We start from the raw sequence: 57,671 nt of genomic DNA, 5'->3' as shown, positions 1-57,671 counted from the left end.
CAGTAAAATGATCTTGTATATTTTTTAATTCACTAGTTCCCAAAATCATAACTAAACTCTAATTTTTAAAGTAAATTTTAAATATAATACCCAAATTTTACAAAATTGCTACTTTAAAATGGAATTTTTCGCTATCGTCAAACTTTGTAACTTGCCCTTAATATCCTATATCTTTTTTGGTTAAAAATTCAAACATAAATAGCTAACCTTCCCACTTTTCGCTAGAGAAATATTGCTTAGGCAATATGTTGAGGCAATAGAAACAATGAGAGAATATGCTCTTAGAATTGGCGAACCTAATGTTACTAATAATTTCATAAACTATCATATTAGACAGCATAATATCTATATGGAACAATTGCAATATTTAGAAAAACATAGAAATAATTTTGATTATGATGAATACAGGGAGCTTTTAGATAGTTAGCTTGTATTTACTGCCAAAACATGATTAGCAAGGAAGCTAGTTTAGATCTACAATAAAGACACAACCTACACAACATGAAAGAGGACATGAATCTGCCCCATGAAAGGCACGACATGAAAAGGTGTGTAACTATGCAAGAAAAACAAAGCACGACATGAAATGGGTGCTAGATTTGTAGCTTTGTCTGTGTGTAGCGGTCCTTTTAAAAGAAATTGTGTTGCAAAAATTGGTCTTAAAATTGCAGGGAAATTCTAAAAAATATAGCGTTGCAAATTTGCAATGTGCAAAAGTTGTGATTTAAGCAAATGATTTTTTGGATTATGAATGTGTGTTTTGTAGCGTATTATAGGCGTTAGAGTTAAATTATTTAGTGTTTGACAAGAGATAAAAAAAATGGTTTAATTTTGTCTATAAATTTGGCACAAAATGATATGTTTTTGCAAATTTATGCGTTATTTAACAAAAACAATAGCAATTTTAAAGAGAATTTTTGCGAATTATCAATTTTCTTATAAGCTATAAATGCCTATTTAATAGAGTTTCTTTCCAAATTATTAATTATTCCTTAAAAAAGTATATAATCCAACTATATTTTATGGTTATGCACAGATTCTAAGCACATTAATTTTTGAAAATAAAAGTGAAAATATAAAATTCTATGGGTTTGATCATCTATCTTATGCAGATAATGTAGCAAATTACAAAGATTTAAATCATTACTATAAAGATATGAATGATTTTCAGCTCTCATCTATTGCAGATGATATTACGCTTCTTACTAAGGATAATGTGGTAAATTATCTAAGATTCGTAGAGAAACAAATAATAAACTATGATGTGCAAAGCTTATTAGATGAGTTTCAAAGCTCTATAACCTCCAATTAATCGGCTCTTTGCCTAGGCTTTGTAGAATCTTATTTGTTTTAGAAAAATGCTTACAACCAAAAAAAGCTCCTCTAGCTAGTGGTGATGGGTGAGGAGCAGTTAGTATGTAGTGTTTGGTTTTATCTATCAGCTTTTCTTTGCTTTTTGCGTAGTTGCCCCATAGTAGAAACACTATCCCTTCTTTTTGTTTTGAAACTTTAGATATTACTGCATCTGTGAATTCTTGCCAACCAAATTTTGCATGTGATTGTGGTTTGTTTTCTTCAACGCTTAGTATGCTATTTAGTAATAATACGCCCTCTTTAGCCCACTTACTTAGATCTCCACTTGTACTTGGTGGTATATTTAGGTCATTTTCTAATTCTTTGTAAATATTTTTTAGTGATGGTGGTAGCAAGATTCCACTTGGCACAGAAAAGGATAATCCCATTGCTTGACCTTTATTGTGATATGGATCTTGCCCTAAGAGAACTACCTTGACTTTAGAAAATGGAGTTAGATAAAAGGCATTAAAAAGAAGCGACATTGGAGGATATATGATAGAGCCACTATTTTTAGCGTTTAGTAAATTGTTTTTCAACTCCGCAAAATATGGCTTTACAAACTCATCTCTTAGAGCTTCTTTCCAGCTTTCTTCTAATTTTATTTTATCTATATCTATCGTCATTATTCTATTATTTTAGGGACTATAAAGAATCCATTTTCGCTACTTGGTGCTTCTTTTAGGATTAAATCTCTTACTTCAGCATTATATGGAATGTCCTCACGCATTTGCAGTTCTGATTTTATCGCGTTAAATGAGGCTTCTATGTTGTCTAAATTAAGGGTATTTATGTTTTCTACGAAATTTACTATTTCGCTTAAGTTTTGTTTTGTTGAATCTAGCTTGTTTGAATCTATCTCTAATGATGCTAGTCTTTGTAGTTTGTTTATTAATTCGTCATTTATATTCATTATTGCTCCTTTATTTTTGTGTATATCATAAATATTTCTATATTTTGATTTACCTTTTTTTCTATTTCTTCTTTTGTTGGTGGCTTGAAATTTGGAATTGTTATTGAATCCCACAGATATGGACTTATCAAAGTATTTACAAAAAATATTATATATTCTTTTAGGTTGCCTATTTGAAGCTCTTTGCTTGTTTGATAGTCTTGTAATTTTTGTGTAAAGATTTTTATACTTTGTTCTACGCATTCATTTTTAAAAATCTCTAAAAGTTCTGGGTATTTGTAGCCTTCAATAACGATTAGTCTGTGCAATGCAATTGACTGCTCGGAAGTGATTTTTTCTAAGATTCTAACTCCAAGAGTGTTTAAAAAATCCTTCATTGACCCTTGAGTTATGTTATTATCTTGCAATGCTGCATTAAATTCTTCTACAAAACTTCTAAAATTAAATTGCATAGATTGCTTGAATAAATTTTCTTTATTTTTAAATAACTCATATATGGTAGCTAGAGAGCCTCCAGTTTCTTTCACTATCATTTGTAGGCTAGTGTTTTCATATCCATACTTTAAGAAGAATGAATGTGCAACTTGTATTATTTTTTCTTTTCTTATATCTAATTTGTTGTCTTTACTTCTTTGGTTTGTTTTCAAATTGTAGCCTTAAATTAACATCGGTTTTGATTTTAATAAAAAAAAACTTAATTCTAAATTTTGGATAGTATTTTAGAATGTTTTTAAAAATGCTTAGATATAGGGATATAAAGCAGTATTTTATTTGACAAAAACCAAAAAAAATAGTTAAATTATGACATTTTTATAATTTTGAGAAAGGATTGGTTGCATGAAAGAATCTAAAAAAACATATCGTCCAAATGTAGCTGCAATTATCCTATCATCAAAGTATCCATTAACCTGTGAAATATTTATAGCTAGTAGAAGCGATATAAAAAATGTATGGCAGTTTCCTCAAGGCGGTATAGATCCTCATGAAACACCAAAAGAAGCATTATTTAGGGAATTAAAAGAGGAAATAGGGACAGATAAAATAGATATAGTAGCAGAGTATCCAGAATGGATTAGTTATGACTTTCCTCCTTTAGTAGTAAAGAAGATGTATCCATATGATGGTCAGATTCAGAAATACTTTTTAGTGAGATTACAAGAGGATGGGCTTGTTAATATAAATACAGATGAGCCAGAATTTAGTGATTATCAATTTGTAAGTTTTGATGATATTTTTAATTATATTACTTATTTTAAACGACCTGTATATAAGCAGGTGTTGGAATATTTTAAGCAAAAGGGGTATTTATAATGCTAGTAGTGCAAAAATATGGAGGAACTAGTGTTGGTGATTGTGATAGAATCTCAAATGTAGCAAATAGGGTTGCAGAAACAAAAAGAAAAGGACATGGGGTTGTTGTTGTTGTTTCTGCTATGAGTGGTGAGACCGATAAGTTGCTTGGGTATACAAAGCATTTTTCAAAAATACCAAACTTAAGAGAAAGCGATATGGTGCTTAGTGCAGGTGAGAGGGTTACCAGTGCACTTTTGGCTATTGCATTAGAGGAGCTTGGCTTTAAGGCTATCTCACTTAGCGGAAGAGGTGCAGGTATAGTTACGGATAATTCTCATACAAAGGCAAGGATTCAGCATATAGATACGACAAAGCTAAACGAGCTTTTGGCAAAAGATTATATAGTTGTTGTAGCAGGATTCCAAGGCGTTAGCGAGAGTGGAGAAGTTACTACTCTTGGTAGAGGTGGTAGCGATCTATCAGCAGTGGCATTAGCTGGTGCTTTGGGGGCTGATTTGTGTGAGATATATACTGATGTAGATGGAGTATATACAACAGATCCAAGAATCGAGCCAAAGGCAAAGAAGATAGATAAAATAAGTTATGATGAAATGTTAGAACTCGCTTCAATGGGAGCTAAAGTTCTGCTTAATAGATCAGTTGAGATGGCAAAAAAACTAGATGTAAATTTAGTAACTAGAAATAGTTTTAACAATAATGAAGGAACATTAATTACAAAGGAAACAGAAATCATGGAACACCCTATTGTTAGCGGAATCGCACTAGATAAAAATCAAGCTAGAGTTAGTATTTGTAATGTAGAAGATAGACCAGGGATTGCTGCAGAAATTTTTGGAGCATTGAGTGAGGTGAATATAAATGTAGATATGATAGTGCAAACTATTGGTAGAGATGGTAAGACCGATTTGGATTTTACGATTCCAGAAGTAGAATTAGAAAATGTAAAGAGGGTTTTAAAGAGTTTTGAAGGAAGTGTTGAATCTATAGACTATGATAGCGATATTGCAAAGGTATCTATAGTTGGCGTTGGTATGAAATCTCATAGTGGTGTGGCTTCTAAGGCTTTTAGAGCATTAGCAGAAGATAACATTAATATAATGATGATTAGCACAAGTGAAATAAAAGTATCAATGATAATTTCATTAAAATATGCAGAACTTGCCATTAGAACTCTACATGCAACATATGAGTTAGAAAAATAATGCAAGATATATCTCAATGGACTACACATATATTAAGGACAGATGAATCTCGTCCGACTTGGCTTGAGGAGAGGAAGTTTGAGTGGATACCGCTTGTAACAAATACGCTTCAAAGAGTATTTAGCGGGGATAATTTGGTGTTAATAACTGATAGAGATAGAGAATGGTTTGGTGATTATGTTGTAAATATGATTAATAAAAGCATAAATCGTCCTTATATCCCTATTATAAATATCCATTCTCTATTTCCTCAAGTTGATAAAAATTGCAAAAATGAATTAGGCATAGAGCTTGTTGCAGATTTTTTGGGTAATGTTTTTAATAATAAATATTTGTTTTGGTATATTGGCAGAAATGACGATAGGGCTAAATTAGCATTAAGCAATGATTTTGGGTTTTTATGGTTGTTTGATACTGATTTACAAAATAGCTTCACTTTGCAATCTACTGATACGCTAGTTGATATAAAACTTATGCAAATGTTTAGAATCTTTAACCTAACTATCGAAGCTGCACTATTTGGACAAATATCACTTGACTAATATGAAAAATCATATACTTCTAACCAACTATCCAGAACAAGAAGCAGAAAGGTATATACATAGTAATCCTAATGCTTTTTTGTTCTTTAGCGATGAGCTAAAGGTCGAAGATTCAAGGGATATTATAGATGAGGCATATATAGCAAATGAAAATGGTAAGACAATTTTAATAGCTGCAAATTCTTTTAATATATATGCACAAAATGCACTCTTAAAGGTATTAGAAGAGCCACCAAGTGGTGTTGTGTTTATAATTTTTGCTAAGGCTAAGTCTTTATTGCTCCCTACTATTCGCTCTAGAATGCCAATTATTAATCGTGTGTTAAAGCAAAAATTACCGCATTTTATGATTAATATAAAAACACTAAACTTAGAGCAAGTTTATGAATTTTTAAAGCAATTAGATAAAAATAGCCTCTCTGCAAATGATATAAAGATTCAAATACAAAGTTTGTATATTGATTGCATGGAAAATGGTATTTATTTTAATGAAGCTGAAAGTGAGATATTTCACAATGCTTTATTGTGGGCTTCACATTATGAGAGGGCTAGTTATATTTTTTCTGTTTTATTGCTTATGATTTTGCGTAAAAAAAAGCATAAAAAATTAAAAATAGGATAGTTTGTGTTTGTAAAAAATATTAAAAATGCTTTAGAGGTTTTAAAACAAATAGGTTGTGATGATGGCGGTTTTAGAATCTTAAGAGATAAGATTCAAACTTATAGCTTTTTAATAGAGGATCTAAAAACTCCAGCTGCACATATCTTAAAGCAAGAAGCATTAGCTTGCGGTGGAGATTTTGCATTACCAAAAGATGCGATACTTTATAAAAGAGATTCTTATAATGGTGTGTTATTAATTACAAAATCACAGAGCAAGGCATTGATAAAAAAGTTAAAAATGCAGGACTTTGGACTTAAAAATTTAGCATTAATTTTAGAAACTCATTTCAAGAATATATCTTTTGAAGTGCAAATTATGGGTGTTGCTAACATTACTACTGATAGCTTCTATCCTCTCTCAAGGAAGGCTGGAGATAGTGGAGATGATTATATAAATGCTATAAATAGTATTATAGCTATGATAGAGGATGGAGCTAGTATTATTGATATAGGTGCAGCATCATCGCGTCCGGGAAGTAGCCTTATTAAACCAAAAGATGAGCTAGAAAAACTAGAACCACTGCTTAAAATCATTAGAAGTGAGAATCTGTATACAAGGGCTAGTTTTAGCATTGATACATATAATGCAGAAGTTGCTAAAAAGTGCTTAGATAGCGGATTTAAGATTGTTAATGACATAACTGGTTTTAGAGATATAAAAATGATAGAGGCAGTAAAAGGATATGATTGTAGATGTGTAATTATGCATATGCAAGGAAATCCGCAAGATATGCAAGATAATCCAACTTATGAGAATCTTTTCTTAGAAATTGATAGTTTTTTTAAAAATCAAATTGATAGCTTAGAATCTGCTGGAATCAAAGATATAATTTTAGATGTAGGGATTGGCTTTGGCAAGAGCTTAGAGCATAATTGTGAGCTAATAAGGAATTTGAGACATTTTAGTCATTTTGGATACCCATTATTAGTTGGTGCAAGTAGGAAGTCTATGATTGATAAGATATATAAAAGTGATGTTTTTAGTAGGCTTCCCGGAACTTTGGCTATACATTTAGAATCAATAAACAATGGTGCAAGCATTATAAGATGCCATGATGTTAGAGAGCATCTTCAAGCAATTAAGGTGTTAGAAGCTTTAAAGTAGGGAGAGAGTTATGGATAGAAGAGAGGTTATATGGCAGCTATCAAGGCATGGGCATAAAAAAGAAGATTTGGAATTAATGCCAATTAAAGAGCTATCAAAACTTTTCAAAGAAGAGACCAGGAAGAATATATTAAGCTATATGGACTTTATAAAAGATGATAAAGCAGATATAGTTCAAGAATATAGCGATGATAATGTAGCAAGAGAGATAACAAAAATATCACATTGTGTTATCGGAGACGATATAAACTATCCTATGCTATATGACATTATTGAAAAAATTTTTGATGAATATGAATTAAATGAAACAATAGAGTTTGTATTGTCTCAAGTTAAAGATAAGCATTATAGGCAAATGACGCGTATTGTTGAGGTTGCCTTTAGAGCATATCAAGAAAGCTTATTGGATAAATTAGATGAGTTGTGCAAAAACTATCCAGTAGAAGAAAAGTTCGAGCAACTAAATTTATATAGTAACAAAAGAGAAGATGTGAATTTTCTAAAACATGCAATAAAAAAAATGGAAGAAGAAAATGCTAGGCTACAATTAAGCAAAATAGCACAATTGAAATTTGAGATAATAAGGGATTATTTTCCAGATTCTTTATATGAGAACTATGAGGATTATTATGAAAACGATGAAGAAAAAAATGAAATAATAGAAAGAATCATGGAGCTTACAAGTGCATACAAACGCCCAATGCTAAAAACAAAAAAGATTCAACTATTAAAGCATATTGAAAGAGTGTTGCTAGAAGATAAAGAAAGAGAAAGAGAAGAAAAAATATTAATAAAGCAATTTAGCATGAAAATAGGCGATGTTATGAATGGTGATGATGAATATGCTTTTAGTAGAGTGATTAAGGAAGCATTAGATGTATTAGATGAAAGAGATGTAAGAAAGATAGTGTCAAATTTTGATTTAGCAAGTAATCCTATATTCTTGCAAAGATTTAATGTAATAGTAAGAGAACATAGAAAGGTTACATAAACATGTTGTTTGCTATTGTTGCATTTAGCGTATTTTTGCTTATGCATGTTTTTGTGTATTTGTTTTTCTTTAAAAGAGCAGTTAGAAGAAATGGGATTCTTATTTGTTTAAGAATCTTTTTGATTGTCAATTATTGTGGTATTTTGGGGTATTTTTTTGGTAGATATTATAGTGATATACCGCAAGTATTGTATTTTTTGCTTTCTTTGCCTGTTGGAGTTATTTTTATACTTTTTGTCTCCATGCTTGTATATAATATCCTTAGTTTGCTACCCAAATTTAGCACCAAAAGAAGGGCTTTTTTTGAAGATTGTGTAAATTATGGTAGTGGAATTTTTACTTTATCTTATTTAGGATATGGGATTTTTGAGGGTGCATTAAAGCCAGAAGTCAAAGAAGTTGATATTTCTTTAGGATTGGCTAAGAATCTAAAAGCAATACAAATTAGCGATTTGCACATTGGTGGATTAATAGAAGAGAGTGTTGTAGGAGGGCTTGTAGATAGGGTTAATTCATTTGGCGTTGATATTATATTTCTAACTGGGGATATTATTGATGCAAACACAAGTAAAGTAAAAAAGGCACTAGATGAGCTTGGTAGTTTAAAAGCAACTTTAGGAGTGTATTTTGTTGTTGGAAACCACGAATATTTTCATGATATTTCAAATTTGCTACCTATTTTGAGGTCATTTGGTATCAAGATATTGGAAAATGAAAATGTAATTATTAGCAAAGATGGAATCGAGCTTTTAAATGTATGTGGAGTTTATGATTTATTTGGTAGGAGAATTAAGACACTAGAGCCAAATTTAAATGAAGCATTAAAAAATAGAAACAAAAACCTTCCAAGCTTACTTCTAGCACATCAGCCAAAATTTGCACTAGAGGTAGATGAGAGCCATAATGTTGATTTAATCTTAAGCGGACATACGCATGGTGGGCAGATTTTTCCTTTTAGATTCCTAGTTACGCTAGATCAGCCATATTTGCAAGGATTATATAATCATAATAAAAAAACCAAAATATATGTAAATAAAGGCACTGGATTTTGGGGGCCACCTATTAGAATCTTAGCAAGAGCAGAGATAACTTATTTTAATTTTTCATAGGATTTTAATGCCAAAAAAGTATAATACAAAAGTGTAATTTGACTTGTTAAAAGAGAGTTTATGGGTTTTATAAAAAAGAGTTTAATTTTTGTTGTATTCTTGCTTCAAGCTGTATATCCAATAGAATTCTACATAAATAGTGGCAGGGAAGGTGGGCAAAATTTTGCTGTGCTAAGCATAGTAGATGATAAACCCTTTATCTGCAAAGAAGAGTTAAATAGAAATTCTGAAGTTGGGCTTATTACTTGTGAGTTTGATGTGAAGCTTGTTTCTAGATTCTCAAAGAGTGATAGCTTATTTTTTAATATATCTCCACAAATAGACAACAATAAATTTATACTAAACATAACTCCTAAAAAAAAGATGAAGCTTTTTAGTTTAGAGTTTGATATAAATAGTAGCACTCCAATACCACAAGAAAGAAATGAATCATCTAGCAGATGGCAAATTATAGGATATGAAGATAGTCTGCCATTTTTAGATGATAGAATCGATGATGGGCTTAATTTTCCTATTAGCTTTAGTTCTCAAGTTGGATACCCTAAAGTTGGACCGCTAGATTATAAAATGGAGCCTATGAGTGATAATGTTGGATTAGATAAAGATCATTTTTTAAAAATCCAATCTTTTATGAGTAGAAAATCATACAATGAGGCACTCTTAGCCATTGATGAAATGTCTGCACTATATCCAAATAGTATTTTTAAAAGAGATGTTTTGTATCTTAAGATTCTTGCATTAGATGGTGTTAGTTCAAATGAAGATGTAGAAGATGTAATAGATTTAGCAAAAATGTGGCTAGATGCGTATCCGACTGATATTAATGTGCCAGAAGTTTTGTATGTTATTGCAAAATCATATGCAAAAATGCAGTTTTTTGATGAGGCTTTTTATTATTACAATAGGCTTTTTAAAGAATACAAAGGAGATAAGTTTGAACTTTTAGCAAGGCTTGAATATGGTAAAAACTTATATGCTAGAGGTGATAGAAATGTGGTTTTAGACATGTATGAATCTGTGCTAGAGGAGACACAAGATATTCATATTGCATCTTTAGCTTCATTTTTATTGGCGGAGTTTTACAAAAATACAGGCGATAAAAATAGAGCACAAGAGTATCTCTTAAATATCTTACAAGCAAATCCAAATTATTACTTAGATTCAATAGATATATATTATCCAATAATGCAAGATTGGGCAGAAGAGGGTATATATGAAGCGCCTGCAGAGATTGTTGAAGCTATGCTTGATGTAGTGGATAAAGAAAGGCCAATTTACATAGATATGCTAAAAGATGTAGCTATGTGGTATGACAATGCACAAAAGCTAGAGTTGGCGCATAAATATTATAAAATACTTCTTGGGCTTGATTTTAATGCAGATGAAAAGGCAAAAATAAAAAAGCTTGATGATGAGTTATTATTAAAATATGATGAAAATAATGCAACAAAGAGATTGGAGCATTATGATTATGTAATGCAAGAATATAAAGGGCAAGAGGAGGAGCAAAAAGCTCTAGAGCGTAAGGTGGAGACATTATATGAGCTAAAGAAATATAAAGAAGTCTTTGATATGAGAGATTCTTTAGAATCTAACAATACTATGTTGTTAGAATCTGTTGGAGAACTAACAAAAGATTCAATAAAAAGAGAAGATTGTAAAGAAGCAGCATTTTATGGTAGTTTGTATAGTAATACAATACCGCTAGATTACGATGATAAGTTAGCTTTATTTGATTGTTTGTATAAATCACAACAATATAAACCAGCGCAAAATATAGCACAACTAGAATCTGAAAAAGCAAAGCTAAAAGAAGAAAGAGAAGATTGGCTATATAGGCTTGGGTGGGTGATGTATAAATTACAAGACTATCCAAAAGCTTCAATGGCTTCAAGAGATGTAGTAATAATATCCAATAATGAAAAATATAATGACGCAGTGTTTGTTCTTTTTATGTCGTTAGTTCATCAAAATAGAAAAGAAGAAGCATTTTCTTATTTACCAAAATTGGAAGATAAGCTAAAAGACAAGAGAGAAATGATAGAAGTTTATAGAATTATGCTTTTAGATTCGCTTGATAAAAAAGATGATACTGCAATTACAATATATGCAAACAAACTAATTGCTTTACAAGATAAATATAGCAGTTATGATTATTCTCCATGGGTTGAGCTTAGTTTGGTTGAAGCACTAAATAGAGATAGTAAATTTGCAGAATCTTTAGAAGTGATAAACAAGGCAATACCACATGTAGCAAATAATAATCAAAAAGTTCAAGTGTATTATTTGCAAGGATATTTAAATTCTAAGCTTAATAAAACAAATGAAGCTTATAAGTCATATAGCGAGTGTGAGGGCATACAAGGGGAATCTCCGTGGAAGACTTTATGTATAGATGCTAAAAATTTAATTTTGAGAGATAATCCAAATTTAGATTCAAACACTACACAAGAAAATAATGATATACAAGGATAAAAATGGAAACTAACGAAAATAAAATTTTAGACGATATACAATCACAAGATTTTGAAAAATATCTACAAGTTATAACCGAATCTCTAACAATGCTAGAAGACGAAAACATGAGTCTTCATAAAAGTTTGGAAATTTATAAAAATGGTAAAGAAGCACTAATGAAGGCTCAAAAAATTTTGGATAATGTAAAGCTAGAATTTTGTGAGCTTGATAAGGAAAATGAATGAAAATAGCGGCACTTCAACTATCTACTTTTAAAAAAGAATCCGAAATAGAAAGATATATACAAAGAGCATGCACAGAGAAGGTAAAGATAGTTTTGCTTGGAGAGTATTTGCTAAATCCATTTTTTAAGACATTAGAAAATAGCAATAAAACAGAGTTATTAAAACTAATAAAAGATGAAGGTGATAAGGTATTAAAAATATCAACCAAATATCCAATAACAATAATAGCTCCACTGCTAGAGGTTGTGGGTGTGAAAATATATAAATCAATAGCAATAATAAATAAAGGTAAAGCTATATATTACAAAGCACAACGATTAATGCCTTATGAGCATTGGAATGAAGTTAAGTTTTTTGCAAACTCAATACCAAAAAATATAAAACTTCCATATACTTTTAGTGTTGGTGGATTCAAATTTGGAGTGCTGTTTGGATATGAGTTGCATTTTGATGAGTTTTGGCTTAAATTCAAGCAAGAAAATGTTGATTGTGTATTGTTGTCTAGTGCTTCAACTTTTGATTCTTCTTTGCGTTGGAGAAGCATTATTAAGATGAGAGCATTTTTGAATAATTGCTATATCTTAAGGGCTAATAGAGTTGGTCAGTATGAAGATGATTTTACAAATACGATGTGGAATTTTTATGGGGATTCTCTTTTTGTTGATCCTAGTGGAGAGGTGATTGACTGCTTGGGAGATAGAGAGGAGTTGCTAATAGCTAGTTTAAATAAAAAAAGTCTAAATGAGATTAAAGAATGTTGGAAATTTAGGTAGAAGATAGTATTTAATATTAGTTAAAATAAATTTTATATATAATAATGGATTTTTCATGTATATATTCTTATGGAGCTTTGTATGTCAGCAAAAACTATTAATCAAGAACTTGAAGAATTATTTAAAAATGCTAGTAAATATGTCTCATATGAGAAAGTAGCTCAAGTATTATCAAAGATACCAACAGCTGCTCAAGCCAAGAAAGTCTCTGAACTTGCAAATAAATATAATAAAAAACTAATGTCTTCTTCAGAAATTGCAAAGTTACTAAATCAAGCAGATGCAAAGAAAATTAAAGATGATAAAAAGAAGCTTTTAGACGAAGAGCTTGAAGAAGAATTTGATTTTTTAAAAGAAAGAGAGCTTTTAGAGTGGAGTAGAAGCGATAGCCCTGTTAGAATGTATTTGCGTGAAATGGGTCAGATTCCATTGCTGACTAGAGAAGATGAGGTGGAACTTAGTAAGAATATAGAACTTGGCGAGAATATAATTTTAGATGCAATTTGCTCTGTGCCTTACTTGATTGATTTTATTTTGGACTATAAAGAAGCATTAATTAATAGAGAAAGAAGGGTTAAGGAGCTTTTTAAAAGCTTTGATGATGATGAAGAAGGTGATGATAGCGAAGAAATAGATGAAGTAGATGAGGGCGAAGAGGTAACAGATTCTAAAAAGCCAGTTAGCAAAAAAGACCAAAAAAGAGTGGAGAATGTTTTAGCTAGTTTTAAGGCATTAGAGAAAGCAAAGAAGGATTGGCTAAAGACTTGGGAACAGGATAATAGTGAAGATAGCGAAGATATGCTATATCTTCTAACTCTAGCACATAAAAAGCAGTTTTTAAAAGATAAATTACTAGATTTAGGTCCGACAAGTAAATTGATAAATGAGCTTGTAAAAGCTATGGAGAATACTATAAAGAGTGATGAGGGATTTGAAAAAGAGCTTAAAAGGCTTGAGTATAAACTTCCTTTGTTTAATGATATTTTACTTGCAAATCATAAAAAGATCTTAGATAATATCACAGAGATGAGCAAAGCTGATGTAATAGCAGCAGTCCCAGAAGCTACAATGGTATCTACTTATATGGAGATAAAAAAACTATTTCAAACAAAAATTGCTAGTGAAGGTAGTTTTGATTTAGAGCCAGAAAAGTTAAAACAAATACTGGAGCAGATAAAAAGAGGTAAAAATATCGCAGATAAAGCAAAAACAAAAATGGCAAAGTCTAATTTGAGGCTTGTTGTAAGTATTGCTAAACGATATACAAATAGAGGGTTACCATTTTTGGATTTGATTCAAGAGGGAAATATAGGTCTTATGAAAGCGGTAGATAAATTTGAATATAAAAAAGGATACAAGTTCTCAACCTATGCTACTTGGTGGATAAGACAGGCTATTTCTCGTGCCATAGCAGATCAAGCAAGGACTATTAGAATTCCTATCCACATGATAGAGACAATAAATAGAATAAATAAAATAATGAGAAAACATCTACAAGAAGAGGGCAAAGAACCAGATATTGAAAAGATAGCAGAAGAAGTTGGATTGCCAGTAGATAAGGTCAAAAATGTAATAAAAATAACTAAAGAACCTATAAGCTTAGAAGCACCAATAGGAAATGGCGAAGATGGTAAATTTGGTGATTTTGTTGAAGATAAGGGATCTTTGGGACCTATGGACCATATACTAAAAGAAGATTTAAAATCTCAAATCGATGATGTGCTAGATCAGTTAAACGAAAGAGAAAAGGCAGTGATTCGTATGAGATTTGGGTTGCTTGATGATGAATCTGATAGAACGCTAGAAGAAATAGGTAAAGAGCTAAATGTAACAAGAGAGAGAGTAAGGCAAATAGAATCTAGTGCAATAAAAAAGCTAAAGCACCCAAAAGTTGGCAGAAAGCTAAAAAATTATATAGAGGATTGATTTAGAAATTCTCTTAATTTATTGTATTCTTGGTGTGTTAGGAATCTTACCTTTTTGCTTGGTAGATTATTTAAAGAGACAAAGCCAAATGAAACTCTTTTTAAATCCAACACTTCTAGCTTGAAGTGTGCAAAAAATCTCCTTAGCTCCCTGTTTTGTCCTTCATTTATAGTTACTTTTATTTTTGAGTATTTGTCATTTTTGATTATGTTATATGCTATAAATGGAGCAAAATCCATTTTATCTATCTTGTTATTTTTGTGTGCACCTGCTTGTGCATTTTCTAGGGTTAGTCCATTTTCCATAGCTTCACATACGCTAGTGTTTATTTTTCCTGATAGTTTTAGTATGTAAGTTCTCTCTAGCTTGGATTCCATTAATAATGTTGCTATTTTTGGATTATCTGTTAGTAAAAGTAAGCCTTCACTAGCATAATCAAGTCTTCCTATATATGTGAAATTCTTGAATCTTTTTGGCAAAGTATCATATATAATACTTCTTCCTCTATCATCACTTTTGCTTACTATTTCACCTTTTGGCTTGTTATAGACTATTACTTCATAGTCGTTTTTATTTTTTATTTTTTTGCCATCTAGATATACTTTTTGGTCTGTAATATCAAGTGAGAAATTTTTGATAATCTCCTTGTTTATGGAGATTCTGCCTTCTTGTATTAGTCTATCTGCTTCTCGTCTTGAGTATTGCGTATTATGTGCTATATATTGGTTTAATCTCATGCTAGTTCTTAAATTTGAATTTGTTATTTTTTAGAATCTCTTTTATTTTATCTACATTTTTTCCTTGTAGTTCCAAGATATATCCATCTTTTTGCTCTTTTATGCAACCTCCAGTTGCTAGTTTCTTTTTTATATCTTTTAATATCACTTCTAAAGATTCTTTGTTTTCATAAAAGATTCCACATACTACTATGTCTTTTCCGCCATTTTTTTGTGCATTTGCCCATATTGTATATGAATGTTTACTTTTTATATATTCTTCTTGTTTGTTGCATATACACTTAATTTCGCCGCATTTTTTACATGATATTTCATCAGAAAATTTTGCACCAATTTGTATCTTTAATCTATCCAAGTTAGTTCCTTGAATTTTGTCTTTATGTCGCTATGGACAAATAGCTTACTTATCATTTCTAGTTCTTGTGTTTTTGTGTGAAACAAGATTCTAAGCTCCCTTTTTCCAGCATTTAACAATGCTTCTTCTTTGAGTCTTGTAAGCAAACTTTTGTCTATAGAGTTATTCAATAATACTTTTAAAGGCGTATTAATGTCTGGCTTACTTATTGTGAAGCTTACTTTTTCTTTTTTGGCTTCTTCTAGGCTTAGAATCTTATCTGCTCTTAGTTTCTTGCTTTCTGTTTGTTCTTGCACTAGACATTTTACTGCTATTGGGATATCTTTATCTAGCGTTTCTAGGTGTTGGAGTGTTTTTTCAAAGATTGTTAGTTCTATGCTACCATAGAAGTCTTGTAGCTTTAAGATGCCATATTTTTTGCCATTTTTTGAAAACTTAGTAATTATGTCTTCAATTTTTCCAACTAACAATATCGAGCTATTTTCTGCAATATTTTGAATCTGATTTGTAAAGGTGCAATTTATACTATCTATTGCTTCTTTATAGTCTTCTAGTGGGTGCCCTGAAGCATAAAAGCCCATGCTTTCCTTTTCGTATTCTAATAATTCTTTTTTGCTATATTCCTCATATGGTGTAAGCGAGATTTCAACTTGTGCAATATCATCTGCTTCATCGGCAAAGAGAGAGTTTGCAAACATATTTTTAGAATCTTGAGCTTTTTTTGCTGCTTCTGTTATGTTCTCTATTTGCTCTAATAATGTTCTTCTAGTGTAGAAAAAGCAATCCATAGCACCACTTTTAATAAATGCTTCTAGTGATTTTTTATTTACTTTTTGAGAATCTATTCTTCCTAGAAAATCTTTGAAATCTTTAAAGTCTGAATTTTTTCTTTCATTTAGTATTAGATTTATCGCAATTTCACCTGCACCCTTTATAGCACCAAGCCCAAATATTATGCAAGATTCTCCATTATCCTCTACAACACTAAAGGCTAAATCTGATTTTTGTAAGCTTGGTGGTAAGACTTTAATGCCCATTTTTTTGGCATCTTCTATATATTCAACTACTTTATCTGTGTCATTTTGTTCTGAAGTAAGAAGTGCCGCCATGAATTCTTTTGGATAATAAGTTTTTAGGTATGCAGTTTGAAATGTAATCATCGCATATGCAGCAGAGTGAGATTTGTTAAATCCATATCCAGCAAATTTAACTATTAACTCCCATAACTCTTCTGCTTTTTGCCTATTGTATCCTTGCTTTTCTGCACCATTGGCAAATTTTAGTTTATTATCCTCCATTATTTGGGCGTCTTTTTTACCCATTGCACGTCTAATTAAATCTGCCTCACCTAAACTAAAGCCACCAATTTTCTGCACTATTTGCATTACTTGCTCTTGATAGACTATTGTTCCATAGGTTGGTTTTAATATAGGCTCTAGTTCATCAAACATATACACTATTTTTGATCTTCCATGTTTTCTGTCTATAAAGTCATCTACCATTCCAGATTCAATAGGTCCGGGTCTTCCAAGTGCGATAATAGCTATTATATCTTCAAAGGTGCTTGGCTTTAGTCTTTTGTTAATTCCTTGAAACATACTAGATTCAATTTGAAATACACCTAGAGTATTTCCTTCTTGTAAGGTTTCATATACTTTTTTGTCATCTACATCTACTTTTAGGAAGTCTATTTCCAAATTGTGTCTATTTTTTATTAGCTTTAGTGCTTCATTAATTAGTGTTAGAGTTTTTAATCCCAAAAAGTCAAACTTAATTAAATCCACATCTTCTAAGTATTTCATGGAATATTGTGTAGCAATTATTCCATCTCTAGTAGAGCAATATAGGGGTGCTTTATGCCATAGCTCCTTTTCTGAATCTATAACAACAGCTGCGGCATGTGTTCCAGTATTTCTTTTTGTATTTTCTAAAATTACAGCAAAATCCCATATCTTTTTTGCTAAGGCATTGCTTTTTATTAGCTCGGCTATTTTTGGTTCTTTTTCATAGGCTTTTTCTAGCGTTATATCTAATTCTTTTGGGATTAATTTAGCAAATGAATCTGCCTCACCATAAGGCATACCAAATACCCTTGCTACATCTCTTATAACTGCTTTAGCCTTCATCATACCAAAGGTAATTACTTGTGCTACATTATGTCGTCCATATTTTTCTGTAACATAATCAATTATCTCGCTCCTTCGACTTTGACAAAAGTCCATATCAATATCTGGCATACTTACTCTTTCAGGATTTAAGAATCTCTCAAAAAGCAAGTCATATTTTAGTGGGTCTATATTTGTAATCTCCAAACAAAATGCAACCAAACTCCCAGCAGCACTTCCTCTACCGGGGCCAACAGGAATCCCTCTTTCTTTAGCAGCTCTTACAAAGTCCCATACAATAAGCATATATCCCGGGAATTTCATTTTGTTTATAATGTCAATTTCTAGCTCTAGCCTATCTATGTAGAGTTGGTGTTTTTCTTGTGGTATGTTTTTAAGTCTATTTTGTAAGCCTTCTTTGCATTTGTATGCAAAATATTCTGAATCCTGCGTGAAATCCAGCCCCTCATTTTTCGCATATTCTTTTGTGAATTTAAATGTAGGTGGGGTTGGATTGCCTAATTTTAATTCTAAGTTACATTTATTAGCAATTTCTTGTGTGTTAGAGATTGCATCAGGCAAGTCCATGTATAAATGTTGCATCTCAACTGGGCTTTTTATGTAGAATTCTTGCACTGTGTGTCTAAGTCTCTTTGGGTCGTCAAAGTCTTTGCCAAAACCTATGCAAAATGCCAACTCTTGTGCTGTTGCATCACTTTTTTGTGTGTAGTGAGTGTCATTTGTTGCAATGATTTTTATGTCGGTTTCTAGTGATAATTTTATTATTTGGTTATCTATTAGCTGTTGTTCTTGTATGCCATGTCGCATTAATTCTAAGTAAAAATCATCTCCAAAAATTTCTTTATATTCTAATGCCACTTCTTTTGCCTTTTCATATCCACCTCTGCCTTTGTTATCGTCTTTTGCAGTGTTTAGATGCCATTGCACTTCGCCATTTAGACATGCTGAAGAGCATATTAGTCCATTACTATATTCTTTTAGCATTTTTTTTGTGATTCTTGGCTTCATGAAAAATCCATAAAGAGAAGCTTGAGAATTTAAATACATTAAGTTTTGATAGCCTTCTAGATTCTTTGCATAAAGACATAAATGGAATCTTTGATTGCTTTTTTCGCTTATATCTTCTGAATTATGCAAATATGCTTCAATGCCTAAAATCGGCTTTATTCCTTCGCTTTTCATAGTTTTATAGAATTCTATTGCACCAAACATATTACCATGGTCTGTAATAGCAACACTATCCATTCCTAGCTCTTTTATTTTTTTGGCTAGTGTTTTTATTTTGTTTAAGCCATCAAGCAATGAATATTCCGTGTGCAAATGCAAGTGTGTAAATTTTACATTTTCTGTATTTTGTGGAGTTATGCTCATTTTAATCTCCTAGCTTTTTGGTCTAAAGGCTTTTATTATTTCTTCATTTGTCTCTAAATATGCAGCATGAATTAAGTCTAAACAATAAGGTATAGCAGGGAATACAGAATCTAGGCATTCTCTTATTGATTTTGGCTTACCGGGTAGATTTACTATTAGAGTGTTATTTCTTATACCTGCAGTTTGTCGTGAAAGAATTGCTGTTGGGACATATTTTAAACTAGTTTGTCGCATTAGTTCTCCAAAGCCCGGTAGCATTTTTTGACATACTGCTTCTGTTGCTTCTGGCGTTACATCTCTTAAGGTTGGACCTGTTCCACCTGTCGTTACTATCAAGTCGCATTTTTCTATATCTGCCATTTGGATTAGGTTTTCTTTTATTGATTCTAAATCATCTGGTATTACTCTATATACTTTCTCCCATGAGCTTTTTAGATATTCTTCTAGTGTGCTAATTATTGCTTTACCTGATATGTCTTCATATATTCCTTTACTTGCTCTATCTGATAGAGTTAGGATTCCTATTATTGCTTGTTTCATTGATAATCCTTTATATTTTTATCTATCCATTTTAGTATTTCTTGTGGATTGTTTAAATTTAATATTTCTATATCGTGTGGTATTTCGTTTTTGTCTATTGTTTCATCTATTGCTATTGCTTGAATGTAGTCAAAAAATCTTGAATCTAGCATATCTCTTGCTATGCAGATTCGTTGGAATGGTAATTCTTTTAAGCCTTCTATAAAAACATAATCACATGGTTTAAAGTTGTTTATTATTGATTCTATTTTTAAAGATTCATGGAATCTTAGATATGTCTGTGTTGCACCAAGTATGGCTACATTTGCTCCAGCTTTGTAGAATCTAGCAGAATCTTTTCCTTCTTTATCAAGCTTTGCTTTATCTTTTGGGTCATGTTTTATTATTGATACTTTTTTATCTTTCAATAATAGTGTTAATTTTTCTATTAGCGTTGTTTTTCCACTATTGGAATTTCCAGTGAATGCCACTATTTTCAAGTCTATCCTTTATTTGATAGTAGTCCGCTATTTTTCAGTTTATGGCTTCTATCTTTAGCATAGATTCTATTATTGTTTTGCAAGTCATATTTCCAAATTGGTGCATTATGCTTAAAGTCCTCCACAAACACATCAAAAATCTCTAAACTTGCTTTTCTTTGAGAGCTAAAAACACCTGACATATATGAGCTTTTATGATTTAGGACATTTCCTTGTGAATGTGCCATTTTTAAAAATACACCATTTTTCAGTGCTTTTTCTTGCCAAGAGTTAAACCAATCTTGCAAGATTGGCTCATAAATATCAAAACTTAAACCATCAAACCCATTCTCTTCTCTTACAATTCCGGTAAAAATGCAGTTTGCACCTAAATTATTTTTACAACCAAAGTTATACCACCTTTTATATATCTCTTCTGTTGGTAATGCACCTTCATATATTTCTACAAGATTCATTGTTTATCCACCACATACTGGAGGCAAGAGAGTAACCTTATCTCCATTGCTTAATGAGATATCTAATGAATCTACCATTTTGTTATTTACTGCAACTGCACAATCATCTAACCATTGTTTTATGTTTTCAAACCTTGAATCATTGTTTAATATATCTTTTAACTCTGTTAGATTCTTTATATTAAGGCTTATTGTTTCATTTCCTATTGGTCCTAAAAATTCAACTTGTATCATATTTATCTTCCTTACATTAATTGGATTCTTTCTTCTTGCATCTCATATGGTATTTTTTTTGGTTTTGTGGCTGGTTTTGGTTTTTTTGTTTGTTGTTTGTAGCTTGGTAGAGCTTGTTTTGTTGTTTTTATAATTCTCCCAGTCTTGCCATCTATGAAAAATGCAGTGCCTTTTGGATATTTTGATAACTCTGTTTTGAAACTTTTATCTTCAGGTGTTAGCGGTGATACTTTCATATCTGGTGTTTTAGGTGTTGTTTGAATAAAGTTATCAGCAAATAGTAATGCGCTAAAAACACTAAATATCATTAGAAATTTCATTTTTAATCCTTGCGTTGTGATAGTAAAATATTTATAATGTTACTACAACTATACTTCAAGGAAAATAATATGTTAAAAGTAGTAACTACAAATAGGGCTCCACATGCAATAGGTCCGTATTCTCAGGCTATAATACATGGGAACATGATATATACATCAGGGCAAATAGGTTTGAATAATAATGGAGTTATGCAAGAGGGTATTAAATCCCAAACAAGACAGGTTTTGGATAATTTAGAAGAGATTCTAAAAGAGGCAAATAGTAGCTTTGATTTAGTGATTAAAACAACAATTTTTCTAGCTGATATGAGCGACTTTGATGTGGTAAATGGAATCTATGGTGAATATTTCAAAAATCACAAACCAGCTAGAAGCACTATTGCAGTAAAAACTTTGCCAAAAGGAGCTTTAGTTGAAATAGAGTGTATTGCGGTAGTTAATTAAAGTTTTTATAAACAAGATTTTTGTATAATCTCGTGTTTTTTATTTATAAAAACGAAGCTTCAAAAATCAATATTAAGGAATTGTATATGTATGCAATTATTCAGAATGGAGGCAAACAATACAAGGTTAGCGAAGGTGATATTTTATTGCTTGATTTGCTAGATCTTGAGCCAAAGTCAAAAGTTGAAGTGAAAGAAGTTTTAGCTCTTAGCAACAATGATGATTTAAAGCTTGGTAGCCCTTATGTTAGCGGTGCTAAAGTAGAGCTTGAAGTTATAAATCACGGCAGGGGTAAAAAAGTAATCACTTTTAAAAAGAGAAGAAGAAAAGATAGTAAAACCAAAAGAGGTTTTAGAAGAGATTTTACACGCGTTCGTGTTGTAAAAATCGCAGGATAATGATTTAAGGAGCATTTATGGCACACAAGAAAGGTCAAGGAAGTACTCAAAATAATAGGGATTCAGCTGGTCGTCGTTTAGGTGTAAAAAAATATGGTGGAGAGTTCGTTAGAGCAGGTAACATCATAGTTCGCCAAAGAGGAACTAAGGTTCATCCGGGTAACAATGTTGGAATCGGTAAAGATCATACTATTTTTGCTTTGATTGATGGCATTGTTAAATTTGAAAGAAAAGATAGAAATAGAAAAAAAGTTTCTATTTATTCTGCTTAATACTTCAAGCTACCTTGTTGGTAGCTTTCTTTAAATAAATAAGGTCTTTTTATGTTTGTTGATAGTGTTGAAATACTTGTGTTCTCCGGCAAAGGCGGAGAAGGTGCAGTGTCTTTTCGTAGAGAAAAGTATGTAATAAATGGTGGTCCTGATGGTGGAGATGGCGGAAAGGGTGGCGATATTTATTTCAAAGTTGATAGAAATAGCGATACACTCTCGTATTTTAGAGGACACAAGCATTTTAGGGCTAAAAATGGAAAACCGGGTTTAGGCAGAAATAAAAGTGGCAAGCAAGGGGAGAGTTTGGATATTATAGTGCCTCCCGGAACACAAATTTTTGATATTGATAGTGGAGAGTTGTTGCTTGATTTGCTTAATGATGGTGATAGGGTTTTATTTCTAAAAGGTGGAAAAGGTGGGTTGGGTAATACTCACTTTAAGAGTTCTACAAACCAACATCCAACATATTCTCAAAAAGGTATGCCGGGAATTGAAAAAAAGATTAAACTAGAGCTTAAAATGATTGCTAATGTTGGTTTAATAGGATTCCCTAATGTAGGGAAATCAACTTTGGTATCTGTGCTCTCAAATGCAAAGCCAGAAATTGCTAATTACGAATTTACAACGCTAATTCCGTCTCTTGGTATAGTTGAAGTTGGAGATTATAAGTCTTTTGTTATTGCAGATATACCCGGAATAATAGAAGGGGCAAGTAGTGGTAAGGGGCTTGGGGTAGAGTTTTTAAAACATGTTGAGAGGACACAATTTTTACTTTTTGTGCTTGATGTTTCTAATTATAGGGAATTAAAGATTCAATTTGAATCTCTAAAAAAAGAAGTAAATAATTTTAGTCAAACTCTATCAAATAGGCAATATGGAATAGTATTCTCCAAAATGGATACAAAGGAGAATAATAATTCTCATATAGAATCTTTTATAAAGGAGTTTGGATACAAGCTAAAGCGTAGTGATAAAAATAATTTGTGCTATATAAATGATGACTATGTTAAATCTAAAGAAATTCCAAACTTTATACTTGGTATATCTAGCTTGGAAAAGACTAATTTAGATGAGCTAAAATTTTTATTATTTGATTGTATTAAAAATGCTTAGATAAGGATTCTTATGGATAGGATTGTATTAAAAGTAGGTAGTGCTATATTGGTAGAAAATCAACAAATAAACACACAAAGAATAGAATCTCTAGCAAAAATAATATCTACTTTAAGAGAAAAATATGAAGTAATACTCGTCTCATCAGGTGCGGTAGCAACTGGATATACAGAGCTTAAGCTAGATAAGTCATTTTTAGAAAATAAACAAGCATTAGCTGCAATCGGTCAGCCACTACTAATGCAAAAATATTCAGAAATTTTTAAAAAATATAATATTTTAACAGCCCAAATGCTTGTATCATGGCATGATTTTGATTCTAGGAAGCATACAAAAAACGCACAAAACACAATAGAAGTGTTGCTAAAAAATAATATTTTGCCAATTATTAATGAAAATGATGTAACTGCAATTGGCGAGTTATTGAAACTTGGGTTTGGTGATAATGATCAGCTATCAGCATATGTTGCTCATTATTTTAATGCATCATTGCTTGTGATACTTAGCGATATTGATGGTTATTATAATAAGAATCCTAAGCTAAATAAAGATGCAAAAAAATACAAAATAGTAAATAAAATAGAAAAGCATGAGTTAGAAAGTGAGGCTACACCTAATAATGAGTTTGCCACAGGTGGGATAGTAACGAAATTAAAAGCTGCAAATTTTCTATTAGAAAACAATAGAGCAATGTTTCTTGCAAATGGCGATAAGCTAGAAGTGCTAAGTGAATTTTTGCTTAACAATAATCACATAGATGGAACTTTATTTAAAAGGGATTAATATTTATGAATATCGTTTTTATGGGAACTCCTAGCTATGCTAGAGTGATTTTAGAATCTCTTATAAAAAGTCATAATATAAAAGCACTCATCTGTCAAACAGATAAAAAAGCAGGTAGAAATATGAAGCTAGTAATGCCAGATACAAAGCAGTTTATACTTGAGTATAATGAGAAGAATAATACACAAGTTGAAATATTGCAACCAGAATCTTTTGATGCATCTGTGATTGAGCAAATAAGAAGTTTTAGGGCTGATGTTATAGTTGTAGCTGCATTTGGAAAGATTCTGCCAAAAGAAGTATTAGAAATTGCACCATGTATAAATTTACATGCTTCTATATTGCCACAATATCGCGGTGCAAGTCCAATACAGAGTGCTATTTTAAATGGAGATTCTAATTTTGGCGTTACTGCTATGCTTATGGAAGAAGGGCTTGATTGTGGTGATATGCTTGGTTTTAGTGTAATTAATAATAATGGTCAAAATAGTGATGAGTTGTTTTGTGAGTTATCAAGCTTGGCTGCTAAGTTGTTATTACAAGTTCTAAAACGATTAGATTCTATAAAGCCTTTAAAACAAGAATCATGTATGGCTAGTTATTGTTCTAAGATAAAAAAAGAATTTGGTGAAGTTTCATTTTTGAATTTAAATAGCCTTATTCTAGAAAGGAAATTCTTAGCTTATAGTAGTTGGCCTAAAGTGTTTTTAGAAAGTGGGCTTAGATTGGTTAGGCTTAAGGCATGTGAAGTTTCTAGTAATAACAAAATGGGTGAGATACTGCAAATCTCTAAAGAAGGAGTTGTGGTTGCTTGTAAAGAGGGGAGTGTATTAATTACTTGTGTTCAAGCACCTTCAAAAAAGGAAATTAGTGCATATGAATATGTGCAAGGCAAAAGAATGAAAGTTGGCGATATTTTTCTATGAAGATTCTATATTTTGATAGTTTGCCATCAACGCATTTATATTTGAGTAATAAGCTAAAAAATAAAGAGCTATCTGCTCCAGTTATGATTGTTACTAAGAATCAGCCTAGCGGTATAGGCAGTAGGGGTAATTCTTGGATTGAAGTAAAAGAGGGACTTTATTTTTCTTTTGCTATTACTTTAGAGTGTATGCCTAGTGATTTAAGACTTGAATCTTCTGCTATTTTTTATGGTTTTATTTTTAAAGAATTGTTAAAAAGCTATGGTTCTAAGGTGTGGCTAAAATATCCAAATGACTTGTATCTAAATGATAAGAAAATGGGTGGAATCTTGTGTAGTGCTTTTGATGATATGTTATTAGTTGGTATTGGCTTAAATATAGAGCTTGATAGCAAGTGTGATAAGTTTGCAAAGCTGGATATACGGATAGATAATAAGTCATTGTTAGATGAATATATTTTGCAAATAAATTCTTTTACATGGAAGCAAATTTTTAGTAAATATAAGTTAGAATTTTCGAATAATTTGTCATATAGCTTTCATTGCGGGGATTTGCTTGTATCTATGAGAAATGCGACTTTGTGTGATGATGGTGCTTTGCTTATTGATGGCAAGAAAGTTTATAATTTAAGAAGTTTGGAGTAGTCTATGTGTGAGGTAATTTGTATTGCAAATCAAAAGGGCGGTGTTGGTAAAACTACCACAGCTGTTAATTTGGCTGCTTCTTTGGCGGTTGCAGAAAAAAAGGTGTTATTAGTTGATGCAGATCCTCAAGCAAATGCCACAACTAGCCTTGGATTCCACAGAAATGAAATAGAATTTAATATATATCATGTCTTAATAGGGACAAAAACTCTATCTCAAATAATCCAAAAAACAATGATACCAAGTTTGCATTTAGCACCATCGAATATTGGTTTAGTTGGTATTGAAAAGGAATTTCATAATCAAGAAAAAAACTCTAGAGAATTAGTTATGAGAAAGAAAATAAAAGAGGTTTTAAACTCCTATGATTATGTCATTATAGATTCTCCACCTGCTTTAGGACCGCTTACTATTAATGCATTAAGTGCTGCAAACTCTGTTATTATCCCTATACAATGTGAATTTTTTGCACTTGAGGGCTTAGCACAGCTTATAAATACTATAAAGCTACTAAAAAAGGAGATAAATCCTGATTTAAAAATCAAAGGATTATTGCCTACCATGTATAGTGCTCAGAATAATTTGTCAAAGCAGGTTTTAGATGATTTAGTAAGACACTTTAGTAGAGATATAATCAAAAAAGATTCAATGGAGATTGTAACTATTCCTAGAAATGTAAAACTAGCTGAATCTCCAAGCTTTGGTAAGCCTATTATCCTATATGATATAAGATCTCAAGGGAATATAGCATATCAAAATTTGGCTAACTCGATATTAGAGGGAGCATAATGGCTAAGAAAAATTTGGGTAGGGGTCTTGGGGACCTTTTAGGAGAGATAGAAGAAGCATACCAAAAGGATTTAAACGATAGTTCTGGGCTTGTAATTGAAATAGACATTGATAAAATAAAGCCAAATCCATTTCAGCCAAGAAAAGTGTTTGATGATAATAGTTTGCTTGAGCTTTCTAATTCTATAATTGAGCATGGATTATTGCAACCTGTGTTAGTATATGAAGATTCAAAGAATCCTAATTTTTATTATTTAATAGCAGGTGAGCGAAGGCTTAAGGCTAGTAAAATTGCAAATAAAGACAGCATAAAGGCTATCATTGTAGATATACAAGAAAATAAAATAAGAGAATTAGCACTAATTGAAAATATCCAAAGAGAGAATCTAAACCCGATTGACTTGGCACACTCTTATCAAGAACTAATTTCAGATTACAATATTACCCATGATGAGTTGGCAACTAGATTAGCAAAATCAAGGACACAAATAACTAACACTATGAGGCTTTTAAATCTTAACAAAAAGATACAAGATTACATAGTTGAAGGTAAAATAACTCAAGGACACGCAAAGATTCTTGTAACACTAGATGAAAAAGAGCAATTAAAGGTGGCAGATTCTGTAGTCGGTCAGAAGCTTAGTGTGCATGAGTGTGAAAAACTTGTTAGGGATATTAAAAATGGGCACAATAAAAAAGGTAATACAACTAATAAAATAAAAAACGATAATAGTAAGATTGTTAAAATATGTGAAAAATTATGTGACGCTAATATTAAGGCTAGTCATAAAAACAATAAAATAATTGTAGAATTCCGTAACGATGATGAAATAGAAAAGTTTAATAAAATGTTTATCTTTTGATTTTTAAGTAAAACTTATTAAACCTATTGTATAATAACTTAACATTAATGAAAAGGAGTGACATATGACTATTATCCCAACTCCTTGGGTAATGGCTTTAGTATTTGTAGTTTTTTTAATCCTTGTTTATGGATTAAATAGGATATTGTATAAGCCTCTTTTGTCTTTTATGGAAGCAAGAGAAGCATCTATAAAGAAAGATGGCGAAGGTATAGATTGTAACAACTCTGAAATTATCAAGTTACACAAAGAAGCAGAGGATATAATCCAAGCGGCTAAAATTGAAGCAAATGCGATAAAAAGCAAAGCAAAAGAGAATGCAAAGATTTCTTCTGAAGCTAGGATAGCACAAAAGAGAGATGAGTTGAATCTTAAATATCGTGAGTTTGTTGAAAATCTTGAAGGCGAGAAAGAACAATTAAAAACATCTTTGCTAACTCAGATTCCACTCTTTAAAGAAGAGCTTAAAATCAAGCTTGGTAAATTGTTATAGGAGTGTAGAATGAATAGTATTATTAGAATATTGTCCCTATTTTTTATTCCAACATTTTTACTTGCAGCTGGTTCTGGTGAAGTTGATATTGTAGAGAGAAGTATAAATTTTGTTATATTTTTTGCACTTATTTATTATTTCGCAGCTGACAAGGTTAAAACAATGTTTGTTGAAAGAAGAAATAGCATTGCAGAATCTCTATCTAAAATACAAGATAAACTTCAAGAATCTAAAAAAGAAAAGCAAAAGGCTCTAAAGCAGTTAGAGGAAGCTAAAAAGACTGCAAATGACATCATAGAAACAGCTAAAAAAGAAGCTTTAATTATCGCACAGAAAGTAGATGAGCAAACCAATGAGGAAATTGAAAGTTTGGTTAGACAATTCAATGATGATATTGCGTTTGAGAGAAAAAAGATTGAACGAAGTGTAGTTGCAGATACACTAGAAGAGTTTTTAAATAGTGATTCGTTGGCTCTAAACAAGGAAACTTTGGTTAGAACATTACTAAAAAAGGTTGCGTAAATGAAAGATTTAATAGCAAAGAGATATATAAAGGCTTTATCTAGTGTTGCTAATGAAGATGAATTGAGGGAATATTTATCTTGTTTAGATATTCTATCTAACGCATATAATATTTCTAAATTCAGAGAGATTATGGAGGCTAGCTATATTTGTGTCTCAACAAAAAAAGAATTAATAAATAAAGTTTTAGACAAGGAGCTTGATGCTAAATTTTCTAATTTTATTAATGTTTTAGCTGAACATAAGAGATTGGATTTATTTTGTGAATTAAAAACAGAGTTGTCTAGTTGTATTTCGGCTTTAAATAAGGAATATAAAGCAGTATTAATATCCAAAGAAACTTATGAGGAAGATATCTTAAAAGACATTGAGGATAAGTTTGGTAAAAAGCTAAATGTAAAATTAAAGCTAGAACAAATTACAACCAGCAATGATGGTATAAAACTTGTAGTAGATGATTTAAATATAGAGATTTCTTTTTCTAAAGAGAAATTTATTAATGATTTAAAACATCATATCTTAAAAGCATTTTAAATTTTATATAAGGAGTAAAAGTGGTAGTAAAATTGCAAGCTGATGAAATTAGCTCTATAATCAAGGAAAGAATAGATAATTTTGAGCTTGATTTGGATGTAGCTCAAACTGGTAAAGTTATTGCTTATGCTGATGGTGTTGCTAAGGTTTATGGCTTAAAAGATGTAATGAGCTATGAAATGGTTGAGTTTGATACTGGCGATAAGGGACTTGCTTCTAGTTTGGAAGAGGGAAGTGTTGGTGTTGTTGTTTTAGGTACTGGTAAAGATATTAAAGAAGGCACATCGGTAAAAAGACTTGGTAAATTACTTCGTGTTCCAGTTGGCGATGGACTTATGGGGCGTATAGTTAATGCACTTGGTGAGCCAGTTGATGGTAAAGGAGTTATTGATACTAAAGAATATAGATTTATGGAGGAAAAAGCCCCCGGAATCATGTCTAGGAAGTCAGTTCATGAGCCTTTACAAACTGGGTTAAAAGCTATTGATGCTCTTGTTCCAATTGGTAGAGGTCAGAGAGAGTTGATAATTGGGGATAGACAAACTGGTAAGACTACTGTTGCTATTGATACTATTATTAATCAAAAAGGACAAGGTGTAGTTTGTATATATGTTGCCATAGGACAAAAAGAATCCACAGTTGCACAGGTTGTTAGAAAGTTAGAAGAGCATGGTGCAATGGAATATACCATTATTGTTAATGCTCCTGCTTCTTCATCGGCTGCTATGCAATACCTAGCTCCTTATGCTGGTGTTACTATGGGTGAATATTTTAGAGATAACGGAAGACATGCATTGATAGTATATGATGATTTAAGTAAGCATGCAGTGGCCTATAGAGAGATGTCTTTGATATTAAGGAGACCTCCGGGCAGAGAGGCTTTCCCGGGAGATGTATTCTATCTTCACTCAAGACTACTAGAGCGTGCTGCTAAGCTTAGTGATGAGCTTGGTGCTGGTTCTCTAACTGCACTACCTATTATTGAGACACAAGCTGGAGATGTTGCGGCTTATATACCTACAAATGTTATATCTATTACAGATGGTCAGATATTTCTTGAGACTGACTTGTTTAATTCTGGTATTAGACCAGCCATTAATGTTGGTTTATCTGTTTCACGTGTTGGTGGTGCTGCACAAATTAAAGCTACAAAGCAAGTATCTGGAACATTGAGACTTGATCTAGCTCAATATAGAGAGTTGCAAGCGTTTGCACAATTTGCTTCTGACTTAGATGAAACAAGTAGAAAGCAACTTGATAGGGGACAAAGAATGGTTGAAGTATTAAAGCAACCACCTTATTCACCGTTGCCTATTGAAAGACAAGTTGTTGCTATTTTTGCTGGTGCTAGAGGTTTTATGGATGATGTAGCTGTGTCAGATATTACTAGGTTTGAAGAAGGATTGTATCCATTCTTAGAGGCTAAGTATCCGCATATTTTTGAAGATATTCGCTCAAAGAAAATGCTAGATAAGGATGTTGAAGAAACATTGTGCAGAGCATTAGAAGAGTATAAAAGCAGCTTTGCTGTTTAATGATTTAGGAGATCTTTTATGGGAAATAACCTAAAGGATATTAGAAAACAAATATCGAGTGTTCTAAATACACAAAAGACAACTCGTGCTATGAAGTTGGTATCAACTTCTAAGCTAAAAAAAGCAGATGAAATGGCTAGGCGTTCGAAAGTTTATGCTAACAAGATCGTAAGCGTATTGGGTGAGATTAAGGCCATGGCTTCTAAGACAGATAGCATTCAGGATAATCCTTATTTTGCTAATAGCGGTAGCGAAACGAGTGCATTTGTTGATATATTGATGGTAACTGCTGACAAGGGATTGTGTGGTGGATTTAATATTAACACTATCAAAGAAGTTAATAGACTAATTGCAGAGCATAAAACTAAGAATCTGAAAGTTCGTTTGCGTGTAATAGGAAAAAAGGCGATTGAATATTTTAAGTTTAATGAAATAGAAATTTTAGATAGCGTTGTTGGATTAAGTGCTTCACCTGATTATCAAAAGGCTTCAGAATTTATCAACAAAGCTGTTGAGGATTATTTAAATGGTGTAACTTCAAAGATAATTCTTGTGCATAATGGATTTAAGAATATGATATCACAAGAAATGAAAGTAACACAGATATTGCCAATACAAGATATGAGCGAGTTGGAAATGGATAGCACCTTAGAGGTTGAGCCAAATGAGCAGGAAAATGAGATACTAAATCAACTTGCTAATAAATATGTGGAATTTAGTATGTATTATGCTTTAGTTGATTCTTTAGCAGCAGAACATAGTGCTAGAATGCAGGCTATGGACGCAGCTACAAATAATGCAGGAGAGTTAGCAAAAAGTTTAACAGTTGCATACAATAAGGCTAGACAAGAAGCTATTACAACGGAGTTAGTTGAAATTAATACTGGCGTAGAGTCAATGAAATAAGGAGTGGAATAAATGTCAGAAAATATGATAGGTAAAATAGTTCAAGTTATGGGACCGGTTGTTGATATTGATTTTGAATCGTATCTTCCTAGCATTAATGAAGCTTTGGATATCAACTTCACAGTTGATGGTAGAAGTTCGAAGTTAGTTTTAGAGGTGGCTGCCCATATTGGAGATAATAGAGTTAGAGCTATTGCTATGGACATGACTGAAGGTCTAACTAGAGGCGAAAAAGTAGTAGCTAGAGGGAATCCTATAACAGTTCCAGTTGGTGAGCAAGTTTTGGGAAGAATCTTCAATGTTACTGGTGATATTATTGATGGTGGTACAGAGTTAAATAACCCAGAAAAATGGTCTATACATAGAGCTGCGCCTACATTTGAGAATCAAAGCACAAAAACAGAGATGTTTGAAACAGGGATTAAGGTAGTAGATCTTCTAGCGCCCTATTCAAAAGGTGGTAAAGTTGGTTTGTTTGGTGGTGCTGGTGTAGGTAAGACGGTTGTTATTATGGAGCTTATACATAATGTTGCTTTCAAACATAGTGGATATTCTGTATTTGCTGGAGTTGGTGAGAGAACAAGAGAGGGTAATGACCTTTATCACGAAATGAAAGAATCTGGAGTATTGGATAAAGTTGCCTTATGCTATGGTCAAATGAATGAGCCACCGGGTGCGAGAAATAGAATTGCTTTTACGGGTTTAACAATGGCAGAGTATTTTAGAGATGAAAAAGGGCTAGATGTATTGATGTTTATTGATAATATCTTTAGATATGCTCAATCAGGTGCTGAAATGTCAGCATTACTTGGCAGGATTCCTTCTGCTGTTGGTTACCAGCCGACATTAGCTAGCGAAATGGGTAAGTTGCAAGAAAGAATCACATCTACTAAGAAAGGTTCTATTACTTCTGTTCAGGCTGTATATGTTCCAGCAGATGACTTGACAGACCCAGCTCCTGCTTCTGTTTTTGCTCACCTTGATGCAACAACAGTTCTTAATAGAAAGATAGCAGAAAAGGGTATTTATCCTGCTGTGGATCCACTAGATTCAACTTCAAGAATCTTAGATCCTCAAGTTGTTGGAGAAGAGCACTATAAAGTAGCAACAAGTGTTCAGCAAGTGTTGCAAAAATACAAAGATTTGCAAGATATAATTGCTATTTTGGGTATGGATGAGCTTAGCGAAGAAGATAAAAAAGTAGTTGAAAGAGCTAGAAAGATTGAAAAATTCTTATCTCAGCCATTTTTCGTAGCAGAGGTATTTACAGGTAGTCCTGGAAAATATGTAACTTTACAAGAAACTTTGGAAGGCTTTAAAGGTATATTAGAAGGCAAATATGATCATATACCAGAGAATGCTTTTTATATGGTTGGAAACATTAATGAGGTTCTTGAAAAAGCTGAAAAAATGAAATCTAATTAATAGGGGATTTTATGGAAACCTTGAAGTTGGATATCGTAACACCAGAAGGTAGCATATTCTCAAATGATGTTAATAGTATAACGCTACCTGGTAGTGAAGGTGAATTTGGTGTGTTACCTGGCCATGTTGGTGTTGTTACTACATTGAATGCTGGTGTGATAGAGATTGAAACAAAAGATGGCAAAAAAGAAATGGTTGCTGTTAATTGGGGATATGCAAAGGTAGATGAAAAAAGTGTTGATGTTCTTGCTGATGGAGCAGTTGATATTGCTGGTGATAGCGAGGGAGAAATTGCGCAATCTATTACAAAAGCTAGGAAGCTATTAGAAGAGGCTACAGACAATAATGTTGTTATCTCTTCTGTTATATCTCGCATAGAGACTTTAGTTAAGAGTTCGCTGTGAATCTTATACAATCATTGACAGACAATTATGGTGTTGTATCCATAGTTGTCTTAGTTTGGTTATCTATTTATTTTATACTCGTTTTTTGGATATTTATTTATAGATATATTTCACTATCAAGTTTAATTAGCAATGAAAAAGCTTGTTTGGATTCGCTAGTTAGTGGAAAATATACACTTCCTAGAAATTCTGTCTTCCACTACAACATAAGTAAAATTGAGAAAAAAGTTACAGAGCCTATTTTGCAATATTGTCTAAATAAAACAGTAAAAGAAGCTACAAGCGGACTTACATTTTTGGCAGTTGTTGCTTCTACTGCACCATTTATTGGTCTCTTTGGAACCGTTGTTGAAATACTTGAAGCATTTTCAACGCTTGGAAATGAAGCTAGGGCGACACTAGATGTGATAGCTCCTGTTATATCAAAAGCACTTGTGGCGACTGCAACTGGGATTTTGACTGCTGTGCCTGCTTATACTTTTAATTTATTTTTAAAAAGAAAGGTATTTGAGTTAAATACATATTTGAAGTTGCAAATTGATATTTTGTTATCACCTAAGGAATCTTTAAAGAATGTAGATGAAATTGTTTAGAGGGATTTTTATTGGAAGTAGATAATAATTGGGAAGACACACCAGAGTTAAACATTACACCTTTAGTTGATATAATGCTTGTTTTGTTGGCTATTTTAATGGTTACAGCACCAGTTATTGTCTATAAAGAAGAAATACAGTTGCCCCAAGGTTCAAAAACCGCAAAAACACAAGAGGACTCAAAAATAGAAATCAGAGTTGATGTAAATAGGAATATTTATATAAAAAGTGATGTGTTGCAATTTGATGGCTTTGCGGATTTTTTCGTTGTTTTTTCTAATGGTTATGATAAAAATACGCAAGTTTATATAAGAGCAGATAAGAATCTAAAATATGATGATGTGATTTATATTCTGAAAATCGCTAAACAAAGTGGGTTTAGCAGGGTGTCTTTGGTAACAGATGGTTAATTTTTTTGCATTTTCTATAAGTGGTAGCATAGCGATTCTATTTTATGTATTGCTTTTATTGTTGTTTTTGTGGAATTTTAATCAAAAAACTATAGAGACTAAAGAATATTCCTTTATAAAAGAAACAGAATTTAGTATTGATTTTTTAGAAGAAAAAGTAGAGAAAGTAGAGAAAAAACTAACAATTAAAGAAATACAAGAAAAACCAATAAATGATATACCTAAAAAAGAAGAGAGTGCTTCAAAAACCGCTAATGTTGGAGTTGGAGTTAATGACTTGTTTAAGCAAGTTGAATTCAAACAACCGGTTAAAAAGGAAGCTCTAAAGCCTCAAAGCACAAATGATAAAATAGCTAAAAAAAAGAAAGCAAATGAGGTATCTCAAAGAGATGATCTAACAGATAAACTAGATAAAATAATGTCTAATTTGGAAGTGCAAAAGACTATGAGTTTTGCTACTCCAAAGGGCGAGTATGATGAGTTTTATTCTAAGATTCAAGAAATATTATATAAAAATTGGAAGCCAATAAGAAGCGGTGTGGATTCTGAGGCAGAGGTTATAATTACAATAGACTTTAATGGTAGGTTTTCTTATAGAGTAGTGAAAAAATCTGGCTTTTTGGAGTTTGATAATGCTTTAGAAGAGTTTTTGGATATAATGCAAAGACAAGAATTTCCAAAGTATGAAGGTGGAAGAAAAACTAATATTAGTGTAATTTTTAAAACAGAGGTGTAAAGTATGAGTAGAGTGATTTTTTGTATTTTTTGTTGTGTTGGTTTTTTATTTGCAAGAGATAATATCGATGCAACAATGGAGGTAGTAAAGAAGTTTGGTAATTTACCTACTATTTTGGTTCAAAATATAGGTAAAGATTCTAATAAAATGGGATATAGCTTAAGAACATACAAGATGCTGGTTGCTGATTTGAAGGTTACTGGTCATTTTGTCGTGCAGGAGAATTCAGAAGTTGTAACTAGTGAGGCTGTATTAAATTTTGATGATTATAGAAGCAGTAGGATTGACTTGATAGCTAGGGTTAGTGCAGAGATTACAAGGGGTGGCTTGGAATCTGTTTTGCAATTATATGATGCAAATACTGGAAATATCGTATTAAGCAAAGAATACACTACAAATACAACAGATTCTTATCCTCTAATGGCACATCGTATGGCAATTGATATTAATAATTATATAAAAGCGCCAGATGTTAGTTGGCTTGAGAGAATGGTTGTCTTGTCTTATTATACTAAACCAGGAGAAAGTGAAATTATTGTAAGCGATTATACTCTGACTTACAAAAGACATGTGATATCTGGTGGGCTAAATATATTTCCAAAGTGGGCAAATGAATCTCAAAGTGCATTCTATTATACAAAATACCTAGATAAGCCAACTTTATTTAGATATGACTTGAGTACTGGTCAGAATACTAGATTGATAGATAGTGAAGGTATGTTGGTTGCTTCTGATGTTAGTAGAGATTCATATAAATTATTATTAACTATGGCTCCAAAAGAACAAGCAGATATTTTTATGTATGATGTTCCAAGTGGCAGATTGAATAAATTGACAACTTATAGTGGAATAGATGTTAGTGCAAATTTTATAGAAAATGAAAATAGAATCATGTTTATTTCAGATAGACTTGGATATCCAAATGTCTTTGCAATCCCAAGTAGTGGTGAGGTGCCGGGCAAAGTAGAACAAATGGTGTTTCATGGTAAAAATAATAACGCAGCAAATGCTTTTGGAAATTACATAGTGTATTCAAGTAGAGAAACTAGTGAGGAGTTTGAGAGAAATACATTTAATTTGTATTTAATATCTACAAAAAGTGATTTTATAAGAAGGCTAACTGCAAATGGAGTGAATCAATTCCCTAGATTTGCTAAAGATGGTGAGACAATCATGTATATTAAGCATGAATCAAATCAAAGTGCATTAGGAATTATTAGGTTAAATTACAATAAGACATTATTGTTTCCATTAACTGGAGCTACAATACAATCTATGGATTGGTAAGATGTTTGTATTTTGTTTTAAATGTGTTATAATCTATGCTTTAAATTATTTTTTAGGGAGCTCAAAATGAAAAAGCTTTTAATCGCAGGATCTTTGGCGACTATTTTTTTAATTACAGGTTGTAGCCAAAAGGGTGGTGTAGGTGCCGATGGTAGTGGGTCTGCTAATGCTGGTGGTAAAGGATATATTTCAGGAAGTGATAATTTTGCTAGTTTAGATGATAGAATCTCTCATGTTGAAGGTGGATTGCAAAATATATTTTTTAATTTTGATCAATTTACAATTAGACCTGATATGCAAGGTGCTGTAAGTAATGATGCAAATGTATTGAAATCTAGTGCCGTAGGACCATTAACTGTGAGAATTGAAGGTAATACAGATGAGTGGGGAACTGATGAGTATAACTATGCATTAGGGTTAAAAAGAGCAGTAGCAGTTAGAGATGCGTTGGTGGCTCAAGGTGTAAGCCAAGATAAAACTGTGTTGGTTAGTTATGGCGAAAGTAAGCCAACTTGTACTTCTAAAACTAGAGAGTGCTGGGCTGAAAATAGAAAAGTTACTTTCAAAATGCTACCATAATTAGAGGCTATCTCATTTGAAAAGATTATCTTTATACATTTTGTGTTTTGGTATCGTGTTTGGGCAAGAGCCATCGGCATTTAATGCTGGTGCTATTGCACCAAAAAAGACAGAGCAAGAGGTAACGCAAGAAAAACTTTTTAATCTTTCTTCACAGATGAAGTCAGTAAATGAATCTCAAGAGGGATTGAAAAGTGTTTTTGAAGGTCAAATGCAAAGAATACAAGAACTTTCAAATAAAATAAATGTAGTCTCGCTTGAAAATAATGCGACTTCAGCAGAGATAAAGAGCAATATGGATTCTAATTTTGAAATACAAAATAAAAATATAGAAAGCCTAAAGCAAAGCATAGCGGAGCTTGGTAAGTTGTTGCAAGAGAATAATAATAACCTAAAAAAAGAAATTGCTTCTTTACAAAAACAAATAAATGAAGTATTAGATATAGATAATAATTCATCAAGTAGCAATAATATTCCTAAAGATTCTAAAATATCCACAAAAGATACAGAATCAAATAGGACGAATGCAACGGAAATAACACCTAAAGTGGCTACTAAAGAAGAGAAAAAAGAGAAGCCTAAAGATATAGATGATAAGCCAAAAAAAGTTGATCTTAAAAGCAAATCTTTAGCGGAAGTATTTAAAGAAGGTGAAGGCTACTTATCTAAAAAAGAATATAGCTTAGCTGATGAATATTTGCAATTCGCAGTTAAGGGTAACTATAAACCTGCAAGAGGCAATTTCTTGCTTGGAGAGATAGCATTTGCCCAAAAGAAATATGAAGATGCTATTTATTATTATAAAACTAGTGCAACAAGATATGATAAAGCAGATTATATGCCTACTCTAATGCTAAATAGTGCAAAATCATTTAGGGCGATTAATGAAACTGAAAATTCAAATAAGTTTCTAAAAACACTTATACAGCTATATCCTGATTCAAAGGAAGCTGTAGAAGCTAAAAAACTTTTATAATATTTAGGAGAATAATTATGATTAAAGATAATTTTGCAGTAAGTATAGAGTATGAAGTAAAAGAAGAAGGAAATGGAGAGGTTTTAGATTCAAATATTGGTTCTAAACCATTAGAATTTATAATGGGTAGAGGTGAGGTTATACGAGGGTTAGAGAATGCTATTGCTTCTATGGCTATTGGCGAGAGTAAAGATATTGTAATTCCACCTAGTGAAGCATATGGGGATTATAATTCAGAATATGTGCAAGAAGTGCCTAGAGATCAATTTGTGGGTATAGATTTGCAAGAAGGTATGACACTTTTTGGTCAAGGCGAAAATGGAGAGACTGTTCAAGTAACTGTTAAAGGTTTCAATGATGAAGTAGCCATTATTGATTATAATCACCCTCTAGCTGGCAAGACATTAGCATTTTCTGTTACGATTTTAGATGCTAGAGAAGCTACAGAACAAGAGTTAAGTTGTGGTATTGGAGGACATCACCATGGTGGTGGCGGAGGTTGTTGCGGTGGCGGAGGTTGTGGTTGTCACTAATTTGTGGTGAAAATTCTTATGCCTACTCTCACTCTCCAATAGAGTTTTATTTCAAGCAAAGTCCTAGAGATTTTGTTGTTGAAGAGGTTCCACTTTATGTATTTAACGGGAGTGGTCCTCATACTATCCTTAAAATGCGCAAAAAAGATTTAACCACTTTTCAAATGCTAAAGATTTTATCATCAAGCTTAGGTGTTAAAGAAATTGATATTGGCTATGCTGGTTTAAAAGATAAAAATGCTTTAACTATACAACATATAAGTATTCCTTGTCAGTTTGAGAAGTTAGTTGAGAATTTCAGCCATGAGAAAATTAAAATTTTAGATATAACAAGACATCAAAATAAGTTAAAAATAGGACATTTAAAAGGCAATAGATTCTTCATTAGAATAAAAAAGCTAAATAAAATAAATAATATAAAAATAACTCAAGTATTAAATGAGATTTCAAAATATGGAATCCCAAATTATTTTGGTTATCAACGATTTGGGATAGATGGAGATAACTATAAGTTAGGGCAAGATATTGTAAATAATAAAGCTAGAATCAAAAACAAAAAAATGTCTAATTTCCTAATTAGTGCTTATCAGAGTTATTTGTTTAATGCATGGCTTTCTTTAAGGATTAATTTTTCAAAAATTGTGGATTGTTATAAGGTAAATGATATCTATGACGCACTATTTGAGTTGTTGCAAAATAATCATATTAGCGAATCTTTTAAGGATAAAGATATGCTTTCTAAAATAAAAACACAAGAACATATATTTAAGGTGCTACCCGGTGAATTTATGTGTCATTATCCTTATGGTAGGCATTTTATTTTAGATGATATTATTAATGATAGCAATAGGTTTTTAAACAAAGATATTTCTGTTCTTGGTGCATTAAGTGGTAAAAAGTTAGAGTTATCACATGATATGGCATTGTTTTTTGAAGATTTGTTTTTGGATTCTAAAATTACTAGCGTTGGTAGTCGAAGGTATGCTTGGGTGTTTTTAGATGATGTGCAATATAATTACAAAGAAGAAGAAGCACAAGGCGAGTTGAACTTCTATTTGCCTAAAGGCTCATATGCTACTACTTTGTTGCGTGAGTTAGCTAGAAGAGAGCTGGACTGCAGTGAAACTATTAAGGAAGATTGTTATGTTTGAAGAAATAATTGCTAAAAACAAGCTAAAAACAAATTGCGTTATAGTTTTGTATTTGTTTATTTTTGTGTTTATTGGGTTGTTGGTTGATATTGTTAGGATAAATGCACCTAGTTTGTCGTATGGATTTTATGTTTTAATTACTTTCCAAGTTCTGCCTGTTGTTACACTAGTATTACTTGGCGTTGCTGCATGTGTTATAGGATATACGATAGGGAATTTTCAGCGTATTTTGCTAAGTGGTAATGAGTATAAAGAAATAATAAACAGAGGTGAAAATAGGATAGAATCCGAGCTTTCTAGTATTTTAGATGAGCTTATTTTAGAAGCTAGATTGGAGTTTAGACCTAAGCTTTATTTGATGGAAGCTCCATTTATGAATGCATTTGCAAGTGGTTGGCATAGGGATAATTCGCTAATAGCATTAACAACGACATTGGTAAGGAATCTAACTAGAGATGAAGTAAAGGCGGTAATGGCACATGAGCTAAGCCATATTAGGCATGGTGATATAAGGCTTACTTTAATGGTTGGTGTTTTAAGTAATATTATGTTGCTAGTTGTTAATTATGGTGTATTTATGTTTTTGGGTAACAATAGAGATAATGGTGCAAATGTAGCTAGAAATATATTGTTGATTTTGCAGTTTATACTCCCGCTAATTACAATAGTATTGCAAATGTTCTTAAGTAGAAGTAGAGAGTATATGGCAGATTCTGGTGCTGTGTATTTGATGAATGGAGATAGTATGCCTATGATTAGAGCATTGCAAAAAATAAGTGATAATTATGCAAAGTCAGATTTTTCTCAAGTTGATAATAATCCAACGAGATCTGCTTTGTATATTTTTGGTTTTAAGGAGATGTTTAGCACTCATCCAAGTATAGAAAATAGAATAAGGATTTTGCAGAGAAAATCAAGGAGGTAATTATGGCAATACAAGAAGCAATTCAAAGTATGTTTGATTTTATAGGTGAGGATAGAAATAGGGAAGGTTTGATAGATACCCCAAAGAGAATTATGCAGAGCTGGTCTCATATATTTGGTGGATATAAGATGGATCCTACAATGATCTTAGAATCTGCTATTTTTAAAGAAGGTGTTTGTGATGAAATGGTAGTGTTAAAAAATGTTGAGTTTTATTCCATGTGCGAACATCATTTTTTGCCATTTTTTGGACATATTTCAATTGGTTATATACCAAATAATAAATTTGTTGGAATCTCAAAATTAGCAAGATTGGTAGAGGTGTATTCAAGAAGATTACAGATTCAAGAAAATATGACAAGTCAAATTGCAGATACAATTATGGAAGTCTTACAACCAAAGGGAGTTATGGTAATCGTGCATGCTAGACATATGTGCATGAAGATGAGAGGAGTAGAAAAGCAAGATAGTGTTATGATAACTAGTGCTGTTAGAGGGTTGTTTAAAAGTGATCATAGAACTAGAGAAGAATTTATGGGACATATAAGAGGCTAATGATTAAGATATTTTCTTGTATTGTTTTGCTCTTTAGCGTTATATTGGCAAAGCCAAGTTTAGAGGTTCCAAAAATTTCAAATGAGGCTAGAAGTAATTTTGATATTTATAGTATAGATTTAGACAATAAAGATTCTAGCTATGAGGTCCAAATTGCAATCCCAAAGAATCTACAAAACCCTAAAGTAATATTTTTGCTTGATGGCACTTCTTTTTTTCCGAGATTTATAAATAAATATAACTCTTATATTGTAGTTGGTATAGGGCATAAAGGAGATGTAGCATTTGATAGGAAAAGACGCACATATGACTATCTGCCACAATCTAATCTACAAGGAAGTGGTGGGGTTTATGAGTTTTTGAGTTTTATTAAAGATATAGTTTTGCCTCTTAGCACAAAGCTAATAGAGGACAAAATAAAAACAAATATAGATTCTAAAATCTTATTTGGACATAGCTTTGGCGGAATCTTTACGCTATATACATTGCTAGAAGATTCCTTATTGTTTGATGAGTATTTTATTGTCTCACCTTCTCTTTGGAGTGAACCTAAATTTGGTAGTTTAGAAATTAAAGAATGTCCTAAATTTGTCTATTATCTGTGGGGTGGCAATGAAGCTAAGAAGACACAAGAATCTATGCCACATATAAACTTTGCAAAGGATTTTGCACTAAAGAATCCAAAATGCAACATAAGCTACAAAGAAGTTGCAAACAAAAATCACGGAGAGATGATAGAAGCAGGATTTTTTGAATTAAATTTATATTGATTGGCATAAAATAATTTACTTTTGTTATAGAAAAAAATTTTATTGTTAAGCTATGAATTAAGCTGATATTTTATTACACTCCATTCTCTTTCTAAATCATCAAGTCTATATCGAGCGTTTGCACTGCTAGTGGAGGGTAGGGTAAAGGCTGGTAAATTTAAAATGGAGATATTTTTAGACCCATTAGTTTTATAGTTATAGCAAAGTGTGTCAAAGGATTTTCTAGTAAGCTTACCATTGCAAAAAATTGCTTTAATTTGACTTTTATAAACAATCTCTGCAACATCATTAAAGTTTAGAATCTCTAAATTTGTATCACTTGAATTATTTGCCTTTCTATTGCATGTTTGCACGCAATCCCAAAGTGCAATATGGTGTTCTAGTAAAAAATTTCTCTGAATTTCTATAATCTCTTTATTTTTTAAATGCTTATCTTTTGAAGTTGGCACAATACAATCAAATACAAGAGCCAAAATGCTCCAAAATCGGTTATTAGAATTCCCATAGTAAAAACCAAAAGATTCTGAAGCAAAGGAGGGAAAAGAACCTAAAATTAGCACCTTAGATTTTGCATTATATACAGGATTAAAAGAATGTTGACAAATATCTATCATTTATAAAACCTATATTTATACAAATTTTTATATGGATTTTTATAGTCACTTTTCTTGCATATATGCTTTACACTTTTGCTAAAAAGTTCTTCAAGTATCTCTAGAGATTTTGCTATGTGTTTTAGGCTATGAGTGTGATAGCTACCTCTTATAATCTTTACTTCTTTTTTAGATAGATAGTGCAAAATATATGCATTTTCCTTACCAAGCCAAAGATTAAATCCTTGTTTTAAACCCATTTTAAAGCTAAGCATAACAAATAACGCCTTACGCATAGAATCTAAAAGATGATTTGCTAAGATAAATTGCTCTCTTAAAAGGGCTTTTTGCACATTGCTAAGTGTGAAATAAAATTCATTACATACATCATCAAAGCATTTTTGGCTTAAATGCGTTATGCTAAAAGGAGTTTGTGGAATAGTGTGTGTAAAAAGATTATCTTTATCCACAAGCACCTTGCTTAGTGGCTCTAGCTCATAATAAGCATTCAAATCCTGCAAAGGAATGATTTTTAAATCAAGTCTCACCCCATTTGCAAAAAGCATTAAAAAACTTACCCAATTTGGTGGTAAATCAGGTTTATAAAACTCCATAGATTCTGGAAGTTGAGAGAAAATAAGCCTCCCAAAATGCTTACTTGTAAAGACTAAAATCTTACTTGGGATTTTTGCACTTTTAATATCGCTTTGTGAAGAAATCTCTAAAAATTCGTGCATAGAATCTAGAGGCACAAAAAATGAAATATCATAATCTTGGTATTTATCTTTTTTGGCTTTGGGATTGACCCTTGAGCCTTCAAGTGTGGCAATAGTGATTGCTTTATGCTTTATTGTGAAGTTTTTTATTGCTTTGATTGTATTTATTTGTGTTTGTTGGTTCATCTATATTAAAGCCTTTGTATTTTTATTTATTTCTTATCAAAATCATAACATGTCTCAAGACTTTCAATATAGAATTCTCTTTAAGTTAGTTTGATGTTAAACGCTTGTTAAGTTCACAAAATATTATTTGTATATTTTTGTAAAATATTATAATTAAAATTATTATTTTTTTAATAATTAAAAGAAATTAAATTAATAATATGATAGAATTTCGCAATTTTTTACATGTTTATGTAGGGAATGTAATTTTAAGGAGGTAAATAACAATGACAAGACGAGATGTTTTAAAGACTTCAGCAGTAGCTTCTATAGCTATAGCAGGAAGTTCATCGCCACTTAGTGCCGTTGGTGCGATTAATGATATACAATTAATTCCACATGCTACACATTTTGGTCCATTTATTGCTAAAGTAAAAGATGGTAAATTTGTAGATGTATTACCAAGTCCGCACGATAAGAATCCAAGTATAATGATGAAATCTATGATCGATAGAGTTTATACAGATTCTAGAGTGAAATATCCTTGCGTTAGAAAAAGCTTCTTAGAAGGTAAAAATGCCCCTGAATTAAGAGGAAAAGAGCCTTTTGTAAGAGTGGATTGGGAGACTGCACTAAATTTGGTTGCTGAAAAAATCAAATCCACTCCAAAAGAAAATATCTATAATGCTGCTTATGGTGGCTGGGGGCATGTAGGGAGATTGCATAACTCAAATATCGTAACTGGAAGATTCTTTAATATCGTTCTAGGCGGTGCAGTAGGCACTGATGGTGAGTATAGTAATGGTGCTGCTGGGCGTGTAAATAATGATATTATAGGTGATTTAGAAGTATATTCTCAACAAACCACACATGAGCAAATCATCAAAAATACAAAAGTATATGTAATGTGGGGAGCAGATTTATTTAAGTGTAACCGCATTGATTATGTTGTTCCAAATCATGTAAATGATCTTTATTACCCAAAATACAAAGAGGCTGGGATTAAATTTATAAATATTGATCCATATTATAATGAAACTGCAGAGATGTTTGATGCAGAATGGATTAAGATTCGTCCAAATACCGATGTTGCACTAGCATTAGGTATGATGCACTATTTATATACAACTGGTAAATATGATAAAGAGTTTGTAGAAAAATATACAGATGGTTTTGATAAATTCTTACCTTATCTTTTGGGTGAGAGCGATGGAATCCCTAAAGATATAGCATGGGCTTCAAAAATTACAGAAGTAGAAGAATCTAAAATTAAAGAGCTATGTGATTTATTTGTAAGTCAAAGCACATTTATAGCTGGTAACTGGGCAATGCAAAGAGCACAGTATGGAGAACAGGCTGATTGGGCTTTAATTAATCTTGCGTGTATGATCGGACAGATTGGCACACCGGGTGGTGGAGTTGGTTTTTCTATGCATTATGCAGGAGGTGGACAAGCAAATAGCGGATATAGAACAACTCCAGGATTATCTCAAGGGAGAAGTAGAGTAGAGTTTTCAATTCCTGCAAGTAGAGTTAGTGAGTGTATATTAAATCCGGGTAAATCCATTAACTTCAAGGGTAAAATAATTACATTCCCAGAAATTAAGATGATTTATTGTTGTGGTGCGACACTTCTAGGTCATCACCCAAATACAAACGAGCTAATAAGAGCTATTAGAAGTGTAGATACCGTAGTGGTGCATGAACCTTGGTGGACACCTATGGCCAAAATGGCTGATGTTGTATTCCCAAGCACTTGCACAATGGAGAGAGACGATATTACAAGCGGAAGCACTTATTCAAGAAATGTAATTTATGCTATGAAAAAGGTTGTAGAACCTACATATGAGCATAGGGATGATTTTGCGATTTTTGCAGAGTTAGCAAAAAAAATTGGTGGAGAAGAGAAGTATCATCAATATACAGGTGGTCTTAGTTATATGGATTGGATTAAGAAATTCTATGCAAGTTCTGATGGTCCTATTTTTAAAGAGTTTGACAAGTTTTGGGAGGATGGGTTTGTAGAGTTTGAAGGTGGGGATTATGAATATGTCCGCCATGCAGACTTTAGATCAGATCCAGAGACAAATAGACTAGCAACTCAAAGTGGCAAGATACAATTCTTTGTTGATAAGTTCGAAGAAGCAAAATTGCCTGATATGAAAGGGCATGTAACTTGGTTTGAACCTAGTGAATATCTTGGAAGTAAGGAAGCTAAACAATATCCATTTCATATGCTTAGCCCACACCCAAGATATAGAGTGCATAGTCAGCTAGATAACACTTGGGTTAGAGATGTATATAAAATTCAAGGGCGTGAGCCAGTAGTAATTAATACAAATGACGCACAAAAACTAGGAATAAAGCATGGAGAGGTTGTAGAGGTATATAACTCTAGAGGTGCTGTTCTTGCAGGTGCGTTTGTAACTGATAAGATAAGAGAAGGAGTAGTGCAGATTCAAGAGGGTGCATGGTATGACCCAGAAAATACAAATGATAAAACGCCAAGATGTAATGCAGGTGCGTGCAATGTGCTAACAAGCTCACGCCCAACAAGTAGGTGGGCACAAGCTACCGCGGTTAATACTTGTCTTGTAAATATTAGAAAACTTGGTAAAGATGAGATTGTAAAGCCTTACAAATCTACATTAACACCAGAAATAATAGGAGCGTAATTATGAGAAAATTAAGTGTTTTTACAATTTTATTAGCTGGTTTGTTTTTTGTTGGTTGTCAAGAATCTTCTACTAAAAGTTCTAGCTCTAGTGAGAGTTCATGTCATACATGCTTTACCTTAGATGAAACGCAGCAAGTAGTAGTGGAAAAACCAAAAAGAGAGGGTGTATATCACTTTGCTACTGAAGATACACAAGTTTATTCTTCTGATGGAAGCAAGGTTATAGGTAGCGTAATTAAAGGCTATGGTTTTGCCGAAGTAAAGGAGCAGGGAGATAAGGTTATTTTAAAAGCTGTTGGATATATAAAAGATGGTGATAGCTTAAATATATATGCTGATGAAGATTTTATTCTACCTGCTATAACTTTAAAAGAAGGAAGTGTAGTAAAGGATATGGAAGTTGCTATACCTAAGGCAAAATTAACAAAAACAGAGAGCGAGATATGGAGTAAGAGCGAGTTTATTTACTATGATAATTGCTCTATGTGTCATGCAGCACACTCTCCAAAAGAGCATACAATTCAAGAGTGGGAAGGCGTATATGGTACTATGAAAGCATTTGCTATGCCTACTGAAGAAGATGATAAGCTAATATGGGAATATTTAAGATCTCATTCTAAAGGTAGCTTCGCACTTGATGAATAATAATTCAAAAATCCTTTTTGGATTTTTGAATCCTGCTTTTACTTTTGTAACTACAATTTAATATTTCAAAGTATATTTATTATTTTTTATGTAAAATTAAGACTATATTAAGTATTCAAAATTATAAATATAAAATAAATTAATAACGGAGAGCATACCATGAATCAAGTCCAAATTATAGTTTTAGATTTTGGCAGTCAATACACCCAATTAATCGCTAGAAGACTTAGAGAGCATGGGGTATATACAGAGATTGTTCCTTATTTTGAAGATATAGAAAAAATAAAATCAAAACAACCAAAAGGCATCATTTTAAGCGGTGGTCCTGCAAGTGTATATGAAGAAGATTCATATAAGCCAGATTCTAAGATTTTTGAACTTGGTATTCCTATACTTGGTATATGTTATGGTATGCAATATATAGCTCATCACTTTGGTGGCAAGGTATTAAAGGCAGATAAGCAGGAGTTTGGTAAGGCGCATCTAGAAGTATTAGGTGGTGAGAAGATAAATTTTATATCTTTTGATAAATATAAAATAAGACAAAATGAGGAATCTATTTTGTTGTTATGGGAAGATTCTGTAAGAGCTAGTCATTGCTTTTTAAAAGAAAGTGATATTATAGAGATTAAAGATGAAGTAAAAGAAGGTTTAAGTGCATGCGATATTTTTATGGTGGCTGAACATGATGGTAGGTTTTTGGGATTTATAGGTTGCATTGATAATAAAATAGAAATGCTTTTTGTGTCTAGTAAATATTTTAATTGCAAAATAGGTAAAGGATTAATTAAATGCGTACTAAATGATAGATCTGATGTTATAGCAGTAGATTGTAATACGCAAAATAATGATGCATTGAGTTTTTATCAAAATATCGGTTTTGAGATTTTTAAAGAAAGTAAAACAGATTCTAAAGGCAGAAATTTTCCTGTAACACATCTAAGGGGTAAAGCAGATAAAATAAGAGAGAATCTTAAAAATATAAAAGAAATCATAATTAGCAAAAGTCAAATTTTTAATAATGTAAAAAATAATAGTATTGTGTGGATGAGTCATGCTGATAGGGTTGAAGAGATTCCACAAGGATTTGTTGAGCTTGCAAAGAGTGGAAATACGCATTATTGTGCTATCGCAAATTTGGATAAAAATATTTATGCTTTGCAGTTTCACCCAGAAGTTGTGCATAGTGAATGTGGAGGAGATATATTAGAGAATTTTGCAATAAATATCTGTATGGCAGATACAAGTTGGAATATGAATTATTTTGCAGAATCTGAAATACAAAAGTTAAGAGAAGTTGCCAAAAGTGGTAAAGTGTTATGTGCAGTAAGTGGTGGAGTGGATTCAAGTGTAGTAGCGACACTTCTTTATCGTGCCATTGGTGAGAATCTTATTCCTGTGTTTGTAGATACAGGACTTTTGAGAGCGGGAGAGAGGGAAGCAGTGGAGGCGATGTTTAGAGAAAACTTGGGCGTACCGCTTATCACTATTGATGCAAGTGAGATTTTCTTAGGCAAACTAAAGGGCGTAACTGATCCAGAAGTAAAGCGAAAAATCATCGGTGAGACTTTTATTGAAGTTTTTGAAGCGGAGGCTAAAAAGCATAATGAAAATGGAGAGATAAAATTCCTAGCGCAAGGCACACTCTATCCAGATGTAATCGAATCTGTAAGCGTAAAGGGACCAAGCAAGACGATAAAAAGCCATCATAATGTAGGTGGTTTGCCTGATTGGATGAAGTTTGAGCTAATCGAGCCATTAAGAGAGCTTTTTAAAGATGAAGTAAGGGCTTTGGGGCGAGAGCTAGGAATGCCTGAATCTATGCTTATTCGTCATCCTTTCCCAGGGCCAGGCTTAGCAATACGCATTATGGGAGAGGTAAATAAGCAAGATTTAGATTTGCTAAGGGTTTGTGATTCTATATTTATTGAGGAGCTTTATAAGCATAATTTATACAATAAAGTATGGCAGGCATTCTGTGTGCTTTTGAATGTCAAAAGTGTGGGTGTAATGGGTGATAATCGCACTTATGATAATACTATTTGCGTGAGAGCTGTAGAAGCACTTGATGGTATGACTGCAACTTTCTCTCATCTCCCACATAGCTTTTTAGAGGGCGTGGCAAATAGAATCATTAATGAAGTAGAAGGGATAAATCGCGTAGTATATGATATAACCTCTAAGCCACCAGGCACGATTGAGTGGGAGTGAGATGCTTGAAAAGTTCTTTAAATACTAAAATATGCAATGATGAATTCCCAATACTACTTAGCCCAAAAGTTGCTGCTATTTGGGCTAGTGAATATCTAGGCAAAAAGGTGACGAGCAATAATATTATTTATCTTTTAAATTATGGAAAAGTTGCAAATCATAGCACAAATAACAAAGAAAATTTGGTAGATAGGAATGAATTAAAAATATATTATGATAAAACCATTAAATCGCAAAAATATTTAGATTCTCCTATTTCTTTTGCACAATACAAAGAAGCTGAAACAACAAAACATATTCATAGAATCCACCCTTACAAAGGTAAATTTATACCACAACTTGTGGAGTATTTTTTAGATTTTCATACTGATTCTTTAAAGACAGAATCATATTTTGCAAAAGGAGATATTATTTTAGATATTTTTGCTGGAAGTGGGACAACATTATGCGTAGCAAATGAACTCAACATGCATGCCATTGGTATTGATATTTCATATTTTAATACAATGTTAAGCAATGCTAAAATTACAAAATATGATTTAAAAATACTTGAAGCAGAAATCTTTAGAATCACAAATGTGCTAAATTCTTATACAAACGCTACGCAGGTTAAAACTTTTGAATTAGATTTAAATAACAAATTAAGCATGTTTAATCAAATGTATTTTCCAAATAAGACTTTTAAACGCCAAGTTGCTTTAAAACAGGTTGATGAAAAACAATATGGAAAAGACAAAGAAGCAGAGTTTTTAAAAATTTATGATGATTTAATCAAGCAATACGCTATAAACCTTACTACAAATTTAAAGGGTAATTTTTTTGAAAAATGGTATTTGGATTCCATTAGGCAAGAAATTATCCTCATAAGAAATGAAATTTTAAAAGCACCAAAAAATCTACAAAATATTTTATCTATTATTTTGAGCAGAACAGCAAGAAGTTGTCGAGCTACCACACATTCAGATTTAGCCACTTTAATAGAGCCTATTACTGCAACATATTATTGTCATAAACATGGCAGAATATGTAAACCTCTTTTTAGTATTAAAAAATGGTGGGATAGCTATGCAAAGGATACTTTAAAGCGACTAAGAGAGTTTGAAAACTTACGTACAGATACAAATCAAATTTGTTTAAATACAGATTCTACAAATGTGAATATTACTTCTCAATTAGAATTGATAGATAAAGAATTTGCCAATCTTGTAAAAACACAAAAAATAGCTGGTATTTTTAGCTCTCCGCCCTATGTTGGTTTAATCGACTATCACGAGCAACATGCTTATGCTTATGATATTTTTGATTTACCACGTAATGATTGTTTAGAAATTGGTAGATTAAGCGAAGGACAAAGTAAGAATGCAAAAGAAAGTTATGTAAAAGGAGTAGCACAAGCCCTAAACAATGCAAGGCGATTTTTAAAGAATAATTACAATGTATTTTTGGTTGCAAATGATAAATTTAACCTTTATCCAAATATAGCACAACTTGCAGGAATGAAAATTGTAAATCGCTATGATAGACCTGTTCTAAATCGTAGCGAAAAAGATAAGAATAAATATAGTGAGAGTATTTTTCATTTAAAGGAGATATAAAATGGAATCAAGAATTATTAAACAAGCTAGAGAATTTTGTTGCGATTTGTTTCCCAACATGTCATTAAATAAGTCACAAGAATTTGAAATTTTTTCTGCATCAATGTTAGCAACAACATTATCCAATAAAATAGATAGTGAAATTTTAAAAGATATTTGGTTAAATGATAATATTTCTGGAATTGATGGATTTTTTATTATTGTTGATAATTCATTATATTCAATCTCTAATTACAATATTCTTCTTACCGAAGATGCGAAATTTAAAAATGTAGAATTTTGTTTTGTAGAGGCAAAAACTTCTAAAAGTGTTGATATTGGAGATATATTGAAATTTTATAATACTCTAACATCTATACTGGAGAGAAAGAATAATTGCCCAAAAAATATTGCGGAATGCATTCATGCCTTTGATAAAAAGTCTCAACAACAGAAAAATATAACTTTAAAGGCTAGTTTTTATTTTTGCACACAAAAAACAGAAAGCGAAATAAAGACTTTAGAAGATAATTGGAGAGACAAAATAAAAACCAATGAAGAAAAGATTGGGGAATTTATTGAAATTAAAACATGTTTAATAGGAAGTGAATTTATAAGAAAAATTTACGAAAGCAATAGAACTGGGCAAGTCAGTATTTCTATACCAAAAAATAATTTAATTTCTATATCTAATAAATGTTTTATTGGATACTTAGATGCTTTATCTTTGCTTCAATCCATTTCTCTTGAAAACAATCAACTTAGGATACTTAATAATAATGTTTTCGAAGATAATATCAGGTTATTTTTAGGAAATACAGATATTAATAGAAATATTCAAAATACTGCAACAACGAAAGATTCAGATTTTCATCTATACAATAATGGGATTACCATAATAAACTCTGAATATAAAAACAATACTAATGATTATATATTTTATTCTATTAGAATCATCAATGGTTGTCAAACAATCAATTCTTTGTTTGAAATATATAAGCATGCTGATGATACTCAAGTAATCAAAAATATAATACTGCCAGTAAAGCTAATTGAAGCTATTGATGAAGATGAAATAGAATTGATTGCAACAAGCGCAAATAGTCAAAATCAAATTGATACCTATCAACTTTTATCCAATAGAGAGTTTTTTAAGTTTCTCGAAGATTATTTTCATAAAAATATTATTGATAATAAATCTATTTTTTACAAAAGAAGAATTGGTCAAATTGATGAGAAAAACTATATAAATGTTGATTTGCTTATAATCATGAGAGCTTTAATGTCATCAATTTTTCACATCCCACATAGAGCTTCTGGGTATTTTGATAGCACCATGAATAAATACTTAGAAAATCTTAAAGGTATCAATCAGGAATCCTACTGTAAACTAATTTATCATGTCACATACCTTTTTGTTTTTATACAAGATTTTTTAAATACAAACAAAAAGGATAAAATACATCTTCTCAAACACCACATCACCTTTATAATCTTTAAAGTAGTAACTTTGGATACCAATTTTAAAAAGCCTAGAAAAATGGGAGATATACCAAACTTAAATGAAAATGAAATAGAAATGGTATGTAGTAAGCTTAATTCTTTGCTTTCTTGCAGAGAAAAATTTGAAAATTTAATCAAACATATTCTTAAACACATCAATGATACAGATTTAAATATTTCAAACATTACAAAAACAAACCAAAAAATTCTTTATTCTCCTATTACTAAAATCATTGATAACTTTGATGATTTTTGCATACAATTACGGGAGTATTATAATGAATAATATAAAAAACAATATCAAAACTCGTCTTACAATAGCTTTGCGCACTAAATTTGAAAACTATAAGCCAGAAACTTCATATATGCCTTTTCATACACGCCTTTTAGGGAAAGATAGAATGGCACTTTATAGCTTTATTCAAAGTCTTAATACTAATTTTGGCACTAGCATTTTTGAACCTGTGGCTGAAGAGTTAGGACATTGTCATTTTGATATTATTGAGCGTCAAAAAGAGGTTGGAAATATCATTACAAAAGAAGCACAAAGGGTTATCCAAGATATTATGGATTCTTTAGAAAGCGGAAATTCTAAGCCCAATAAAAATGATGAAATTGCCAAGATTTTAGATGTGGCACGAAGCGGTGAAACTAGCACTATAAAGCCTACTAAGATAGATTTATTTTTACAGCAACATAATAATGTGTATTTGATAGATATTAAAACCGCTAAACCAAATAAGGGAGGTTTCAAGGAATTTAAGCGCACACTTCTTGCTTGGGTAGCATGCTATGCGTATGCAAATCCACAAGCCAACATTCATTCCCTTATTGCAATTCCATATAATCCTTATGAACCTAAACCTTATGAGCGTTGGACTATGGCTGGAATGCTTGATTTAGACTTTGAATTAAAGGTGGCAAAAGAGTTTTGGGATTTTATAGGTGGAGTCGGAAGCTATGAAATCATTTTGGATTCTTTTGAAGAAGTTGGGCTTGAAATGCGAAATGAGATTGATGAGTATTTTAAAAAATTTCATCTAAGTTAAAGGATTCCCTATACAAAAATACACATTCAGACAATTTATCATTGATGTTTTAGGAAGCTCATCACAACCCCTTACCTTTATGGAGATTTGGGAGAGTGGTGTAAAAATGGGGCTAGATAAGAAGCTAGGAAGCATCGGCAAGACACCTTGGCACAATATTAGTGCATTGCTTTATACTGATATTAAAAATGAAGATTCTCTTTTTTATATCACTTCCAAACAGCCTACAACTTTTTATTTAAAAAATAAGGTAATTCTTACGCAATCCATTCAACTCCAAAAAGAACACCCAGCAAAACATACTAAAGAGAATATAAAAGAACGTTCCCTCCACCCACTTTTAGTAAAATTCTTGTATGAAAATCCTAATTTTAATCTCTATTGCAAAACTATTTTTCATGAAAAAAGCACAAAAAGCATAAGCGGACGTGATAAGTGGAATTATCCTGATATTGTGGGAGTGCATTTTCCTTTTGAAAATGACTACGAGCAAGAGACGCTAAGTTTATTAAAAAACACTAATCAATTTAACTTTAAATTCTATGCCTTTGAGCTAAAGGTGCGTCTTTCGTGGAGTAATTTAAAAGAATCTTATTTTCAAGCTGTCTCAAACTCTAGCTTTGCAAACGAGGGATATTTGGTGGTTTTTGAAGAGTTTGATGATGAGATTTTAGAGGAGCTTATACGTTTAAATGCTAGCTTTGGTATTGGCGTGATAAGGTTAGAATCTAACACAATTGATAGTAACATTATCCTCCCTTCGCACAAAAGAGAGCTTGATATTGCAACGCTTAATATGCTTGTGGAGAAAAATCCAAATTTTAAGGAGTTTATCCAAACTATCAATGAAGATCTAGAGATTGGCAAACGCCACAGAATCTCTAAAAATAGATACGATACAATCCTAGATGATGAAGCAATGCAAAGGCATATAGAAGTCAATAAGCTAAATAATATATAAATTTACTTTTAAGCCTCACTTTATCAGCATTAGCATAATGCTAAGTTATGATATTAATGATACTTGTGTAATTTTAGATATAAATATTTACTATAAAACACCCTCTAGTTTTAATAATGTGCTTTTCTTTTCTAAGCCCCCTGCATATCCTATTAAACTACCATTTGAGCCAATGACCCTATGACATGGCACAATAATTGCAATTTTATTGCTTCCCACAGCTTTGCCTACTGCTTGAGCTGACATGCGTTTTATATTGCGTCTTTTAGCGATAGCTTGTGCGATCTCTCCATAGCTTATTGTTGCTCCAAAAGGTATTTTGCATAAAATTTCCCATACTTCTTTTTGGAAATCACTACCCATCAAGCATATTTCTACACTAAATTTTGGTTCTTTTTTATTGAAGTAAATATCTAACCATTTTTTAGTTTGTGTCAATATATTTGTTTCTTTGTATTGATGATTTGTAATTGTTTTAAAATTGCAATCGTTTTGAAAGGTTAGTCCGATTAAAGCACTGCAATTTGCAGTTAGCATAAGGTTGCCAAGTTGTGAGCTAAAATATGTGTAATACATTTGATTTCCTAATTTTGGTAGTATTATTTTATTAAAATTCAAAATATTTGGTTAAATGCTTATGCTATTGATCTAAATCAATATTTGTATACTTTTTAAAGATTTATACAGATATAATCTACGCCTTGGTAATGTTTTATGATTGAGGTGAGGGTATCGTTAGTCAAGGTGAAATTATTGTTGGTGATAAAAATCACGCATAAAGTGGTTATAAAGCAAGTGGATTGATTTTTACGAGTTTGTAAAAGAGATAGTTAAAAGGGTGGCAAGATAGCATTGGTAAAATTAGATATTGAGATTGCAGAACTTGATATTTTAGATTCTCTAAGCATACAAGGTCCTTATGAGCATATAGAATGCATTATATTTTAGATTCATGAGAGATTTAATAATCCAGTACATCAAGCCATTTAGCCATATTAAGAAATAAATATTTGAAGTATTAATAGGCTATGATTTTTTAATTATTGCATCAATTCAAGTGCATTTATATCTAATCGTTCATTATTATATTTGAGTGCTTGTGTTTCGTCTAGCTTTTGCCAAATAAACATAGGACCAAAAAGCACATCCACTTTTATTTCTAGCGTGTTATTTTTTAGCATAGCTTTAATTGGATAGGTTTTGCCTTTTTCAAAACTATAGATCTTGCCATTACATTTATTATTATTACACTTCATATTTAAAAATATACTGCCACGGATAGGGCGATTTTGTAGGCTTTTATTTGGATTATTAGAATCTACATCTAATTCCATTTGTGGTTGTAAATCCAACACCATAAAATGCTTTATTTTTGCTAAAAATCTCTACCACACTTTGTTTATCTTTAGAATCTTTTGGTAAAAGATAGATACCATTTATATCATTTGTAAATGCAAAACCAGCACTAATCATAAAACAGCCAATTATCTTAAAATTCATGCACTTTTCCTTATATCATTTTTATTAATGCACTTATCCCAATACCAACTGCGGTGCCAAAGATCACACATAATGTAATCCTTTTTGCATAAAAATAGGGATCTAAAATCTTTCTTGCGGTTCTATATCCGCCTAAAATCGCACCGGTAAATCCTCCACCTGGGAAGCCAAAGCTAGAAGCAAAGTAGAGATTCTTGATACTCTTTGATTTAAACCTCTCTCTACCAATAAAACCTTCTTTATCTTGATCGTATCCATAAATCACACCTTTTCTTGTGCGTGTGTAGCGCTCAATCGTCTTTGGCGTGGCGAGCTCTATATGGATACAGTGCTCCATAATATTAGGATACACGCTCTCTAATCGCTTCACTAGTGCATCTTGGAGTTCTTGTTTTTTGGCTTTATAGGCAACTTTATCTAAATTATCCCATTCTTCATAATAGCTATACACCGCACCAACACCAAGATATCTATCATCTCTATCGCTTAGCCCACTATCAATTTTTGAGTAATTCACAAAGGCAAAATCACGGCACTCTATTTGTGTATTTGCAGAATCTGCATTCTTAGAATCAAAAGGGCGATTAAAATATTTCTCATCTACAAGGAAAGTAGAGTAGTCCATATTTGGATAGATCTCGCTTAGATTCTTATCAAATATCATATAGAGTGAGATGAGTGATGAGGTAAGCGTGAAATCCTCTGTAAGTCTAGAATCTTTTTTATATTCACTTGGAGTAAGATTTTTTAAAAGCTTTGTATATACTATATGCGGATCGCAATTTGCGATGATTGTATCTGCATAGACTTCTATTTCTTGTTTAGTCTTTTTATCTATATATTTTACACCTTTTACACTTTTATCATCACACAAAATCTCTACTACATCAGAATCTGCCCTCACTTCCCCGCCATTTTCTCTAACTATCTCACTAAGTGTATCTGAAAGCTTTTGTGAGCCACCTTTTATATATACACCTTTATTGTAGTAGTTGTTTTGTGCTATGGCGTGATAGCTCCAAATAAATTTAAATGGATTATGATGATAATAGGAGATATTAATATTTAAAATTCTCTTTAGTTTAGGATCTTTGATACACGAATCTAACACTTCGCCCACGCTTTTATTGCGCACCATATTATAAGCAAAGAATATAAGTGTAGTTATTGGCGCAAAGAAGAAATCGATAAATTTCATATCAAACGGGAAGCTTCTTATTAAAAAGCTTTGAAAGCCAAGCTTTTTAAAGTATTTTTCAATGCCTTCTTTTTCGTGTGGGAATGCTGCAATAAGTGCTTCTTTTGTATTGCCATGTGGGATTGTTAGAATCTTATTTGGCTTATCTTGCTCTACGATACTCCATGCACTAGGAAGTGTGATAAGATACAGTTTTTTATCCAATCCAAGATGTTTGAAAATCGCGTGTTTCATATCTCGTTTTTCTGTACCAAAATCCATTTCGTGTAATCCTGCATCTACAAGCATACCTTTTCTCTTAAAACAAGTAGCACATCCACCAATCAAGCTATGTTGTTCTAATACAAGCACTTTTTTATTGGCCTTTGATAGCGTAGCTGCACAGCTTAAGCCACCAAGCCCAGAACCAATGATAATTGCATCAAATTGTGTATCCATAATACTCCTTGTTGAATTTAGCATTGTATTATAAAAGTAATATGTAAATTTTTAAATTATTTATATCAATATATATTGATTTATTGATATAAATATGTTATGTTTCTATAAAATTTTAGGAGGTAATTTGTTGTGGAAGTAAAATTATTAGAATCTCTTAAGCTATTTTGTGTTTATTTTATCGAGCTTTCTTTGCTCTTTATTGCTATCTCTGCTGTTGTTAGCTTTATTAATCATAAATGCAAGAATGTTTTTGAAAAACACCTAAGCGAAGATTCTTATTCTAGCTATCTTAAAGCTATGCTTCTTGGTGCTCTTACTCCTTTTTGTTCTTGCTCTACCATTCCATTATTTCGTGCATTTTTAAATACAAATGTAGCCTTTGGCGTGTGTATTGCTTATCTATTTACCTCACCTTTAATTAATCCCATTATCATTGCTATGCTTTTTGTATCTTTTGGGTGGCAAATTACTTTTATATATAGTGCTTTTTTGTTTGTTGTTATTTTTATTATTTCCATTTTAATCCAAAAACTAGATACGCAAAAATTTTTAAAAGAGGATTTTAAAAGCACAAATACTTTATCATTTTCTGCTAATAATCAAGCTCAAAATCCTGCCAAAATCACTTCTTTTAGTATCAAAAAACCTCAAAGTTGTTGTGAT

Annotated in this window: 65 protein-coding genes and 3 pseudogenes (2 of these 68 cut by a window edge); 50 read left to right on the top strand and 18 right to left on the bottom strand. The window is 31.8% G+C overall.

The genetic code is table 11. The features are described 5' to 3' along the window. Nucleotides 1–49: the 5' end (the start) of a dCTP deaminase gene (gene dcd, locus PF022_RS05175; RefSeq protein WP_271023004.1), read on the bottom strand. 530 nt of this gene lie to the left of the window's left edge; 49 of the gene's 579 nt are visible here — the first part of the coding sequence; its start codon is at nucleotides 47–49; the stop codon falls past the left edge of the window. Nucleotides 50–232: 183 nt separating this feature from the next. Here dcd and PF022_RS05170 point away from each other — a divergent pair, with 183 nt between their 5' ends. Further along, entirely contained in the window at nucleotides 233–427 is a 195-nt protein-coding gene (locus PF022_RS05170) for a hypothetical protein (RefSeq protein WP_271023003.1), read from the top strand. A 729-nt stretch (nucleotides 428–1,156) separates the two neighbouring features. Then, complete coding sequence (locus PF022_RS05165) at nucleotides 1,157–1,312, top strand: hypothetical protein (RefSeq protein ID WP_271023002.1); 156 nt, start codon at nucleotides 1,157–1,159, stop codon at nucleotides 1,310–1,312. Here the strand turns inward: PF022_RS05165 and ung are convergent. From ung to PF022_RS05150, 3 genes are read right to left on the bottom strand one after another with little or no spacing between them, the layout of a single operon-like run. Continuing rightward, the gene (ung, locus tag PF022_RS05160; protein WP_271020866.1) at nucleotides 1,296–1,979 is read right to left on the bottom strand and encodes a uracil-DNA glycosylase; all 684 of its coding nucleotides are present in this window, start codon (nucleotides 1,977–1,979) and stop codon (nucleotides 1,296–1,298) included. The two genes, PF022_RS05165 and ung, sit on opposite strands and share 17 nt — an antisense overlap. Next, complete coding sequence (gatC, locus tag PF022_RS05155) at nucleotides 1,979–2,266, bottom strand: Asp-tRNA(Asn)/Glu-tRNA(Gln) amidotransferase subunit GatC (RefSeq protein WP_271023001.1); 288 nt, start codon at nucleotides 2,264–2,266, stop codon at nucleotides 1,979–1,981. The genes ung and gatC overlap by 1 nt, the downstream gene beginning before the upstream one ends. Continuing rightward, on the bottom strand, nucleotides 2,266–2,913 hold the full coding sequence (locus tag PF022_RS05150) for a TetR/AcrR family transcriptional regulator (RefSeq protein ID WP_271023000.1): 648 nt from the start codon (nucleotides 2,911–2,913) through the stop codon (nucleotides 2,266–2,268). The genes gatC and PF022_RS05150 overlap by 1 nt, the downstream gene beginning before the upstream one ends. Nucleotides 2,914–3,103: 190 nt before the next feature. Between PF022_RS05150 and PF022_RS05145 the strand changes: the two genes are divergently transcribed. The 11 genes from PF022_RS05145 to rpoD all read left to right on the top strand — a co-directional run bounded on the left by PF022_RS05145 (nucleotide 3,104) and on the right by rpoD (nucleotide 14,593). Beyond that, complete coding sequence (locus PF022_RS05145) at nucleotides 3,104–3,577, top strand: RNA pyrophosphohydrolase (protein WP_271020869.1); 474 nt, start codon at nucleotides 3,104–3,106, stop codon at nucleotides 3,575–3,577. Then, nucleotides 3,577–4,782 (top strand): aspartate kinase, encoded by a 1,206-nt coding sequence (locus PF022_RS05140; protein WP_271022999.1) that lies wholly within the window; start codon nucleotides 3,577–3,579, stop codon nucleotides 4,780–4,782. Before PF022_RS05145 ends, PF022_RS05140 begins: the two co-directional genes overlap by 1 nt. Then, on the top strand, nucleotides 4,782–5,324 hold the full coding sequence (locus PF022_RS05135; RefSeq protein WP_271020871.1) for a HobA family DNA replication regulator: 543 nt from the start codon (nucleotides 4,782–4,784) through the stop codon (nucleotides 5,322–5,324). The genes PF022_RS05140 and PF022_RS05135 overlap by 1 nt, the downstream gene beginning before the upstream one ends. Next, nucleotides 5,302–5,946: a DNA polymerase III subunit delta' gene (locus PF022_RS05130; RefSeq protein ID WP_271020872.1), complete on the top strand. Its 645-nt coding sequence runs from the start codon at nucleotides 5,302–5,304 to the stop codon at nucleotides 5,944–5,946. The genes PF022_RS05135 and PF022_RS05130 overlap by 23 nt, the downstream gene beginning before the upstream one ends. Nucleotides 5,947–5,949: 3 nt before the next feature. Further along, the gene (gene folP / locus PF022_RS05125) at nucleotides 5,950–7,092 is read left to right on the top strand and encodes a dihydropteroate synthase (RefSeq protein ID WP_271020873.1); all 1,143 of its coding nucleotides are present in this window, start codon (nucleotides 5,950–5,952) and stop codon (nucleotides 7,090–7,092) included. 10 nt (nucleotides 7,093–7,102) lie between these two features. Then, complete coding sequence (locus tag PF022_RS05120) at nucleotides 7,103–8,083, top strand: hypothetical protein (protein ID WP_271020874.1); 981 nt, start codon at nucleotides 7,103–7,105, stop codon at nucleotides 8,081–8,083. 2 nt (nucleotides 8,084–8,085) lie between these two features. Next, on the top strand, nucleotides 8,086–9,192 hold the full coding sequence (locus PF022_RS05115) for a metallophosphoesterase (RefSeq protein ID WP_271022998.1): 1,107 nt from the start codon (nucleotides 8,086–8,088) through the stop codon (nucleotides 9,190–9,192). A gap of 60 nt (nucleotides 9,193–9,252) precedes the next feature. Then, entirely contained in the window at nucleotides 9,253–11,667 is a 2,415-nt protein-coding gene (locus PF022_RS05110; RefSeq protein WP_271020876.1) for a tetratricopeptide repeat protein, read from the top strand. Between the two features lie 2 nt (nucleotides 11,668–11,669). Beyond that, complete coding sequence (locus tag PF022_RS05105) at nucleotides 11,670–11,894, top strand: exodeoxyribonuclease VII small subunit (RefSeq protein ID WP_271020877.1); 225 nt, start codon at nucleotides 11,670–11,672, stop codon at nucleotides 11,892–11,894. Then, entirely contained in the window at nucleotides 11,891–12,667 is a 777-nt protein-coding gene (locus PF022_RS05100; RefSeq protein ID WP_271020878.1) for a carbon-nitrogen hydrolase family protein, read from the top strand. The genes PF022_RS05105 and PF022_RS05100 overlap by 4 nt, the downstream gene beginning before the upstream one ends. A gap of 81 nt (nucleotides 12,668–12,748) precedes the next feature. Then, nucleotides 12,749–14,593: an RNA polymerase sigma factor RpoD gene (gene rpoD, locus PF022_RS05095; RefSeq protein WP_271020879.1), complete on the top strand. Its 1,845-nt coding sequence runs from the start codon at nucleotides 12,749–12,751 to the stop codon at nucleotides 14,591–14,593. Here the strand turns inward: rpoD and PF022_RS05090 are convergent. The 8 genes from PF022_RS05090 to PF022_RS05055 are packed head-to-tail and all read right to left on the bottom strand — an operon-like array spanning nucleotide 14,578 to nucleotide 21,210. Continuing rightward, nucleotides 14,578–15,330 (bottom strand): pseudouridine synthase, encoded by a 753-nt coding sequence (locus tag PF022_RS05090; protein WP_271020880.1) that lies wholly within the window; start codon nucleotides 15,328–15,330, stop codon nucleotides 14,578–14,580. The two genes, rpoD and PF022_RS05090, sit on opposite strands and share 16 nt — an antisense overlap. A gap of 1 nt (nucleotide 15,331) precedes the next feature. Beyond that, nucleotides 15,332–15,685, bottom strand: a complete 354-nt coding sequence (locus tag PF022_RS05085) for a translation initiation factor (protein ID WP_271020881.1) — start codon at nucleotides 15,683–15,685, stop codon at nucleotides 15,332–15,334. Then, nucleotides 15,673–19,182 carry a DNA polymerase III subunit alpha gene (dnaE, locus tag PF022_RS05080; protein WP_271022997.1) on the bottom strand — a complete coding sequence of 1,170 codons (3,510 nt, stop codon included), beginning with the start codon at nucleotides 19,180–19,182 and terminating at the stop codon, nucleotides 15,673–15,675. Before dnaE ends, PF022_RS05085 begins: the two co-directional genes overlap by 13 nt. A 9-nt stretch (nucleotides 19,183–19,191) precedes the next feature. Then, on the bottom strand, nucleotides 19,192–19,722 hold the full coding sequence (gene mog, locus PF022_RS05075) for a molybdopterin adenylyltransferase (protein ID WP_271020883.1): 531 nt from the start codon (nucleotides 19,720–19,722) through the stop codon (nucleotides 19,192–19,194). Next, nucleotides 19,719–20,192, bottom strand: a complete 474-nt coding sequence (mobB, locus tag PF022_RS05070) for a molybdopterin-guanine dinucleotide biosynthesis protein B (protein ID WP_271023046.1) — start codon at nucleotides 20,190–20,192, stop codon at nucleotides 19,719–19,721. The genes mog and mobB overlap by 4 nt, the downstream gene beginning before the upstream one ends. Nucleotides 20,193–20,203: 11 nt before the next feature. Further along, on the bottom strand, nucleotides 20,204–20,656 hold the full coding sequence (locus tag PF022_RS05065) for a molybdenum cofactor biosynthesis protein MoaE (protein ID WP_271020884.1): 453 nt from the start codon (nucleotides 20,654–20,656) through the stop codon (nucleotides 20,204–20,206). Between the two features lie 3 nt (nucleotides 20,657–20,659). After that, the gene (locus PF022_RS05060) at nucleotides 20,660–20,890 is read right to left on the bottom strand and encodes a MoaD/ThiS family protein (RefSeq protein WP_271020885.1); all 231 of its coding nucleotides are present in this window, start codon (nucleotides 20,888–20,890) and stop codon (nucleotides 20,660–20,662) included. 11 nt (nucleotides 20,891–20,901) lie between these two features. Further along, complete coding sequence (locus PF022_RS05055) at nucleotides 20,902–21,210, bottom strand: hypothetical protein (RefSeq protein ID WP_271020886.1); 309 nt, start codon at nucleotides 21,208–21,210, stop codon at nucleotides 20,902–20,904. Between the two features lie 69 nt (nucleotides 21,211–21,279). Between PF022_RS05055 and PF022_RS05050 the strand changes: the two genes are divergently transcribed. The 27 genes from PF022_RS05050 to PF022_RS04920 all read left to right on the top strand — a co-directional run bounded on the left by PF022_RS05050 (nucleotide 21,280) and on the right by PF022_RS04920 (nucleotide 41,775). Continuing rightward, complete coding sequence (locus tag PF022_RS05050) at nucleotides 21,280–21,654, top strand: RidA family protein (RefSeq protein WP_271020887.1); 375 nt, start codon at nucleotides 21,280–21,282, stop codon at nucleotides 21,652–21,654. Between the two features lie 86 nt (nucleotides 21,655–21,740). Then, complete coding sequence (rplU, locus tag PF022_RS05045) at nucleotides 21,741–22,052, top strand: 50S ribosomal protein L21 (RefSeq protein WP_271020888.1); 312 nt, start codon at nucleotides 21,741–21,743, stop codon at nucleotides 22,050–22,052. Nucleotides 22,053–22,069: 17 nt separating this feature from the next. Further along, on the top strand, nucleotides 22,070–22,324 hold the full coding sequence (rpmA, locus tag PF022_RS05040) for a 50S ribosomal protein L27 (protein ID WP_271020889.1): 255 nt from the start codon (nucleotides 22,070–22,072) through the stop codon (nucleotides 22,322–22,324). Nucleotides 22,325–22,375: 51 nt separating this feature from the next. Beyond that, a complete protein-coding gene (obgE, locus tag PF022_RS05035; protein ID WP_271022996.1) occupies nucleotides 22,376–23,437 on the top strand; it encodes a GTPase ObgE in 1,062 nt (353 codons plus the stop codon). A gap of 12 nt (nucleotides 23,438–23,449) precedes the next feature. Next, nucleotides 23,450–24,220: a glutamate 5-kinase gene (gene proB, locus PF022_RS05030; RefSeq protein WP_271020891.1), complete on the top strand. Its 771-nt coding sequence runs from the start codon at nucleotides 23,450–23,452 to the stop codon at nucleotides 24,218–24,220. A gap of 5 nt (nucleotides 24,221–24,225) precedes the next feature. Then, nucleotides 24,226–25,146, top strand: a complete 921-nt coding sequence (gene fmt / locus PF022_RS05025) for a methionyl-tRNA formyltransferase (RefSeq protein ID WP_271020892.1) — start codon at nucleotides 24,226–24,228, stop codon at nucleotides 25,144–25,146. Then, a complete protein-coding gene (locus PF022_RS05020; RefSeq protein WP_271020893.1) occupies nucleotides 25,143–25,790 on the top strand; it encodes a biotin--[acetyl-CoA-carboxylase] ligase in 648 nt (215 codons plus the stop codon). Before fmt ends, PF022_RS05020 begins: the two co-directional genes overlap by 4 nt. A 3-nt stretch (nucleotides 25,791–25,793) precedes the next feature. Beyond that, complete coding sequence (locus tag PF022_RS05015; protein WP_271020894.1) at nucleotides 25,794–26,579, top strand: ParA family protein; 786 nt, start codon at nucleotides 25,794–25,796, stop codon at nucleotides 26,577–26,579. Then, complete coding sequence (locus PF022_RS05010) at nucleotides 26,579–27,442, top strand: ParB/RepB/Spo0J family partition protein (RefSeq protein WP_271020895.1); 864 nt, start codon at nucleotides 26,579–26,581, stop codon at nucleotides 27,440–27,442. The genes PF022_RS05015 and PF022_RS05010 overlap by 1 nt, the downstream gene beginning before the upstream one ends. A 64-nt stretch (nucleotides 27,443–27,506) precedes the next feature. Further along, nucleotides 27,507–27,935: a F0F1 ATP synthase subunit B family protein gene (locus PF022_RS05005; protein ID WP_271020896.1), complete on the top strand. Its 429-nt coding sequence runs from the start codon at nucleotides 27,507–27,509 to the stop codon at nucleotides 27,933–27,935. A 9-nt stretch (nucleotides 27,936–27,944) separates the two neighbouring features. After that, on the top strand, nucleotides 27,945–28,457 hold the full coding sequence (locus tag PF022_RS05000; protein ID WP_271022994.1) for a F0F1 ATP synthase subunit B: 513 nt from the start codon (nucleotides 27,945–27,947) through the stop codon (nucleotides 28,455–28,457). Then, nucleotides 28,458–28,991, top strand: a complete 534-nt coding sequence (locus tag PF022_RS04995) for a F0F1 ATP synthase subunit delta (RefSeq protein ID WP_271022993.1) — start codon at nucleotides 28,458–28,460, stop codon at nucleotides 28,989–28,991. 20 nt (nucleotides 28,992–29,011) lie between these two features. Continuing rightward, entirely contained in the window at nucleotides 29,012–30,526 is a 1,515-nt protein-coding gene (gene atpA, locus PF022_RS04990; protein ID WP_271022992.1) for a F0F1 ATP synthase subunit alpha, read from the top strand. 18 nt (nucleotides 30,527–30,544) lie between these two features. Continuing rightward, nucleotides 30,545–31,432 carry an ATP synthase F1 subunit gamma gene (gene atpG, locus PF022_RS04985; protein ID WP_271022991.1) on the top strand — a complete coding sequence of 296 codons (888 nt, stop codon included), beginning with the start codon at nucleotides 30,545–30,547 and terminating at the stop codon, nucleotides 31,430–31,432. Nucleotides 31,433–31,456: 24 nt separating this feature from the next. Next, entirely contained in the window at nucleotides 31,457–32,857 is a 1,401-nt protein-coding gene (gene atpD, locus PF022_RS04980) for a F0F1 ATP synthase subunit beta (RefSeq protein ID WP_271020998.1), read from the top strand. An 11-nt stretch (nucleotides 32,858–32,868) separates the two neighbouring features. After that, nucleotides 32,869–33,261: an ATP synthase F1 subunit epsilon gene (gene atpC / locus PF022_RS04975; RefSeq protein WP_271022990.1), complete on the top strand. Its 393-nt coding sequence runs from the start codon at nucleotides 32,869–32,871 to the stop codon at nucleotides 33,259–33,261. Further along, entirely contained in the window at nucleotides 33,258–33,854 is a 597-nt protein-coding gene (locus PF022_RS04970; RefSeq protein ID WP_271022988.1) for a MotA/TolQ/ExbB proton channel family protein, read from the top strand. The genes atpC and PF022_RS04970 overlap by 4 nt, the downstream gene beginning before the upstream one ends. An 11-nt stretch (nucleotides 33,855–33,865) precedes the next feature. Beyond that, complete coding sequence (locus tag PF022_RS04965; protein WP_271022986.1) at nucleotides 33,866–34,264, top strand: biopolymer transporter ExbD; 399 nt, start codon at nucleotides 33,866–33,868, stop codon at nucleotides 34,262–34,264. Continuing rightward, nucleotides 34,257–35,000, top strand: coding sequence for an energy transducer TonB (locus PF022_RS04960; protein ID WP_271020904.1), 744 nt, complete (start codon nucleotides 34,257–34,259; stop codon nucleotides 34,998–35,000). Before PF022_RS04965 ends, PF022_RS04960 begins: the two co-directional genes overlap by 8 nt. 3 nt (nucleotides 35,001–35,003) lie before the next feature. Further along, entirely contained in the window at nucleotides 35,004–36,287 is a 1,284-nt protein-coding gene (gene tolB, locus PF022_RS04955) for a Tol-Pal system protein TolB (RefSeq protein WP_271022985.1), read from the top strand. 66 nt (nucleotides 36,288–36,353) lie between these two features. Next, nucleotides 36,354–36,866 carry an OmpA family protein gene (locus PF022_RS04950; protein ID WP_271020906.1) on the top strand — a complete coding sequence of 171 codons (513 nt, stop codon included), beginning with the start codon at nucleotides 36,354–36,356 and terminating at the stop codon, nucleotides 36,864–36,866. A gap of 16 nt (nucleotides 36,867–36,882) precedes the next feature. Beyond that, nucleotides 36,883–37,842 carry a hypothetical protein gene (locus PF022_RS04945; protein WP_271022984.1) on the top strand — a complete coding sequence of 320 codons (960 nt, stop codon included), beginning with the start codon at nucleotides 36,883–36,885 and terminating at the stop codon, nucleotides 37,840–37,842. 17 nt (nucleotides 37,843–37,859) lie between these two features. Then, nucleotides 37,860–38,375, top strand: coding sequence for an FKBP-type peptidyl-prolyl cis-trans isomerase (locus tag PF022_RS04940; RefSeq protein WP_271020908.1), 516 nt, complete (start codon nucleotides 37,860–37,862; stop codon nucleotides 38,373–38,375). Next, entirely contained in the window at nucleotides 38,366–39,526 is a 1,161-nt protein-coding gene (gene truD / locus PF022_RS04935; protein ID WP_271022983.1) for a tRNA pseudouridine(13) synthase TruD, read from the top strand. The genes PF022_RS04940 and truD overlap by 10 nt, the downstream gene beginning before the upstream one ends. Then, nucleotides 39,513–40,451, top strand: coding sequence for a zinc metalloprotease HtpX (htpX, locus tag PF022_RS04930; RefSeq protein ID WP_271023044.1), 939 nt, complete (start codon nucleotides 39,513–39,515; stop codon nucleotides 40,449–40,451). Before truD ends, htpX begins: the two co-directional genes overlap by 14 nt. Before the next feature lie 8 nt (nucleotides 40,452–40,459). After that, the gene (folE, locus tag PF022_RS04925) at nucleotides 40,460–41,005 is read left to right on the top strand and encodes a GTP cyclohydrolase I FolE (RefSeq protein ID WP_442908585.1); all 546 of its coding nucleotides are present in this window, start codon (nucleotides 40,460–40,462) and stop codon (nucleotides 41,003–41,005) included. Beyond that, entirely contained in the window at nucleotides 41,005–41,775 is a 771-nt protein-coding gene (locus tag PF022_RS04920; RefSeq protein WP_271022980.1) for an alpha/beta hydrolase, read from the top strand. Before folE ends, PF022_RS04920 begins: the two co-directional genes overlap by 1 nt. 50 nt (nucleotides 41,776–41,825) lie before the next feature. Here PF022_RS04920 and PF022_RS04915 read toward each other — a convergent pair whose 3' ends face one another. Beyond that, a complete protein-coding gene (locus PF022_RS04915) occupies nucleotides 41,826–42,389 on the bottom strand; it encodes a DNA-deoxyinosine glycosylase (RefSeq protein ID WP_271022978.1) in 564 nt (187 codons plus the stop codon). Continuing rightward, nucleotides 42,386–43,270, bottom strand: a complete 885-nt coding sequence (locus tag PF022_RS04910; RefSeq protein ID WP_271022977.1) for an aminoglycoside 6-adenylyltransferase — start codon at nucleotides 43,268–43,270, stop codon at nucleotides 42,386–42,388. The genes PF022_RS04915 and PF022_RS04910 overlap by 4 nt, the downstream gene beginning before the upstream one ends. Before the next feature lie 260 nt (nucleotides 43,271–43,530). Between PF022_RS04910 and PF022_RS04905 the strand changes: the two genes are divergently transcribed. From PF022_RS04905 to PF022_RS04875, 9 genes and pseudogenes are all read left to right on the top strand, one after another. Beyond that, on the top strand, nucleotides 43,531–45,924 hold the full coding sequence (locus tag PF022_RS04905; RefSeq protein WP_271023042.1) for a molybdopterin-dependent oxidoreductase: 2,394 nt from the start codon (nucleotides 43,531–43,533) through the stop codon (nucleotides 45,922–45,924). 2 nt (nucleotides 45,925–45,926) lie between these two features. Continuing rightward, nucleotides 45,927–46,571 (top strand): hypothetical protein, encoded by a 645-nt coding sequence (locus PF022_RS04900; RefSeq protein WP_271020914.1) that lies wholly within the window; start codon nucleotides 45,927–45,929, stop codon nucleotides 46,569–46,571. Between the two features lie 159 nt (nucleotides 46,572–46,730). Then, a pseudogene (locus PF022_RS08910) lies at nucleotides 46,731–47,066 on the top strand (glutamine amidotransferase-related protein); the annotation flags it as partial. Between the two features lie 66 nt (nucleotides 47,067–47,132). After that, nucleotides 47,133–47,459 (top strand): annotated as a pseudogene (locus PF022_RS08905) (GNAT family N-acetyltransferase); the annotation flags it as partial. A gap of 105 nt (nucleotides 47,460–47,564) precedes the next feature. Further along, nucleotides 47,565–48,782: pseudogene (guaA, locus tag PF022_RS08900) on the top strand (glutamine-hydrolyzing GMP synthase); the annotation flags it as partial. Between the two features lie 5 nt (nucleotides 48,783–48,787). Continuing rightward, nucleotides 48,788–50,377: a DNA methyltransferase gene (locus PF022_RS04890; RefSeq protein WP_271020916.1), complete on the top strand. Its 1,590-nt coding sequence runs from the start codon at nucleotides 48,788–48,790 to the stop codon at nucleotides 50,375–50,377. A gap of 1 nt (nucleotide 50,378) precedes the next feature. Beyond that, nucleotides 50,379–52,145 carry an AIPR family protein gene (locus PF022_RS04885; protein ID WP_271020917.1) on the top strand — a complete coding sequence of 589 codons (1,767 nt, stop codon included), beginning with the start codon at nucleotides 50,379–50,381 and terminating at the stop codon, nucleotides 52,143–52,145. After that, on the top strand, nucleotides 52,138–52,908 hold the full coding sequence (locus tag PF022_RS04880; protein ID WP_271020918.1) for a TdeIII family type II restriction endonuclease: 771 nt from the start codon (nucleotides 52,138–52,140) through the stop codon (nucleotides 52,906–52,908). The genes PF022_RS04885 and PF022_RS04880 overlap by 8 nt, the downstream gene beginning before the upstream one ends. Before the next feature lie 10 nt (nucleotides 52,909–52,918). Then, nucleotides 52,919–53,869: an HTH domain-containing protein gene (locus PF022_RS04875; protein ID WP_271021002.1), complete on the top strand. Its 951-nt coding sequence runs from the start codon at nucleotides 52,919–52,921 to the stop codon at nucleotides 53,867–53,869. A gap of 90 nt (nucleotides 53,870–53,959) precedes the next feature. Here PF022_RS04875 and PF022_RS04870 read toward each other — a convergent pair whose 3' ends face one another. The 4 genes from PF022_RS04870 to PF022_RS04855 form a co-directional block, all read right to left on the bottom strand. Continuing rightward, nucleotides 53,960–54,445, bottom strand: coding sequence for a methylated-DNA--[protein]-cysteine S-methyltransferase (locus PF022_RS04870; protein WP_271020919.1), 486 nt, complete (start codon nucleotides 54,443–54,445; stop codon nucleotides 53,960–53,962). Nucleotides 54,446–54,909: 464 nt separating this feature from the next. Continuing rightward, nucleotides 54,910–55,203 (bottom strand): DUF2147 domain-containing protein, encoded by a 294-nt coding sequence (locus PF022_RS04865; RefSeq protein ID WP_271020920.1) that lies wholly within the window; start codon nucleotides 55,201–55,203, stop codon nucleotides 54,910–54,912. Continuing rightward, the gene (locus PF022_RS04860; protein ID WP_271020921.1) at nucleotides 55,181–55,369 is read right to left on the bottom strand and encodes a hypothetical protein; all 189 of its coding nucleotides are present in this window, start codon (nucleotides 55,367–55,369) and stop codon (nucleotides 55,181–55,183) included. Before PF022_RS04860 ends, PF022_RS04865 begins: the two co-directional genes overlap by 23 nt. 10 nt (nucleotides 55,370–55,379) lie before the next feature. Next, nucleotides 55,380–57,005 carry a phytoene desaturase family protein gene (locus PF022_RS04855; protein ID WP_271020922.1) on the bottom strand — a complete coding sequence of 542 codons (1,626 nt, stop codon included), beginning with the start codon at nucleotides 57,003–57,005 and terminating at the stop codon, nucleotides 55,380–55,382. A gap of 132 nt (nucleotides 57,006–57,137) precedes the next feature. Between PF022_RS04855 and PF022_RS04850 the strand changes: the two genes are divergently transcribed. Continuing rightward, nucleotides 57,138–57,671 carry the 5' portion of a permease gene (locus PF022_RS04850; protein WP_271022975.1) on the top strand. The gene runs 456 nt beyond the window's last position, so the window shows 534 of its 990 coding nt (coding positions 1–534); the start codon lies at nucleotides 57,138–57,140; the stop codon falls past the right edge of the window.

It is taken from the genome of Helicobacter sp. WB40, assembly GCF_027859275.1.
GTDB classification, from domain to species: Bacteria; Campylobacterota; Campylobacteria; order Campylobacterales; family Helicobacteraceae; genus Helicobacter_D; species Helicobacter_D ibis.
This window is presented reverse-complemented; position numbering and strand designations above follow the sequence as displayed.

Bases quoted from the DNA above. Each gene is read 5' to 3' on its own strand.
- PF022_RS04865 (WP_271020920.1), bottom strand. From the start codon at position 55,203: ATGGAATTAGATGTAGATTCTAATAATCCAAATAAAAGCCTACAAAAT.
- PF022_RS05090 (WP_271020880.1), bottom strand. From the start codon at position 15,330: ATGAGATTAAACCAATATATAGCACATAATACGCAATACTCAAGACGA.
- tolB (WP_271022985.1), top strand. From the start codon at position 35,004: ATGAGTAGAGTGATTTTTTGTATTTTTTGTTGTGTTGGTTTTTTATTT.
- PF022_RS05020 (WP_271020893.1), top strand. From the start codon at position 25,143: ATGAAGATTCTATATTTTGATAGTTTGCCATCAACGCATTTATATTTG.
- rplU (WP_271020888.1), top strand. From the start codon at position 21,741: ATGTATGCAATTATTCAGAATGGAGGCAAACAATACAAGGTTAGCGAA.
- PF022_RS05120 (WP_271020874.1), top strand. From the start codon at position 7,103: ATGGATAGAAGAGAGGTTATATGGCAGCTATCAAGGCATGGGCATAAA.
- PF022_RS05100 (WP_271020878.1), top strand. From the start codon at position 11,891: ATGAAAATAGCGGCACTTCAACTATCTACTTTTAAAAAAGAATCCGAA.
- PF022_RS04855 (WP_271020922.1), bottom strand. From the start codon at position 57,005: ATGGATACACAATTTGATGCAATTATCATTGGTTCTGGGCTTGGTGGC.
- dnaE (WP_271022997.1), bottom strand. From the start codon at position 19,182: ATGAGCATAACTCCACAAAATACAGAAAATGTAAAATTTACACACTTG.
- PF022_RS05105 (WP_271020877.1), top strand. From the start codon at position 11,670: ATGGAAACTAACGAAAATAAAATTTTAGACGATATACAATCACAAGAT.
- mog (WP_271020883.1), bottom strand. From the start codon at position 19,722: ATGAAACAAGCAATAATAGGAATCCTAACTCTATCAGATAGAGCAAGT.
- PF022_RS05115 (WP_271022998.1), top strand. From the start codon at position 8,086: ATGTTGTTTGCTATTGTTGCATTTAGCGTATTTTTGCTTATGCATGTT.
- obgE (WP_271022996.1), top strand. From the start codon at position 22,376: ATGTTTGTTGATAGTGTTGAAATACTTGTGTTCTCCGGCAAAGGCGGA.
- PF022_RS05005 (WP_271020896.1), top strand. From the start codon at position 27,507: ATGACTATTATCCCAACTCCTTGGGTAATGGCTTTAGTATTTGTAGTT.
- ung (WP_271020866.1), bottom strand. From the start codon at position 1,979: ATGACGATAGATATAGATAAAATAAAATTAGAAGAAAGCTGGAAAGAA.
- PF022_RS05140 (WP_271022999.1), top strand. From the start codon at position 3,577: ATGCTAGTAGTGCAAAAATATGGAGGAACTAGTGTTGGTGATTGTGAT.
- PF022_RS04860 (WP_271020921.1), bottom strand. From the start codon at position 55,369: ATGAATTTTAAGATAATTGGCTGTTTTATGATTAGTGCTGGTTTTGCA.
- PF022_RS05110 (WP_271020876.1), top strand. From the start codon at position 9,253: ATGGGTTTTATAAAAAAGAGTTTAATTTTTGTTGTATTCTTGCTTCAA.
- PF022_RS04880 (WP_271020918.1), top strand. From the start codon at position 52,138: ATGAATAATATAAAAAACAATATCAAAACTCGTCTTACAATAGCTTTG.
- rpoD (WP_271020879.1), top strand. From the start codon at position 12,749: ATGTCAGCAAAAACTATTAATCAAGAACTTGAAGAATTATTTAAAAAT.
- fmt (WP_271020892.1), top strand. From the start codon at position 24,226: ATGAATATCGTTTTTATGGGAACTCCTAGCTATGCTAGAGTGATTTTA.
- PF022_RS04940 (WP_271020908.1), top strand. From the start codon at position 37,860: ATGATTAAAGATAATTTTGCAGTAAGTATAGAGTATGAAGTAAAAGAA.
- PF022_RS05165 (WP_271023002.1), top strand. From the start codon at position 1,157: ATGAATGATTTTCAGCTCTCATCTATTGCAGATGATATTACGCTTCTT.
- PF022_RS05145 (WP_271020869.1), top strand. From the start codon at position 3,104: ATGAAAGAATCTAAAAAAACATATCGTCCAAATGTAGCTGCAATTATC.
- PF022_RS05065 (WP_271020884.1), bottom strand. From the start codon at position 20,656: ATGAATCTTGTAGAAATATATGAAGGTGCATTACCAACAGAAGAGATA.
- PF022_RS05060 (WP_271020885.1), bottom strand. From the start codon at position 20,890: ATGATACAAGTTGAATTTTTAGGACCAATAGGAAATGAAACAATAAGC.
- proB (WP_271020891.1), top strand. From the start codon at position 23,450: ATGGATAGGATTGTATTAAAAGTAGGTAGTGCTATATTGGTAGAAAAT.
- atpG (WP_271022991.1), top strand. From the start codon at position 30,545: ATGGGAAATAACCTAAAGGATATTAGAAAACAAATATCGAGTGTTCTA.
- rpmA (WP_271020889.1), top strand. From the start codon at position 22,070: ATGGCACACAAGAAAGGTCAAGGAAGTACTCAAAATAATAGGGATTCA.
- PF022_RS04910 (WP_271022977.1), bottom strand. From the start codon at position 43,270: ATGAACCAACAAACACAAATAAATACAATCAAAGCAATAAAAAACTTC.
- PF022_RS04995 (WP_271022993.1), top strand. From the start codon at position 28,458: ATGAAAGATTTAATAGCAAAGAGATATATAAAGGCTTTATCTAGTGTT.
- PF022_RS04900 (WP_271020914.1), top strand. From the start codon at position 45,927: ATGAGAAAATTAAGTGTTTTTACAATTTTATTAGCTGGTTTGTTTTTT.
- PF022_RS05050 (WP_271020887.1), top strand. From the start codon at position 21,280: ATGTTAAAAGTAGTAACTACAAATAGGGCTCCACATGCAATAGGTCCG.
- PF022_RS04950 (WP_271020906.1), top strand. From the start codon at position 36,354: ATGAAAAAGCTTTTAATCGCAGGATCTTTGGCGACTATTTTTTTAATT.
- PF022_RS04920 (WP_271022980.1), top strand. From the start codon at position 41,005: ATGATTAAGATATTTTCTTGTATTGTTTTGCTCTTTAGCGTTATATTG.
- PF022_RS04885 (WP_271020917.1), top strand. From the start codon at position 50,379: ATGGAATCAAGAATTATTAAACAAGCTAGAGAATTTTGTTGCGATTTG.
- atpD (WP_271020998.1), top strand. From the start codon at position 31,457: ATGATAGGTAAAATAGTTCAAGTTATGGGACCGGTTGTTGATATTGAT.
- atpC (WP_271022990.1), top strand. From the start codon at position 32,869: ATGGAAACCTTGAAGTTGGATATCGTAACACCAGAAGGTAGCATATTC.
- PF022_RS05000 (WP_271022994.1), top strand. From the start codon at position 27,945: ATGAATAGTATTATTAGAATATTGTCCCTATTTTTTATTCCAACATTT.
- gatC (WP_271023001.1), bottom strand. From the start codon at position 2,266: ATGAATATAAATGACGAATTAATAAACAAACTACAAAGACTAGCATCA.
- PF022_RS04960 (WP_271020904.1), top strand. From the start codon at position 34,257: ATGGTTAATTTTTTTGCATTTTCTATAAGTGGTAGCATAGCGATTCTA.
- PF022_RS04870 (WP_271020919.1), bottom strand. From the start codon at position 54,445: ATGTATTACACATATTTTAGCTCACAACTTGGCAACCTTATGCTAACT.
- PF022_RS04915 (WP_271022978.1), bottom strand. From the start codon at position 42,389: ATGATAGATATTTGTCAACATTCTTTTAATCCTGTATATAATGCAAAA.
- PF022_RS05010 (WP_271020895.1), top strand. From the start codon at position 26,579: ATGGCTAAGAAAAATTTGGGTAGGGGTCTTGGGGACCTTTTAGGAGAG.
- PF022_RS05055 (WP_271020886.1), bottom strand. From the start codon at position 21,210: ATGAAATTTCTAATGATATTTAGTGTTTTTAGCGCATTACTATTTGCT.
- PF022_RS05135 (WP_271020871.1), top strand. From the start codon at position 4,782: ATGCAAGATATATCTCAATGGACTACACATATATTAAGGACAGATGAA.
- PF022_RS05015 (WP_271020894.1), top strand. From the start codon at position 25,794: ATGTGTGAGGTAATTTGTATTGCAAATCAAAAGGGCGGTGTTGGTAAA.